Source organism: Sphingomonas mangrovi (genome assembly GCF_047975845.1).
In the GTDB taxonomy this organism is placed as follows: Bacteria; Pseudomonadota; Alphaproteobacteria; order Sphingomonadales; family Sphingomonadaceae; genus Sphingomonas.
In genome coordinates this window covers 1-57,671 of sequence record NZ_JBIUCZ010000018.1, presented here as the reverse complement: position 1 = coordinate 57,671, position 57,671 = coordinate 1, and the positions used below count along the sequence as shown (strand labels likewise).

Annotated in this window: 45 protein-coding genes (1 of these 45 running past the window's edge); 22 read left to right on the top strand and 23 right to left on the bottom strand. The window is 70.6% G+C overall.

The genetic code is table 11. From position 1 onward, the window contains the following. Positions 1-1,190 carry the 3' portion of an amidase gene (locus tag ACBY01_RS10395; protein WP_416460760.1) on the top strand. Its footprint begins 340 nt before the window's first position, so the window shows 1,190 of its 1,530 coding nt (coding positions 341-1,530); its start codon lies off the left edge, out of view; it ends in the stop codon at positions 1,188-1,190. Between the two features lie 17 nt (positions 1,191-1,207). Here the strand turns inward: ACBY01_RS10395 and ACBY01_RS10390 are convergent, their stop codons facing one another. The 5 genes from ACBY01_RS10390 to ACBY01_RS10370 all read right to left on the bottom strand — a co-directional run bounded on the left by ACBY01_RS10390 (position 1,208) and on the right by ACBY01_RS10370 (position 7,453). After that, on the bottom strand, positions 1,208-1,495 hold the full coding sequence (locus ACBY01_RS10390; RefSeq protein ID WP_416460758.1) for a UvrB/UvrC motif-containing protein: 288 nt from the start codon (positions 1,493-1,495) through the stop codon (positions 1,208-1,210). A 101-nt stretch (positions 1,496-1,596) separates the two neighbouring features. Continuing rightward, the gene (locus ACBY01_RS10385) at positions 1,597-4,680 is read right to left on the bottom strand and encodes a TonB-dependent receptor domain-containing protein (RefSeq protein ID WP_416460757.1); all 3,084 of its coding nucleotides are present in this window, start codon (positions 4,678-4,680) and stop codon (positions 1,597-1,599) included. A 200-nt stretch (positions 4,681-4,880) separates the two neighbouring features. After that, the gene (locus ACBY01_RS10380) at positions 4,881-5,231 is read right to left on the bottom strand and encodes a hypothetical protein (RefSeq protein ID WP_416460756.1); all 351 of its coding nucleotides are present in this window, start codon (positions 5,229-5,231) and stop codon (positions 4,881-4,883) included. Positions 5,232-5,258: 27 nt separating this feature from the next. After that, the gene (locus ACBY01_RS10375; RefSeq protein WP_416460755.1) at positions 5,259-5,849 is read right to left on the bottom strand and encodes a response regulator transcription factor; all 591 of its coding nucleotides are present in this window, start codon (positions 5,847-5,849) and stop codon (positions 5,259-5,261) included. Further along, a complete protein-coding gene (locus ACBY01_RS10370; RefSeq protein ID WP_416460754.1) occupies positions 5,846-7,453 on the bottom strand; it encodes a sensor histidine kinase in 1,608 nt (535 codons plus the stop codon). Before ACBY01_RS10370 ends, ACBY01_RS10375 begins: the two co-directional genes overlap by 4 nt. A 184-nt stretch (positions 7,454-7,637) precedes the next feature. Here ACBY01_RS10370 and ACBY01_RS10365 point away from each other — a divergent pair, with 184 nt between their 5' ends. Next, positions 7,638-8,870, top strand: a complete 1,233-nt coding sequence (locus ACBY01_RS10365; RefSeq protein WP_416460753.1) for a hypothetical protein — start codon at positions 7,638-7,640, stop codon at positions 8,868-8,870. Positions 8,871-9,210: 340 nt separating this feature from the next. Here ACBY01_RS10365 and ACBY01_RS10360 read toward each other — a convergent pair whose 3' ends face one another. The 6 genes from ACBY01_RS10360 to ACBY01_RS10335 all read right to left on the bottom strand — a co-directional run bounded on the left by ACBY01_RS10360 (position 9,211) and on the right by ACBY01_RS10335 (position 14,790). Beyond that, complete coding sequence (locus ACBY01_RS10360; RefSeq protein WP_416460752.1) at positions 9,211-10,524, bottom strand: transporter; 1,314 nt, start codon at positions 10,522-10,524, stop codon at positions 9,211-9,213. Position 10,525: 1 nt separating this feature from the next. Then, the gene (locus tag ACBY01_RS10355) at positions 10,526-11,212 is read right to left on the bottom strand and encodes a hypothetical protein (protein ID WP_416460751.1); all 687 of its coding nucleotides are present in this window, start codon (positions 11,210-11,212) and stop codon (positions 10,526-10,528) included. After that, positions 11,209-11,916 carry a C39 family peptidase gene (locus ACBY01_RS10350; protein ID WP_416460750.1) on the bottom strand — a complete coding sequence of 236 codons (708 nt, stop codon included), beginning with the start codon at positions 11,914-11,916 and terminating at the stop codon, positions 11,209-11,211. The genes ACBY01_RS10355 and ACBY01_RS10350 overlap by 4 nt, the downstream gene beginning before the upstream one ends. Beyond that, complete coding sequence (locus ACBY01_RS10345; RefSeq protein ID WP_416460749.1) at positions 11,913-12,272, bottom strand: hypothetical protein; 360 nt, start codon at positions 12,270-12,272, stop codon at positions 11,913-11,915. The genes ACBY01_RS10350 and ACBY01_RS10345 overlap by 4 nt, the downstream gene beginning before the upstream one ends. A 58-nt stretch (positions 12,273-12,330) precedes the next feature. After that, on the bottom strand, positions 12,331-13,512 hold the full coding sequence (locus ACBY01_RS10340; protein ID WP_416460747.1) for a hypothetical protein: 1,182 nt from the start codon (positions 13,510-13,512) through the stop codon (positions 12,331-12,333). A gap of 165 nt (positions 13,513-13,677) precedes the next feature. Beyond that, entirely contained in the window at positions 13,678-14,790 is a 1,113-nt protein-coding gene (locus tag ACBY01_RS10335; RefSeq protein WP_416460746.1) for a helix-turn-helix transcriptional regulator, read from the bottom strand. Between the two features lie 217 nt (positions 14,791-15,007). Between ACBY01_RS10335 and ACBY01_RS10330 the strand changes: the two genes are divergently transcribed. The 3 genes from ACBY01_RS10330 to ACBY01_RS10320 all read left to right on the top strand — a co-directional run bounded on the left by ACBY01_RS10330 (position 15,008) and on the right by ACBY01_RS10320 (position 18,199). Further along, entirely contained in the window at positions 15,008-16,831 is a 1,824-nt protein-coding gene (locus ACBY01_RS10330; protein WP_416460745.1) for a copper resistance system multicopper oxidase, read from the top strand. Beyond that, entirely contained in the window at positions 16,828-17,868 is a 1,041-nt protein-coding gene (locus ACBY01_RS10325) for a copper resistance protein B (RefSeq protein ID WP_416460744.1), read from the top strand. Before ACBY01_RS10330 ends, ACBY01_RS10325 begins: the two co-directional genes overlap by 4 nt. A gap of 67 nt (positions 17,869-17,935) precedes the next feature. Continuing rightward, positions 17,936-18,199, top strand: coding sequence for a hypothetical protein (locus tag ACBY01_RS10320; RefSeq protein ID WP_416460743.1), 264 nt, complete (start codon positions 17,936-17,938; stop codon positions 18,197-18,199). Here ACBY01_RS10320 and ACBY01_RS10315 read toward each other — a convergent pair. The 9 genes from ACBY01_RS10315 to ACBY01_RS10275 form a co-directional block, all read right to left on the bottom strand. After that, the gene (locus ACBY01_RS10315) at positions 18,196-18,927 is read right to left on the bottom strand and encodes an energy transducer TonB (protein ID WP_416460742.1); all 732 of its coding nucleotides are present in this window, start codon (positions 18,925-18,927) and stop codon (positions 18,196-18,198) included. The genes ACBY01_RS10320 and ACBY01_RS10315 overlap by 4 nt on opposite strands. Before the next feature lie 33 nt (positions 18,928-18,960). After that, complete coding sequence (locus ACBY01_RS10310; RefSeq protein WP_416460740.1) at positions 18,961-19,233, bottom strand: hypothetical protein; 273 nt, start codon at positions 19,231-19,233, stop codon at positions 18,961-18,963. 88 nt (positions 19,234-19,321) lie between these two features. Beyond that, positions 19,322-19,918: a class I SAM-dependent methyltransferase gene (locus tag ACBY01_RS10305; RefSeq protein ID WP_416460739.1), complete on the bottom strand. Its 597-nt coding sequence runs from the start codon at positions 19,916-19,918 to the stop codon at positions 19,322-19,324. Further along, on the bottom strand, positions 19,915-20,565 hold the full coding sequence (locus ACBY01_RS10300; RefSeq protein WP_416460738.1) for a PIG-L deacetylase family protein: 651 nt from the start codon (positions 20,563-20,565) through the stop codon (positions 19,915-19,917). The genes ACBY01_RS10305 and ACBY01_RS10300 overlap by 4 nt, the downstream gene beginning before the upstream one ends. Further along, positions 20,562-21,545, bottom strand: a complete 984-nt coding sequence (locus tag ACBY01_RS10295; protein WP_416460737.1) for an acyl-CoA dehydrogenase — start codon at positions 21,543-21,545, stop codon at positions 20,562-20,564. The genes ACBY01_RS10300 and ACBY01_RS10295 overlap by 4 nt, the downstream gene beginning before the upstream one ends. Then, a complete protein-coding gene (locus ACBY01_RS10290; RefSeq protein ID WP_416460736.1) occupies positions 21,542-22,552 on the bottom strand; it encodes a glycosyltransferase family 2 protein in 1,011 nt (336 codons plus the stop codon). Before ACBY01_RS10290 ends, ACBY01_RS10295 begins: the two co-directional genes overlap by 4 nt. 144 nt (positions 22,553-22,696) lie before the next feature. Then, a complete protein-coding gene (gene uxuA / locus ACBY01_RS10285) occupies positions 22,697-23,866 on the bottom strand; it encodes a mannonate dehydratase (protein ID WP_416460735.1) in 1,170 nt (389 codons plus the stop codon). A gap of 125 nt (positions 23,867-23,991) precedes the next feature. Beyond that, positions 23,992-27,027: a TonB-dependent receptor gene (locus ACBY01_RS10280; RefSeq protein ID WP_416460734.1), complete on the bottom strand. Its 3,036-nt coding sequence runs from the start codon at positions 27,025-27,027 to the stop codon at positions 23,992-23,994. A gap of 266 nt (positions 27,028-27,293) precedes the next feature. Then, positions 27,294-28,040 (bottom strand): FadR/GntR family transcriptional regulator, encoded by a 747-nt coding sequence (locus ACBY01_RS10275; protein WP_416460733.1) that lies wholly within the window; start codon positions 28,038-28,040, stop codon positions 27,294-27,296. Between the two features lie 220 nt (positions 28,041-28,260). Here ACBY01_RS10275 and ACBY01_RS10270 point away from each other — a divergent pair, with 220 nt between their 5' ends. From ACBY01_RS10270 to ACBY01_RS10205, 14 genes are all read left to right on the top strand, one after another. Continuing rightward, a complete protein-coding gene (locus ACBY01_RS10270; protein WP_416460732.1) occupies positions 28,261-29,640 on the top strand; it encodes a 3-keto-disaccharide hydrolase in 1,380 nt (459 codons plus the stop codon). Next, entirely contained in the window at positions 29,640-30,953 is a 1,314-nt protein-coding gene (locus tag ACBY01_RS10265; protein ID WP_416460730.1) for a Gfo/Idh/MocA family protein, read from the top strand. The genes ACBY01_RS10270 and ACBY01_RS10265 overlap by 1 nt, the downstream gene beginning before the upstream one ends. Continuing rightward, entirely contained in the window at positions 30,950-31,810 is an 861-nt protein-coding gene (locus ACBY01_RS10260) for an FAD:protein FMN transferase (protein WP_416460729.1), read from the top strand. Before ACBY01_RS10265 ends, ACBY01_RS10260 begins: the two co-directional genes overlap by 4 nt. Further along, positions 31,807-33,069, top strand: coding sequence for a Gfo/Idh/MocA family protein (locus ACBY01_RS10255; RefSeq protein WP_416460728.1), 1,263 nt, complete (start codon positions 31,807-31,809; stop codon positions 33,067-33,069). The genes ACBY01_RS10260 and ACBY01_RS10255 overlap by 4 nt, the downstream gene beginning before the upstream one ends. 14 nt (positions 33,070-33,083) lie before the next feature. Then, the gene (locus ACBY01_RS10250; protein ID WP_416460727.1) at positions 33,084-34,241 is read left to right on the top strand and encodes a Gfo/Idh/MocA family protein; all 1,158 of its coding nucleotides are present in this window, start codon (positions 33,084-33,086) and stop codon (positions 34,239-34,241) included. Between the two features lie 241 nt (positions 34,242-34,482). Then, entirely contained in the window at positions 34,483-35,325 is an 843-nt protein-coding gene (gene kduI, locus ACBY01_RS10245) for a 5-dehydro-4-deoxy-D-glucuronate isomerase (RefSeq protein WP_416460726.1), read from the top strand. Between the two features lie 136 nt (positions 35,326-35,461). Further along, positions 35,462-36,217 (top strand): 2-dehydro-3-deoxy-D-gluconate 5-dehydrogenase KduD, encoded by a 756-nt coding sequence (gene kduD, locus ACBY01_RS10240; RefSeq protein WP_416460725.1) that lies wholly within the window; start codon positions 35,462-35,464, stop codon positions 36,215-36,217. 102 nt (positions 36,218-36,319) lie between these two features. Further along, a complete protein-coding gene (locus ACBY01_RS10235) occupies positions 36,320-37,327 on the top strand; it encodes a sugar kinase (protein WP_416460724.1) in 1,008 nt (335 codons plus the stop codon). Beyond that, positions 37,290-38,867, top strand: coding sequence for a carboxylesterase/lipase family protein (locus tag ACBY01_RS10230; protein WP_416460723.1), 1,578 nt, complete (start codon positions 37,290-37,292; stop codon positions 38,865-38,867). The genes ACBY01_RS10235 and ACBY01_RS10230 overlap by 38 nt, the downstream gene beginning before the upstream one ends. A gap of 232 nt (positions 38,868-39,099) precedes the next feature. Next, a complete protein-coding gene (locus tag ACBY01_RS10225; protein WP_416460722.1) occupies positions 39,100-42,087 on the top strand; it encodes a TonB-dependent receptor in 2,988 nt (995 codons plus the stop codon). A gap of 64 nt (positions 42,088-42,151) precedes the next feature. Then, positions 42,152-43,138 carry an alpha/beta hydrolase gene (locus tag ACBY01_RS10220; protein ID WP_416460720.1) on the top strand — a complete coding sequence of 329 codons (987 nt, stop codon included), beginning with the start codon at positions 42,152-42,154 and terminating at the stop codon, positions 43,136-43,138. A gap of 47 nt (positions 43,139-43,185) precedes the next feature. Beyond that, positions 43,186-43,977, top strand: a complete 792-nt coding sequence (locus ACBY01_RS10215) for a 2-keto-4-pentenoate hydratase (protein ID WP_416460719.1) — start codon at positions 43,186-43,188, stop codon at positions 43,975-43,977. Positions 43,978-44,243: 266 nt separating this feature from the next. Beyond that, positions 44,244-48,095: a LamG-like jellyroll fold domain-containing protein gene (locus ACBY01_RS10210; protein WP_416460718.1), complete on the top strand. Its 3,852-nt coding sequence runs from the start codon at positions 44,244-44,246 to the stop codon at positions 48,093-48,095. Beyond that, on the top strand, positions 48,092-49,282 hold the full coding sequence (locus tag ACBY01_RS10205; protein WP_416460717.1) for a DUF885 family protein: 1,191 nt from the start codon (positions 48,092-48,094) through the stop codon (positions 49,280-49,282). Before ACBY01_RS10210 ends, ACBY01_RS10205 begins: the two co-directional genes overlap by 4 nt. Positions 49,283-49,533: 251 nt before the next feature. Here the strand turns inward: ACBY01_RS10205 and ACBY01_RS10200 are convergent, their stop codons facing one another. Genes ACBY01_RS10200 through ACBY01_RS10190 form a run of 3 tightly spaced genes read right to left on the bottom strand, consistent with a single transcriptional unit; the run spans position 49,534 to position 53,253 of the window. Continuing rightward, positions 49,534-51,135 (bottom strand): family 43 glycosylhydrolase, encoded by a 1,602-nt coding sequence (locus tag ACBY01_RS10200; RefSeq protein WP_416460716.1) that lies wholly within the window; start codon positions 51,133-51,135, stop codon positions 49,534-49,536. A 26-nt stretch (positions 51,136-51,161) separates the two neighbouring features. Further along, entirely contained in the window at positions 51,162-52,445 is a 1,284-nt protein-coding gene (locus tag ACBY01_RS10195; RefSeq protein ID WP_416460715.1) for an MFS transporter, read from the bottom strand. Next, a complete protein-coding gene (locus tag ACBY01_RS10190; RefSeq protein ID WP_416460714.1) occupies positions 52,426-53,253 on the bottom strand; it encodes a 2-keto-4-pentenoate hydratase in 828 nt (275 codons plus the stop codon). Before ACBY01_RS10190 ends, ACBY01_RS10195 begins: the two co-directional genes overlap by 20 nt. A gap of 298 nt (positions 53,254-53,551) precedes the next feature. On the opposite strand from ACBY01_RS10190, the gene ACBY01_RS10185 reads away from it, so the two are divergent. The 3 genes from ACBY01_RS10185 (at position 53,552) to ACBY01_RS10175 (ending at position 57,560) form a co-directional block, all read left to right on the top strand. Continuing rightward, positions 53,552-54,574: a LacI family DNA-binding transcriptional regulator gene (locus tag ACBY01_RS10185; RefSeq protein ID WP_416460713.1), complete on the top strand. Its 1,023-nt coding sequence runs from the start codon at positions 53,552-53,554 to the stop codon at positions 54,572-54,574. Between the two features lie 107 nt (positions 54,575-54,681). Continuing rightward, on the top strand, positions 54,682-56,097 hold the full coding sequence (gene uxaC / locus ACBY01_RS10180) for a glucuronate isomerase (RefSeq protein ID WP_416460712.1): 1,416 nt from the start codon (positions 54,682-54,684) through the stop codon (positions 56,095-56,097). Further along, positions 56,094-57,560, top strand: coding sequence for a mannitol dehydrogenase family protein (locus ACBY01_RS10175; RefSeq protein ID WP_416460711.1), 1,467 nt, complete (start codon positions 56,094-56,096; stop codon positions 57,558-57,560). Before uxaC ends, ACBY01_RS10175 begins: the two co-directional genes overlap by 4 nt. Positions 57,561-57,671: the final 111 nt, after the last annotated feature.

Genomic DNA, 57,671 nt, shown 5'->3' with positions numbered 1-57,671 from the left:
CCACGCGCGGCATCCGCAGCACCCAGGGGTCGCCGCTGCTGCGCGACAACATCCCCGCAGCGGACTCGCTCGTCGTGTCGCGCATGCGCGACGCCGGCGCGATCTTCATCGGCAAGAGCAACGTGCCGGAATTCGCGCTGGGATCGCACAGCTTCAATCCGATCTTCGGCGTCACCCGCAACGCCTGGAACCCCGCGGTTTCGGCGGGCGGCAGCACCGGGGGCGGGGCGGTCGCCCTCGCGCTGCACATGACGCCGCTTGCCGATGGCAGCGACTTCGGCGGATCGCTGCGCAACCCGGCGGGCTGGAACAACGTCTTCGGCTTCCGCCCCTCGTTCGGGCGCGTGCCGTCGGTCCCGTCGAGCGACGTGTTCGGTCAGACCTTCGCCACGTCCGGGCCGATGGCGCGCCACGTCCGCGACGTCGCGCTGCTGCTCTCCGTCCAGGCCGGGCCCGATCCGCGTGCGCCGCTGTCGCTTCCCGACGATCCCGCGCGCTTCGCGGGCGCGCTCGACCGGGAGTGGAAGGGCGGTCGGATCGGCTGGCTCGGGGACCTGAACGGCGGCCTGGCGATGGAGCCGGGCGTCCTCGCGACCTGTACCAAGGCGCTCTCCGCCTTCCGCGACGTCGGCATGGCGGTGGAGGAAGCGAAGCTGTCGCTTTCGGCGGCCGAGATGTGGCGCACGGCGGTGACGCTGCGCCACTGGTCGGTCGGGGCGGACCTGATGGGCTTCTATTCGGACCCCGCCAAGCGCGCACAGATGAAGCCGGAAGCGATCTGGGAGATCGAAGGCTATCTGCGCCTCACCGGCCGTCAGGTGGCCGAAGCATCAGAAGGGCGTTCGCGGATCTACCAGGCGTTCCGCGAGCTGTTCGAGCGCTACGACTTCGTCGTGCTGCCCAGCGCGCAGGTCTTCCCCTTCGCGGTGGAGGAGCGCTGGCCCAAGGAGGTCGCGGGCCGTCCGATGGACAGCTACCACCGCTGGATGGAGGTCACGCTGCCGGCGACGATGGCCGGTCTGCCTACCCTTGCGGTCCCGGCAGGTTTCGGCGGCGCCCGCAAGCTGCCGATCGGGTTGCAGATCATCGGGCCGAACCACGCCGACCTTGCCGTGCTGCAGATGGGCCACGCCTATGAACAGGCGTCGCCCTGGATCGGCAAGGCGGTCCCCGACGCGCTGCGGCACTGAGCTAGGCGAGAGGGCGCCTACGCTTTCCGCGACGGGCGCCGGCTTCGCCCTGCCGTCATCGGGTCCGGCTTGGCGGGCGGCTGCCATCCGGGCGGCGGCGTGCGTCGCTGGTGGTTGGTGCCCAGTCCCATCGCCCCGGGTTGCTGGCGTTGCAGCCCGGATACGTCGGCGTGTTCCGCCTCTCGGGCGGTCGCGCCGCCGCGGATCAGGTTGATCCGGTCGCGGCAGCGCTTCGCTTCCTCGAAGTCGAGCGCCTGTGCGGCGGCGTCCATCCTGGCGAGCAGGGATTCGATCGTCTCGGCCATGCGACGCAAAACGCGGCAGGGCCGGCCGGGTGGCACGCGCCGGTTCGTTTTGGAACCTCCCCGCGGCAGCGACTGCCGCGGGGAGGTTCGTCAGCGTGTCGTCACATGCGGATCGAGAGGCCCGCGACGATCTGCCGGCCGAGCAGGTCGTAGCCCATGATCGTGTTCCCGCGCAGCAGGCCGATCTGGGCGCGGCTGTCGGGGATGATCGGCGGATCGCGATCGAAGATGTTGTTCGCGGCAAGCCGCAACGTCATCCGCTTGTTGACGTCGAACGCGAAGGCCAGGTCGAACCAGTCGTAGGCGCCGATGCCCGCATATTGGTCGCGCCGGGCGCTCTCGTCCTGCGCCGGGATGCCGGTGTCCTCCGGCGCATAGAAGGTCAGCGGCATCGCGCTGCGATGGCGCCAGTTGAGCGACACGCTGGCGACCCGGTCGGGCGAGGTCCAGGTGGTGCGCAGCTGGTGCGCCCAGGTGGGCATGCTCTCGCCGCAGCCGCTGCCCCAATAGCCGGTGCAGTCGCGCGGGTCGACGGTGGGTGCGCCCTGGGTGCCGACCAGGGTCATCAGCGTGCCGTTGAAGCTCATGTCGAGAGAGCCGACGCTGCCCAGGCCCAGGTTGTACTGGCCCTGAAAGTCCCAGCCGTGCGACTGCGACTTGTACCCGTTGACCGACCCGCGCGAGACCCAGCCGGTCGCCGGGCTGGTCGCCGGCGAGCTCGACAGCGTGCCGTCCGGATTGCGTACGATGCCGCGGCAGAAATAATCATTGCCGGTGGTGAGGCACTCGTTGATCCAGTCGTTCGGGTTGAGGAACGTCAGCTGGTCTTCCAGGTCGATCAGGAAGCGATCGATCGACACCGTCAGCCCCGGCAGGAACCGCGGCCGCAGCACCACGCCGAACGTCTTGGTATAGGCGGTTTCCGGGGTGAGGCCGAAGCCGCCCTCGCGCACGGTGCAGCGATCGTCCGGGCAGATCAGCGTCGCGCTGCCATAGAGATTGTCGGCAAGGCCGGTGTTGCGGCACTGCGCGAGCGTCGCGGACGGTGCCAGGCGCGGCCCGTTGGGGTTCGACGGATCGATCCGCGGCGCGCACGGGTCGGCATAGAAGCCCTGGTTCCAGAAGACGTTGGCCGCGTTCGCCGCCGCACCCACGCCCGGTGCCGCCTGCGACTTGTTGTAGGATGCGCGGAAGGTGATGTCGTCGATCGGCGCCCAGATGCCCTCGACCTTCCAGGTGCCGAAGCTGCCGTCGAGGCGGTTGTACTTCGACTGGCGATAGCCGGCGTTGAGCTGGAGCAGCTGGGTCCAGGACTGGTCCTCGACCAGCGGCGCCTGCACCTCGATGTTGCCCTCGAGGATGTTCTGGGTGACGCGCTGGTTGTCGCCGTAGCCGTTGTTCTCCTGGAAGATCTCGTTGGCCCGAGAGCGCTCCATCTCCTCGCGATATTCGACGCCGATCGCGATCGCGATGCCCTGCTCGGCGAACGGCGAGGTGATGCCGTACTTGCCGAGATCGCCGCTGACGGTGCCCAGGAACTGGAGCAGGCGCGGGATGCGCGTGAAGATGCCGCCGGTAGCGCCGCCATAGAGATAGTTGTTGAGCGCCACGTCCTGGTTGAACGGCGCGAAGGCGTTGAAGGGCACGCACGCCGGATCGCTGCCGTTGACGACCGAGCGGCAGGTCGGCGTGCCGCCGACGTTCACCACGTCGAGCGAGCGGTTGATGGTTTCGAACTGGGCGAAGGGCGTGTCGATGCTGTCGAGCCGCGCCCGCGAGATCATGCCGGCGACGTCATAGGACCAGACGTTGTCGAACACCTGGCCGCGCAGGCCGGCGACGATGCGATAGCCCTCGTTGGTGAACTTCTGCTGCACGGACGGCAGCCCGTCGAAGCGATAGCGCACGTCGATTGGCGCATATTGGCCGGCGACGCCGGCATTGGCGCCGCACAATACCTGTGCCTGCGATGCCGACAGGAACGGGTTGTCGCAGTTCACCTGAAACGGATCGCTGCCATAGGCGCTGAAGGAGAAGGTCCGGTTGAGCTGGGTGTTGTACGACTTGTCGCGGTAGTAGAGGCCGGTGGCGTAGAGCTCGACATGGTCGGTGATCTGCGCGGTTAGGAAGCCGCCGGCATTGATGCGGTCGAACGGACGCTGGAACGCCCAGTCGTCGTACGGATTGGCCTGCGCCGCTGTCGGACCGCTGTTGATCGGGATGAAGGTGCCGTTGCCGTTCGGGTTGTTGACCAGCGCCTGGCCGGCAAAGGCGCCGGACTGCGGGATGATCGTGCCGGCGGGCGTATAGCTCGCGCGCGAGCATGCGAGTGGTGCGGTGTTGCTGGTCTGCACCACTTCGCACACCGCGCTCGAGCGGTCGCGCAGGCGGACCAGATCCGACTGGCGGTAGTTGACGAAGCCGCTGATGTTCACGCGGTCGTCGAACAGGTTGGTGCCCGCCGACAGGCTGATGTCGGCGCGGCCGCCATCGTTGGTGAGACCGGTCGCCGAGTTGACCCCGATCCGCGACGCTGCCTCGGTGACGGCGTTGGCGCCGTTGTCGTGGTTGAAGAAGCTGTAGTTGGCGTCGAGGCGGACGCCTTCGAAGTTCTTCTTGAGGATGAAGTTGACGACGCCCGCCACGGCGTCCGAGCCGTAGACCGACGAAGCGCCGCCGGTCAGCACGTCGATTCGCTCGACCAGCGCCGTCGGAATGATGCCCACGTCCACCGTGTTCGCGAGGCCGACGCGCAGCCCGTCGATCAGCGTCAGCGTGCGCTCATAGCCCAGGCTGCGCAGCTTGATGCGCTGGCGCCCTTCGGAGTCGCTGAAATTCTGTTCGGAGTTCACCTGCACCTGCGGCAGGCGGTTGATCACCTCTTCGATGGTGGTCGCGCCCTGCGCGGCGATCTCGGCGGCGGTGGTGGTGACGATCGGCGCGGCCGAACGGTTGTTCGGGCGCTGGATTCGCGTTCCCGTGACGATCACCTCGCCGCTGCTGCCGTCGCCGGAGCGATCCTCGTCGGCGGCCAGCTTGGCCGAGGCGACCGGATCGCCGATCGCGACCGGTGCGTCCTGCGCCGCTCCGTCGGCCTCTCCCCCCGACACGACCTGCGCTCCCGCAGGTGTCGCGACCAGCGCCGCGACGCAACAACTCGTGACCAGCAGTCCCCTGAACAGCATCTTCTTTCCCCTTCGCTCCCGGAAGCGTCCAGCGGGGATGGTCGTGGTGTCGGTCGCCGCCCGTGCAGCCTGTTCCCCCGGCGCACGGACGTTCTTCGCCCCTTTCCGCGCGCCATCCCCCGACGTCGGTGAAACGATGCTGTCACAACATGTGAGCGCCAACAATAGCTTGCGTGGCGCCTAGGCGAAATGTCGTGGCGTCAGCGTCCCAGCTGCCAGCCGTCCCATCCGGTCAGAAGGGCGCGTGCCTCGTCCGCGGCGCCGGTCGTGGCCAGATCGGCATCGAGACGCGCCGCCTGCCGGTCGATCATCGCCAGCCAGGTCGCGCGGACTTCCTCGACGTCGCGGGGGAGAAGATAGCGGTGCCACAGACGCGCGACGCGGCGCTCGGCGATCAGGCGTTCGAGCACGGCGCGGGCGTGGTGCAGGGGCAGGCCGGCGTCGTGGCGGCGCAGCGCGCCGATGATCTGCGAAGGGTAGAGTTCACGGCGGTCCGCCAGCAGTGCGAGGATCGCGCGCTCGAGCTTGGTCTCGTCGAGGGGCGTAGGCATGGGGGCTCCGGAGGAAGGGGGCGGCGCTCAGCGCGACAGCGCGATCAGCTGGGCGAGGCCGTTCGTTCCCGTCTTGGCGACGATCGCGGCGCGATGGTCCTCGACGGTCTTGGGGCTGACGGCGAGGATCGCGGCGACCGCCTTGTTGCTGTGGCCCTGCACCAGCAGGTCGAACACCTGCCGCTCGCGCGGGGACAGCATCGCCGTGCGCGCGTCGATCGCGCGCTGCTGCCGCGACCAGGCGATCCCCTCGGCCACCGCGGCGAGCAGGCGATCCTCGTCGATCGGCTTTTCCAGATAGTCGAGCCCGCCGTGGCGGCGCACCGAATCGACCGCGCTCGCCGTCGTCGGCCAGGCGGTCATGAACACGATGGCGACGCCCGGATCGATCAGGCGGACGCGGTCGGCAAAGCCGAAGCCGTCCAGGTCGCCCATCATCACGTCGGTGACGATGCAGTGCGCCGGCGCCTGCGCATAGGCGTCGAGCAGGTCCGCGGGGTCGAGGAAGGACTCTGCGGCATGGCCGTGGCGCGCCAGCAGGCGTGCGACCGCGGTCCCCAGATCGGCATCGTCGTCGACGACATAGACGCTGCCGCCCTCGGCCGGACGATCGCTCATGCGATGCTGCCGGCGAGCGGAAGGGTTAGCGTCGCGCGGATCTCCGCCGCGTCGTCGGCGTCGCGCGACAGCGTGCCGCCATGCGCCTCGACGATCGCGCGGGCGACCAGCGTGCCGACGCCCATGCCCGGCTGTGGCGGACGGTGGGCGGCGCAGCGGTTGGCGACCGTCACCGCGACGCGATCGCCGAGGCCCTCGACCGCGATCGCCACCCGCCCGTCGGACGCCTGCAGAGCGTTGCGGACGAGGTTGACGATCGCCTGCGCCAGTTCGATTTCCTGTCCCACCACGACGAGGTCCGGATCGACCTGGCCGATCTCCAGCCGGATCTGCGCCGCCTTGGCCTCCGGCCGCGACAGGCTCGCCACCGTCTCGATCAGTGCCGCGACGGGCAGCGCGCTCGGTTCGTCGACGGTGCGCCCGCCGAAGCGGCGCAGGCGGCGCACCAGTGCGGAAAGCGCCGCCGCCTTGCGGTCGATCAGCGCGGCGGTGTCGGCGACGTCGCCGTCCGCCGTGCGGGTGATCGCATGGAGATGCCGCGCTTCGATCGCCAACGTCGAGAGCGGCTGGCTGATCTCGTGGATCACCGCCACCGACATCGCCCGCAGCGTCTTCAGCCGCTCCGCCTGGAAGAGCAGGCGGTCGCGCCGGGCGAGATCGGCGCGCGCCTGCACCTGCGCGTCGGCGAAGCTGCCGGCGAGGTAGCCGACCACCAGGATCGAGGCGAGCCCCATGTGCAGTGCCAGCCGCTCGGACAGCGCCATGTCGCGCGCGGTGTAGGGCAGCACGATCGCGGCGAGGAGGACGATCGCCGACCAGCTCGCCGCCCGCCCGAAGCGCAGCCCGATCCAGGCGACTGCGAGCAAGGCCGGTGTGTGCTGGATCCCCAGGCCGATGCGCGCGAGCAGCACACCGGCGGCGATGGCCGCGCCCAGCACGAGGATGCCCTCGGCCAGCGCCGGCAGCGGGGCGGCGCGCGCGGTATCGGGCAGGCGGGGCGCCTCCGGGCGGTTCTCCACGATCCACAGCAGCGGCGGGGCGAGCAGAAGCGCCCCGAGCAGATCGCCCAGCGCGAATCCGGTCAGCGACGCGATCGTCTGGCGCATCCCGACGACGCCGGTGAGTTCCGGGCTGAGCAGCGACGAGGGCAGGGCAACCAATGCGCTCGCCACGGGGGCGGCGATCGACGCGAGCCCGAGCGGCATCGGCGCGACCGCCAGCGTCGAGCGCGCGCGGGCGGAAAGCCGGCGGACCAGCAGGACGACCAGGCCGTAGACGAACGCCGGACGGGCGACGCCGATCATCGCGTCTCCCCAGCCGGGCTGCGACAGCACGACCACTCCCGTCAGCGTCTGGACGAGCACCTCGGTCGTGGCGATCGCCAGCGTCAGCCGCGGGCCGCGGCTCCACAGCAGCGCGATCCGCAAGCCGGCGGCAGGATAGAGCAGCGAATAGAAGACCTGTCCGCCCCAACCGGCGGCGATCCGGTGCGCGACGAGGAAGCCGACGGCATAGCCCGCGAGCCACGGCAGGTCGGCAAGGCGCGGGATCGCTGCCGCGGCGATCGCGCGCGCGGCGGGCAGGGGAGAGCGGGACGCAGGCATTCGCGTCTGCCTAGCGCGATCGGCCGCCTCCCGCCTATCGGGGTTCTTCCCGGATCGCGCGCATCCCCCGGGGCGCTCTCGCCCCGATGCGCCCCGACCTGCCACGCGATCACCGGAATCTTCCCGGATAGCCGTCGGCCCGCTCGGTCGCGCATCCCGGTGCCATCCGGACCGAGGAGCCTTCATGCCGACCTATTCCGCCGCCCAACTCCTGAAGCTCCGCACGGTCGCACCGCCGCCGGGCAAGCCGGTCTGGGCCAACCAGCTCGCCGACGTGATCGTCGATCCCGTGCCCGCAACGCTGTGCGGGCCGGGGCTCTACGCCTTGTTCCTCGACGGCGCGCTCTTCTACATCGGGCTGCATGTCGGGGCGGAGGCCGAGCCGTCCTGCTCCGTGCTCCATCGCTGGATGCTCCATGTGGTCGGGCAGACGCTGCGCTCGCCGCGGATCAGCTTCAGCCGTGGCCCGTTGCGGACGCTGCTCGACGCGCTGCCGTCGGACGCGATGATCGATGCGCTGGCCGACTGCCTGCCGGACGGCCGCGCGACCGACCTCGGCGTCCTTGGACGGCATCCGCTGATCGCGGGATCGCACTGCACCAGCCAGAAGGCGGCGTTCGCGGCGGTGCACTGGGACGTGTTCGGCCCCGGCCACGAAGCCGCGATGCTCGATCGCATCACTTGCCTGTTCCACCCGGTCGCCGGCGATTGGGAGGGGGCGCTCGCCGGCGCGACCGGTCGCGAGCGCGGCGATTGGGTGCGCGAACGCTGGTTGCGCGGTGCGGAAACGGCGCTGGTCGCGCAGTTCCGGCCGGTCTGCAACGCGGCCACGCCGCTGGGCACGCGCAGCGGCCGCATCGGCGTGGCGGCGGTGCGCGCGGCGATGGTGGCGGCGCTGCCGCCGATCCTGCCGCGGTTCGATCGCGACCGCTACGACGCGCAGGTCGCCCGCCGTCGTGCCGCCCCCGCCGCGATCGCCGCCGCCTATGCGACCGGCCCCGGCACCCCGGACGACGAGGAACTCCTGCTCGCCGAGGAGGAAGGCGTCAGCCCCGGCGAACTGCGCGTACGCCGCCGGCTCACCGAGCGCGGCACTGCGCTGGTCGACGCGCTGCGCGATCATTGCCCGTCCTCGCTCGAACTGTACTTCACCGACACGCCCGATCTGCGGATCCGGCTGGCGGTGGAGCGCTCGCCGCTGCTCGTGATCCGGACCGCCGGCGACCGGCTGCGCTGCGACACGCGCGCCAGCGTCAAGACGTGCCGGATGCTGGGCCATGCTGCCGAAGCGGTGGCCGACGGCCCGATGAAGGCGCGCTTCTACCTCGATCCCGAAAGCGCCACGCCGGGCGACCTGCTGGCGCTGGTAGGCGCCGCGCTTCCCGCGCCGGTAGCCGGGCTCCGCGAGATCGCCTGACGCGGATCGGATCGCGGGCGCGAGCCGGTGCTGCGTGTCCTTGTGGGATACCGCCGGAACCGCCCGCTGAAGATCGACGCTTTGGACCACACCGTCGCCCGCGCTTCATGAACCCGCAGAAGCCGGTGCCGGCCTGTAAGATAACGATCAGTGGGGCTGCGGCTACACCGAATACAATCCGAATACCTGGTTTGCGGCCGGCGATCAGGAATGGACTACCGGCGCGGTGATGAACACCTATTCGCAATATTACGATGTCTGGGGCCGGACGCTGCGCGTCGGCATCCGCGCGAAGCTCTGGTGAGGGCCGCGGCTGACCGGCGAAGCACGGCGCCGCCGGTCAGCCGCCGGTCAGGAGCAGGATGGGGATGCGCAACACGGTGCGCAGGTCGGTGGCGTCCTCGGTCGCGCCGACCTCGACCGACCAGTTGAGGCTGGTGCGGTCGTCGACGCGATAGGTGACGCCGAACAGCAGGCGTCCGATCTGCAGGTCGCGCGAGGTGGTCGATCGCAGCCCGGGCCACGCCGCGGTGGGCTCGATCAGCCGGGTGCGCGTCTCGGTGCCCAGGATCCAGCTGTGCGCATAGCCCAGGTTGAGCGTCGCCCGCTCGTTGAAGGCGATGCCGATCCCGGCGCTGCCGGAGATCGCATCGCCCGGATCGACGTGGGCGATGACGATCGGCGGGATGCGCGTGTCGACGTCGCGCGCCAGGTTGAAGGTGTAGCCCAGCGTTCCGAACAGCACGACCGGGTCGCTCGGCAGCACCGCGGTGAAGCTGGGGGTGATGCCGTAGAAGCCCGCGCCCGTCGCCGCACGCGTCGCGCGGCCGAGGTCGTCGCGCGGCAGCTGGAACGGGTTGCTGCCGGTCGGCAGTACCGCCTGGAGGTTGGCGATGACGTAGGGCACGCCCTCGCGCCCGTCGATCAGCTGGTAGCGGGCGCTGAGCTCCAGGTCGCCGATGCCGTTACCCTTGACCGAATTGTCGATCGTCGCGTCGGCGTCGTTGGGCGTGCTGCCCGCGATCGGCGCGATGATCGAGGTGTCGGCGCGATAGATGTACGGCAGTCGCGCGCCGAGCTCGAGCCGGTCGGTGACGCCGTAGCGCAGCGAGGCGGAGGCGGTGAGCACGTCCTGGCGGCTCTCGTTGATGTCGAACACGCCCACCAGCACCGCCTCGACCAGTTCAATGCCGCGGAACACCGCCCGGTTGCGGTCGGCGCGGGCATAGTCGAGCTGCAGCTCCCCGGCGAGCTGGCCGCGGCGCGTCACCACGCTGCCTTGGCTGTCGAGCACGGCCAGTTCGATCGGCCGGTCGTCGCTCGCCGGCGCCTGGCCGACACGTTCGAGCGGCGCCTGCTGGATGGAGGCGGGGTCGCCCGGCGTCGCCGCCGCGCTGGCCTGCGCTGCGCCGATCGCGGGCACCGGCGGTGGTTGCGACGTCGCCTGCGCCGCGACCTGCCGCTCGGCGGTGTCGAGGCGGCGGCGTAGCTCGGCCAGCACGCGCGCTTGGCTATCGATCCGTGCCATCGCTTCGTCGAGCTGCTGCTGCAGCGGCGGGCGCCGGCTCGTCTGCTGGGCGGCAGCGGGCGTCACCGTCGCGATGGTCAGGGCCGAAGCGGCAATCAGCAGTGCTGCGCATCGCGTGCTGTTCACGCTAGCGGACCCGCAGCTGTGCAGCATCGAACGCCAGCTCGCCGGCGCGCAGCATCGACGAGCCGACCACGTCCGGCCCGGCGTTGTCGAGCGACAGGAACAGGCTGGTCTCGGTATCGATCGCCCGGTCGTTGCCGGTGTTGACCACCGCCGCGCCGAACGCGCTGCCGGCAAGATGCGTGATGCTCAGGTCCGCGCCGCGCCACTCGGCGGTCTGGAGCGGCCCCTGGCTCGACTGGTGGACGGAACCGGCGCCGCTCGCGACCGATGCCCCGTCGGGCAGCGTCACGAAGCGATCGTCGGCGTCGGCCGGCACGCCCGCGCCGCCGACGCTCAGTTGGGGAGCCGCCACGCCGGGCGTGATCTGGATCCCGCCGCGGCTGTCGTAGCGGACCTGCGTCCGGGCGCTCGCATCGGTGGCATCCCGGGAGCCGGCGCTGGGTGAGGCGATCGTCTCGCCTTCGCGCGGGGTGTAGACGACGAAGCTCGGCTGGCCGCTGTCGAGGCGGAACACGCTGCGCAGCACCACCGCGCCGTCGAGCGCAGTCTGGGTCTGGACGGTCATCGCCACGTCGACGCCGTTCGGAAGGCGAAAGCCGCCGCGCTGCTCCGCCAGCTTGATATCGGGAAGGGGCATCGCCCCGAACAGCGCCGCCGGCACCAGCGCCAGCGCAAGCAACCCGGTCATCCGGTGTCTCCATAGAAAGGCGCGGTGATCGACAGCGCCTGTTGGCTGACGGGCGCGCTGAACCCGTTGCCGGCGGGTGCGCGCGGGAAGGCGAGCCACTGGTCGCCGCGGTTGAACGAGCGCCGCGCCTCGACCTGTGCGTCCGCCAGCGCGAAGTAGATGCCGTTCCAGTGCTTCTCGAACGCGGCGCGGCGCATCACCAGGACTCCGCGCGACGGATCGCCCAGCAGCACGTCCTGCCCGCGCACCCCCTTCACCACGACGAAGTGGCGATAATCGCGCACCGCGATCAGCGCGATGCCGGGGATGCCGGTCTTCTCGATCTGATCGAGCGACACCTTGTAGCCGTCCGCCGGCAGTCCGCGGCTCGACAGCCAGCGCTTCATGTCGAGCAGCGAGAAGCCGAGCCGGCGGATCTGCGCGCGGTCGCCGCTCGCCCACATGCCGCGGAACACCGCCGCCTCGTCCACGCCGAAGTCGTAGTGATGGCGCAGCAGTGTCGCGAGCGCGGCCGACCCGCAGCTGAAGTCGTAGCGCTGGCGGATCACGCCGGTGAACTTGCGCGCCTGGACGCTGCGCACCGGCACCGTATAGTCGCCCACCGGCCCCGGCGAGGCCAGGAAGCGCGCCGGCTGCCCCGCGGCCGGGACGATCGCGCACGCCGGCAGCATCGCCGCGACCAGCAGGAGCCGCAGCCTGATCACGGCTGCGGGGCGAGCGCGATGTTGACGGTCATCGCCGCGTTGATCGCGACGTTGTTGCCGGTGTTGACGTTGACGATCGACAGCCCCGACAGGTTCTGGAACGCCTTGCCGGCGACGCTGGCGTCGCCGGTCCGCGCATTGTCGCCGACGCTGTTGTGCGCGACCCCGGCGTTCTGGGTGGCGGTGGCGTGCTGCTGGACGTCCTCGCGGCCGGTGATCGTCCCCAGCGCGTCCTCGCTGACGACGGGCGCCGCGAAGGCGGCGGGCGCCGGCGCTTCCTGCGCGGCAGCCGTCCCGCTCCCGAATAGCACCATCGCCAGCGCGGCGCCTGCGGACATGAAGCCTGCGATCGGCATGTCGTCCTCCCTCCTGAAGCGGCCGGCGACCACGGGGCCGCCGGCCGGATGCATCCGATCAGAAGGCGATGTCGCCGGTGGACACCGCGACGCTGACGCTCGCGTTCTGCGACGCGCCGATGCCGGTGTTCTGGTTCTGCGCGTTCATGCCGGCGAAGTTCTGATAGGCGCTGCCGCTCACCGTCAGGCTGTTGTCGGCGACCGGACCGTCCGCATCGCTGCCCGGGTAGTGAACGGTGACGCCGGTGACATAGCTCGAAAGCGTCGAGCTCGCGACCATCGCGTTGTCGCCGAACACCTGGCTGGACGACGCCGTCCCGGTCGAGGTGGAGGAGTCCGCGATCGAGTTGTCGGTGTTGTAGCTGTCCGTCGTCGCGACCGAATTGTCGGCGGAGTTGTCCGAGTGGTCGGAGTTGTCGTTGTTGCTGTCGGCCACGTCGACGGAGTTGTCGGTCGTCGAATTGTCGGAGTGGTCGGAATTGTCGTTGCCGCTGTCGGCTACGTCGACGGATTTGTCGGTGGTCGAGTTGTCGGAATGGTCGGAGTTGTCGTTGTTGCTGTCGGCTACGTCGACGGAGTTGTCGGTGGCCGAGTTGTCGGAATGGTCGGAATTGTCGTTGTTGCTGTCGGCCACATCGACCGAGTTGTCCGTGGTCGAGTTGTCGTTCCCGCTGTCGGCAACGGAGTTATCGGTCGCGGAATTGTCGTTGCCGCTATCGGCTACGTCGATCGAATTGTCGGTGGTCGAGCTGTCATTGCCGCTGTCGGCGACGTTGAGCGAGTTATCCGAATTGTCGTTGCCGCTATCCGCCACGTTGCGCGAGTTGTCGGTGGTGGAGCTGTCGTTGCCACTGTCGGCGATGTTGAGCGACTTGTCGGTCGTGGAGCTGTCGTTGCCGCTGTCCGCCACGTTGCGCGAGTTGTCGGTGGTCGAGCTGTCGTTGCCACTGTCGGCGATATTGACCGACTTGTCGGTCGTGGAATTGTCGTTGCCGCTGTCCGCCACGTTGCGCGAATTGTCGGTGGTGGAGCTGTCGTTGGCGCTGTCGGCGACGTTGAGCGACTTGTCGGTCGTCGAGTTGTCGTTGCCGCTGTCCGTGACGTTCAGCGTCTTCTCGGTGGTGGCGGTGGAACCGCCATTGGCGGCGGTCTGCCCGGCGTGGGTATCCTGCGCCTGGACGGCAGGAGCTACGATCAGCAGCGCCGCGATGGAGCAGGAACGAAGGAGTTGCACTTTCATGGCTCGGCTTCCTCAACTTGGCGGTTCGCGACGTCGTCCCTCGGCCCCCTGCCGATCCGGCGCGACGGTGCGGCGTCGAGCATTCGACACCCGCGCAGCCCTGGGCTTTCCACGCCGTCCGATCTGCCCCGAAGCGGGAGATTCGCTCCCCCGATTTGAGGGGAGTCATGCGAGCGGCGCATAGCGCCCGGCCGCCGTGCGCACCGCGCTTCGGAGCAGGACCGCGACGAGTTGGGCCTGGCGGTGGGTGCCGGTCTTGGCGAAGATCTGCTTGAGATAGGAGCGCGCGGTCTGTTCGCGCACGTTGAGCGCGATGGCGGCCTCGGTCAGGCAGGCGCCGCTCGCGAGCCGACAGGCGAGCCGCGTCTCGACCGGCGACAGCGCGTAGAGGCGGCAGGCCGGCTCGATCCGGCCGTCGAGGTCCTCGTCCGGGTCGAACAGGAACAGGCTCGCGGCGAGCCACTGCGGCGCGTGCCCCACGCCGTGCGGGACGATCGCGGCGATCAGCGGACGGCCGGCCTTGCGCCGGATCGTCACCACCAGGTCGGCCGGCTGGCTGCGGACGGCATGCGCCATCGCGGCGTGCGACAGCGCGGTCTGGAGCCGCGCGGTGTCGCCCATCCGCTCGGCGCACAGCATCCGGCCGTGGAGATGCACGCCGTCGCAACGCGCCAGGAGCGCACGTGCGGCCGCGTTGACGAAGCGGACGTGCGTCGCGCGATCAAGGAGGATGGCGCCATGCTGGACCGAATCGAGGGCCGCCGCGAAGGTCTGCGCCTTGGCGTGGTTGGCGCGGTCGCTGCGCCACAAGGCGATTGTCGCGCCGATCGCGGAGGCCAGCCCGATCGCGCGGCGGTGCGCCCGTCGCTGCAGCACGCGCGATCCCGGCGCGAACCAGAAGCCGAGCAATATCGCGTCGCCCTCCGCCGCGATTCGCAGCGTGAGCAGCCGCCCGCCGCCCGCCGTCTCGTCGAGCACCGTCCAGATCGGTAGCGCGGGTCCGGCTGCGGGCAGCCGCGCGACGGCCGCCTGCGGGTGGAAGCGGCCGTGCCGCGGATCGCACGCGCCGCCCGCGAACAACAGCCCCGGCAGCCCGTCGGCTTCTGCGGCGGCGAACACACCATCCGCACCGAGGTCGCGCCCGATCCCCTGCACGAAGGCGGCGAGCGCGGTGCTTCCGTTCGAGGCGTCGGCCTCGGCCTCCTTGCGCAGCGGGCGATCGCCGGCTGCGCGTGGGTGCGAGGCCATGTGGACGACCTCGGCCAGGGAACTGACCATCGTATCCTCTCCGTCGCCCCTGCTCGACCCGGCAGAGGGCGACGATAGGACTGCGGTAGCCTGAAGGCCGAGGCGATAAAGCTCCGTCTTGCACCATTCTCCAGTGCCGCCTCTTCCAGTGCCGGCGCTTGATGGCGCGCTCCATCACATCCCACTTGACCCTGACACGATGTGAACCGCTAGCGCTGCGGCACCGCTCGCAACCCGGATTCTCGTCATGCCGACCCGTTCCTTTTTCGACCGCAGAAGCCTGCTGCGGGGCGGCGCACTGGCGGGGGCGGGGCTGGCGCTGCCGAGGTGGCTGCCGGCCTGGGCGCGATCGGGCAGCGCCGGCCTTGCGCCGCTGCCAGCCTTGTCGGGCGAGGACATCGCGCTCACCATCGCCCGCCAGCGGATGACGATCGACGGCCGTCACAGCCATGCGGTCGGCGTCAACGGCACCGTGCCGGCGCCGCTGCTGCGGCTGCGCGAGGGCCAGCGGCTGCGCGTGACCGTGCAGAACGATCTCGACGAACAGAGCTCGATCCACTGGCACGGGCTGCTGCTGCCTGCCGAGATGGACGGCGTACCGGGCGTGTCCTTTCCCGGCATTCCGGCGCGCTCCAGCTTCGTCTACGACTTCCCGATCGTCCAGGCGGGGACCTATTGGTACCACAGCCACTCGGGCATGCAGGAGCAGGAGGGGCTCTACGGCCCGATCGTCATCGATCCCTCCGGGCCGGATCGCATCGCCTTCGACCGCGAGCATGTGCTGGTGCTGTCGGACCACACCGACGGCCATCCCCACCAGGTCTTCCGCCGCCTCAAGCAGCAGGGCGGCTATTTCAACTACCAGAAGCAGACGCTGGCGGGGCTGCTGCGCGGCGAGGACCAGTCGCTCGCCGAGCGGCTGCATTGGGGCGCGATGCGGATGGACCCGACCGACATCGCCGACGTCACCGGCGCGGCCTATCGCTACCTCGTCAACGGCCACGGCGTCGCCGACAACTGGACCGCGCTGTTCCGCCCGGGCGAGCGGGTACGGCTGCGCTTCGTCAACGCCGGGACGATGACCTTCTTCAACATCCGCATCCCCGGGCTGCCGCTGACGATCGTCCAGGCGGACGGGCAGGACGTCCGCCCCGTCACCGTCGACGAATTCCAGATGGGCACGGCCGAGACCTACGACGTGATCGTCACCCCGCCCGACGACCGCGCCTATACGATCGTCGCGGAAAGCATGGACCGATCGGGCATGGCGCGCGCGACGCTCGCGCCGCGGCCCGGAATGACGGCCGAAGTCCCGCCGCTGCGCCGTCGCCCGCTCGCGACGATGAAGGACATGGGGATGGACATGCCGGGCAGCGCCGCCGGCAGCGACGCTGCCGCGCCCGACCACGCCGCGACGGGCCATGCGGGCATGGACCACGCCGCGATGGGCCACGCTGCAATGGGCCACGCGCCTTCGTCCGATCCTGCCGCGGCGCCGGCGCCCGAAAGGCACAGCATGGCGATGCGCGACCCGGCGAACGCGCCCGGCGTGACGATGGGGCCGGGCGTCCAGACGATCGCACCGATGCCGGTCGACCGCACCGACAGCCCTGGCCAGGGCCTCGCTGACGTCGGCCACCGCGTCCTGACCTATCGCGATCTGGTCGCAGTCGATCGCAATCCGGACGTACGCGCGCCCGACCGTTCGCTGGAGATCCACCTCACCGGCAACATGGAACGCTACATGTGGTCGTTCGACGGGGTGAAGCTGAGCGACGCCCGCGAGCCGATCCCGTTCCTCGAAGGCGAGCGCGTGCGCGTGACGCTGGTCAACGACACGATGATGGGCCATCCCATCCATCTCCACGGCCATTTCTTCGAGCTGGTGACCGGCAAGGGCGCGCATGCCCCGCGCAAGCACACGCTGGTCGTCCAGCCCGGCGGCACCGCGACCTTCGACCTCACCGCCGACGCGCTCGGCGACTGGGCGTTCCACTGTCACCTGCTGCTCCACATGCATGCCGGGATGATGCGGGTGGTGGGCGTGCGTCCGCGCGGAGACGCGGCATGATCGCCCCCCTGATCGCGGGCGCCTTGGTGGTGCTCGCGGCACCCGCCGCGGCGCAGACCCCGCACGGCATGGCGATGCCGGACGGCCACGCGCACCATCCTGCGCCGGCCGAGCCCGCCCCGGCGCCACACCGGCATCCCCCAGCGCCCGTCGCCCCCGCCGTCGCGCCGACGCAGCACCGGCACGCGCATCATCCCGCGACGGACACCGGGCCGATGGATCATCCGGCGATGGACCATGCGACGATGGCGCACCCGCCGTCGGAGCCGGACGTGCCGGCCGGCACCGCACTCCCCGCCGGCAACGCGCTCGCGCCGGCGCCGCCCACCGATCATTACGCCGACCGCACCTACGGCGCCGCGGCGATGGCGGAGAGCCGCGCTGCGCTGCGGAGCGACCACGGCGGCGGCGTCTTCTCGCAGGTGACGGTGAACCTCGCCGAAGTCCGGGCGCATCGCGGCCGGGACGGCTATCGCTGGGACGGCGAGGCGTGGCTGGGCGGCGACATCCACCGGCTGACGCTCAAGAGCGAGGGGGAGGGCGCCTTCGGCCGGCGTCCCGAGGCCGCCGAGGTGCAGGCGCTCTACAGCCGCGCGATTGATCCTTATTGGAACCTCCAGGCCGGCGTCCGCTACGACCTGCGGCCCGATCCGTCGCGGGCCTATGCGGTGCTGGGGGTCGAGGGGCTCGCCCCCTATTGGTTCGATGTCGAGGCGGCGCTGTTCGTGTCCGACAAGGGCGACGTGCTCGCCCGCGTCGAGGGCTATCACGACCTGCGCGTCACCCAGCGCTGGATCCTCCAGCCGCGTGCCGAGCTCAACCTCGCCGCGCAGGACATGCCCGCGCAAGGCATCGGCTCGGGGTTGAGCAGCGCCGAGCTGGGGCTGCGGCTGCGCTACGAGATCCGGCGCACGGTCGCACCCTATGTCGGTCTGTCGTGGGAGCGGAAGCTCGGCGAGACCGCGCGCTTCGCCCGCGCCGAAGGGGAGCGGGCGTCGGCGATCAGCCTCGTGCTCGGTATTCGCAGCTGGTTCTGACGCAGCTGGCCCTGGTCCTGGCGCGCCCTGCTGGACAGCGCCGCCGCGGCCGGCGTAGCGCCCGGCCGTGGCGAAGAAACACTATCTGACCGCGACGCTCTCCGACGGCTACGTCAAGACGATCGGCCCCACCGCGATCGCCTTCACCCATTATTGGCGGATCGTCGCCGAACTGGCCAACGGCAAGACCGAGGTGTTTTGGGGACACGCCAAGTCGCTGCGCGAGGCGCGGAGCAAGCAGCAGGCGGCGGTGGAGGCCGCGGCGATGCGCGGCTGGCGCAGCTACGCGTTCGAGGTCGTCGAGCTGGTGCGCGCCGACCGCGCGCACTAGCCGCCGCGCGGTTCCAGCCACCAGTCCTGCCGCCAGCCGCGCAGCTCCGCCACCGCCCGACCCGCCGCGTCGCGCGCCGGGGCGTAGCGGTAGCGCGTCTCGATCAGCCGGCAGGTCGCGGTATCGAGCTCGGCCGACCCGCTCGATCGCGCGATGCGGCACCCGGTCGCGCTCCCGTCGGTGCCGACGGTGAAGCGGACGGTCACGCTCCCCTCTACGCGGGCGCGGCGGGCGGCGCGCGGATAGTCGGAGTCGCGGATGGCGCCGCGCAGCAGGATCGCCCGCCGGCCGCCGCCGCTCCCCGTTCCCGTGCCCCCGGTGCCGCTGCCGGTCCCCTCTCCCACGCCGCCCGCGCCGGTGCCGGGCCCCGGCAGGGGCGCAGCGCCGGCGGCCGCCTCGCTCCCCGTGCCGGCGATCGGCGCCGCCGCGATCGGGGCCGGTACCGGAACTACCGGTGGCGGCGCGACCAGCTCGGTGGGCCGGGCGCGGCGGTTCGCGGGTGCCGCCGCGCCGCGTTCCGGCTGCGGGCGGGGTGCCGGTTCGATTGCCGGGGGCGGGGGCGGTGCAGGCGGCGCGACGTCGAAGGTGCGCAGCGACGGCGTTTCCTGCGGGCCCGGTGCGAACGCCAGCGCGGTGACCAGCGCCAGTCCGACGATGCCGTGCAGCACCGCCACCGCCCCTGCGGCGACGAGGCGCTCGCGGCGCGCCGTCCTCGAACTATAGCCCATCGCCCGCTCGACCGTCCGCGCGGGCCGCCGCGATCAGGGCGTGCCGCCGAGCGGAAGCTTCAGCGTCACCTTCTTCCAGCCCCAGCGCACGACGGAGTCGTCCTCCTCGGCGACCGGCTCGTCGAGCTCGCCCAGCCGCCAGCGCGGGCTCTCGGCGCGCGGTGCCTGCTCGGTCAGCCGCAGGTCGAGCCGGTGCAGGTCGGGCGCGGAAGGACGGGCTGCGCGGACGTCGCGCGATCCCGGTCCCGCCATCGCACCGGTGCCGCTCAGGGCGACCAGAAACAGGGCTGCGGCGACGTTCTTCATGGCGACGGTACGATCCTCGGGAGGCTGTCCGTCGGTAAAGCGCGAGAAACCGGTGTGTTCCGTCGGCGGCGAGAGATGGGTCGAGTCTTCAGCAGGTCCGCGGAGCGCCCGCCGGTCGGCAGGCGAGCACGGTCCACCGATCCGTGCGGCGGACCGTCCGCTGCCGCCATGCCAGGCCGGTGTCGTCAAGAAAGCGCGCGTGGATGCCTTCGGCATGCTGCGCGAAGTCGTAGAAGGTGATGCGGTGGTGGGCGAGCACCAGCGTGCCCCCAGGGCGCAGCCTACGGGCGACGTCCCGCGCCAGCACCGCCATCGCGCGCGGTTCGAGGTAATAGAGCAACTCGGCGATCACGACGGCGTCGTAGCAGGCGCGCGGCGGCGGTGCCGGGGCGACCAGCCGGCTGGCGCGGGCGCGGGGGGCCTGGTTGCGGATCGCCTCGGCGACCAGGCGCGTGCCCTCGCGGGTCGCCTCGGTCGCATCGAGCCGCAGCGCGCGGCGCGCGAGCGAGCGGCTGTTCGAGCCGTTGCCGGCGCCCAGTTCGAGCACCCGCCCGACGACGCTATCGCCCAGCGCGTGGAGGATCGCGGCGCGCTTGACCGCCTCGTCGCGGTCGCTCCACGTCGACCACGGATCGGGGTCGCCGGCGAACTTCGCCTCGAAGCCGGCGAGGCCGATCGCCGTCATGCCAGCACCACGAAGCGCTCGTCCGGGCGCACGAACGCGCGCAGGTGGCGCGGCGTCATGGTGAAGCCGGTCGCGCTGTCGGCGATGGCGCCCGCCTGGGTGCGATAGCTACGGACGACGCGCCGCTTGACCGTCATCGCCGATCCGTCGAGCCGCACGTGCGGCCCCTTCGCCGCGATCCGCGGCTCTGCCGGCCACACGCGGTAGCCGAGCCGATGCGCGCCGCGGCGCGGCAGCTGCCGCAGCGCCGCCGCCACCGCGCGATGGTCGCCGTGCGCGTCGTCGGGCACCGGACCGACGATCAGCTCGGGGGCGGGCATGCGGTGCAGCGCCCGGCCGAGGCTGCGGCGGACGCGCTCGGGCTCCAGCGCGCCGTCGGGCAGGTCGAGGAAACGCACCCGCGACGGCGCCAGCCCCAGCGTCGCCATCGCCCGCAGCGTCTCGCGCCGGCGCGCGCGGATCAGCCGTGCCGGCGGCCAGCTCCGGCTGCCGGGGTGCGAGGCGCCGCCGTCGCTCACCACCGCCACCCAGATCTGCGCGCCGCCGCGGGCGAGCCGGCGCATCAGCGCCCAGGCGCCGATCGTCTCGTCGTCGGGATGCGGCGCCACCACCCAGGCCCGGCGCGCGGCGAACGGATCGCACCTCACAGCGTCGGCGTCAGCAGGCCGGCGGCGACGGCCGCGCCGGTCCGGGTCCGCTGCGCGTCCGGACCCGGCTGGCGGAGATAGACGGCGAGGTCGGCGAGCGTCGCGGCGAGCGGATGGTCGAGGAACATCGCCTGGACCCCCACCGCCGCCTGCGCCAGCATCAGCACCCGCTCGCCCGCCTGATAGACGGCGACGCGGGCGGCGGCGACGCCGGCCAGGGTGCGCTCGACGGCGTCGTCCTGCCAGCCGTGCGCGGCCGCCGCCACGGCATCGGCCGCGCCTTGTGCGGCGAGGAAGAGGTCGGCGAGCCGCACCGCCTGGTGCGGGTCGTCCGCGCGGCCGGCGGCGACGAGATGATCGCGCACCTGGTCGACGACCGCGGCGATCCCGCCGGCCTGCACCGCGGCGAAGCGCAGCGCGCCGCCGCTGAACCACGGCTCGCGGACATAGTCGCCCGGTGCACCGATCGCGGCGGCGGGCGGCAGCGGTGCCGCGTCCCAGCGCACGCGATGCGTCTCCGACCGCTGCATCCCCGTCACCCGCCACCAGCTGCGGTCGATCGCGGGCGGCGCGCCGGCGAGATCGACGAGCAGCAGCTGGCGTCCCCCCTTGGCATCGACGCTGACGAGCGCATGGGTGACGATGCCCGCGCCCGAGGCGAAGGCCTTGCCCCCCGACAGCCGCAGGTCGGCGAGCGTGGCGGGCGCCTCGGGATCGTCGGCGTTCCACACGCCGAACACCGCCCCCTCGCGTGCCGCGGCGTGTGCCGCCGTGCGCTGCGCGGAGGTCCCGTAGCGCGAGACGATCTGGAGCGCGTCGACATGGCCCTCGAACACCCGCCCGAGCGGCAGGTCGTGGCGCCCGACCGCGTAGAGCGTGCGCAGCAGCGCCAGCCGCGCGGCATCGTCACGCGGATCGTCGAACTGCGCCAGTTGCCCGGTGAGCGCGGCGATGTCCGCCCGCTCGATCGTCGCCGTCATGCTGCTCCCCGCCATCCCGATTGTTCCAGCGCCGCGATCGCGCGTTCGGCATGGCCGAGGCCGACCGCTCGCATGCCCCCCGGCGGCGCGCCTACGATCCGCGCGGCAAAGGCTTCGCCGTTGCGGCATTCGGCCGCGACCTGGTCAACTTCTGCGAGCGGCAGGCGCAGTTCGGCCGCCAGCGCGTCATAGCCGCCGGTCCCGTGCAGAAGCCGCGCGTGCGCGTGCATGCGATAGCGCCACGCCTCGTCGTCGGGATGCGCGACCGTCGGCATTCCGCCCGCCGCGTCGAAGGCCGCCAGCGTCGTCGCGAGCCCGCCGCCGGCACGTCCCGCCCGCCGCGCGGAGGTGTGGACGACGACCGCGGCGTCGCGCCGGACGCGAAGACCGGCGCGCGCCGCGGCATCGCCCAGCGCGGCATCCTCGCCGCTCGGCACCGCGGCGAACCCGCCGAGCCGGCGATAGCTTGCCGCGCGCATCGCCAGGCTGGCGCCGCTGGTCCAGTGGTGGCCGGGGTGCGCGTCCCAGGGGACCGGGTCGAGGCTGCGGCGCAGCGCGTGGAGCCGGTCGTAATAGGCCTCGAGCCGGTCCTGCATCGCCGACGGCGCCCCCGGTTGGCGCAGGATCCGCCCCGCGACGACGTCCGCCGCCTTCAGCGCTGACAGATTGGCGGCGATCCAGTCGGGCGCGGGCGCACCGTCGGCGTCGGTCGTCAGCAGGATCCCGTCGCGCGCGACCGTCTCGGCCAGCGCCATCGCCTGTCGGCGGGCGAGGCCGGCGTTGGGCTCGCCGCCACGGTCGCAGCGCGCGCTGCGGATCGGATAGGGCAGACCATCGGCAAGCGACGCCACCCGTTCTGCGCTGGCATCGCGGCAGTTGTCGAAGAACAGGCACAGCGTGAACGCCGGGGCGCCGGTCTGGCGGGCGAGGGCGTCAAGCAGCCCCGGCAGCAGCGCCGCTTCGTCGCGCACCGGCACCGCCACTGCCACGGGGTCCGCTAGGGGCATCGGGCGCGCAGTAGCATGCGCCGGTTCTTGCGGGTTTCCCGTGGCTTTGCAAGCGGATCGCGTGGATGCACGCAAATGGCGTCGCGCCGATCGGAGGCCTCTATCCGTCCGATCCTGCGAGCGGTTAGGGCGCGTGCGGCAGCCTCAGCCCGCCCCGCCGCCGGCATGGACAATGCCGCGTTCCAGCCCGCGCAGCTCGGCGAGCCCGCGCATCCGCCCGAGCAGCGAATAGCCCGGCAGCGTCTGCTTCGTCAGGTCGTCGAGCATCTGGTGGCCGTGATCGGGCCGCATCGGGATCGACCGCCCTTCGCGCCGTTGCAGCGCGTGGATCGCGGCGACCAGCGCGGCCATGCCGGCGTCGCCCTCCAGATGCGCCGCCTCGTGGAAGCCGCCTTCGCCCTCGCGCCGCACCGAGCGGAGGTGGAGGAAGCCGATGCGCTCGCCCAGCCGCTCGATCATGCCGGGCAGGTCGTTGTCGGCGCGCACGCCGAACGATCCCGCGCAGAAGCACAGCCCGTTCGACCGGTTGGGGACGGCGCGGAACAGCGCCGCGACGTCCGCCTCGGTGCTGACCACGCGCGGCAGCCCGAACAGCGGGAAGGGCGGGTCGTCGGGATGGACGACCAGCTGGATGCCGAGTTCGTCGGCCAGCGGGCACACCGCCTCCAGAAATGCGACGTGGTTGGCGCGCAGCGCCTCGGCGTCGATGCCGTCGTACTGCGCCAGCGCGTCGCGGAACCGCTCGGCGGTGAAGGTCTCCTCGCTGCCCGGCAGCCCGGCGATGATCGTGCGTTCGAGCCGGGTGCGCTCGGCATCGTCCATCCCGTGGAAGCGCCGCGCGGCACGCTCGACCAGGGCCGGGGGATAGTCGCTTTCCGCCCCTGGCCGCCGCAGCATGTGGAGGTCGTAGGCGGCGACCGCCTCGATCTCGAAGCGCAGCGCCAGCGCCCCGTCGGGCAGTTCCCAGGCGAGGTCGGTGCGCGTCCAGTCGAGCACCGGCATGAAGTTGTAGGTGACGGTGCGGATGCCGCACGCCGCCAGATTGGCGAGGCTCTGGCGGTAGTTGTCGACCAGCGCCTCCCAACCGGCGCCGCGCGTCTTGATCGCCTCGTCGACCGGCAGGCTCTCGACCACCGACCAGCCGAGCCCGGCCGCCTCGATCGCCTGCCGCCGCGCCGCGATCGCCGCCTGGGGCCAGACCTCGCCGTTGGCGATCTCGTGCAGCGCGGTCACCACCTCGCGTGCGCCCGCCTGGCGGATGTCGCGCAGGCCCACCGGATCCGATGGGCCGAACCAGCGCATCGTTTCGGTCATCAACACCACTGTCTGCCCTCTCCGGCCGTCTGGGCCTACTGCGCCGTTCGGCATCGTCGTCGCTCGATCATCTGATAATTGCGCAAGGCCGGGACAAGGGGCGGGGAAGTCCCCCATCCCGGCGCTCAGAACTGGAAATTGACCGCCAGGGCGAAGGTGCGCCCGAAATAGGCGGTATAGAGCGGGTCCTTGCGCGTCGTGTCGGTGTAGAGGCGATTGGTCTCGTTGGTGATGTTCGACACCTCGGCGATCAGCTTGATGTGGTCGCTCAGGTTGTACGAGGCGGAGGCGTCGACGAAGATCGAGCTCGCGTTGCCGTTCGCGTCGCTGTCGGTCGGCCCGGGGATGCCGGTGAGGAACGCCGAGCGATAGTTCACCGTCGACCGGATGCTGAACTTCGCATCCTCGTAATAGAGCGTGCCGCTGGCGGTTTCGGGTGACAGGCCGACGAGCGGCGCGGTGCGGGTGAGCGTCGGCGAAATGATATAGTCGATGTTCGAGCGGACGCGGGTGAAGTTGGCGAGCAGGCCGAAGTTGCTGAGCGCGCCGGGCAGGAAGCGGAAAGGCAGCTGGAGGTTCACCTCGAACCCGCGCAGCGGTCCGCCGTCGGTGTTGTTGCTGCGCGTCACGCTGAACAGCTCGTCGGGCGTCACCCCGGTGCCGGTGCCCGTGAGCAGCGACAGCGGCAGCCCCAGATCGCGGAAGGGGACCAGCTGGTTGGTGTTCTGGATATAAGTCTCGATATCCTTGTAGAAATAGGCGACCGACAGCAGCGATCCCGGCGCGAAATACCATTCGAGCGAGGCGTCGAAGGTGTTGGCGCGGATCGGGTCGAGATAGGGATTGTTGATCGACGCGGTGCGGATGACGATGTTGGCGCTGCCGCTGGGGATCAGCTGTCCGTAGGACGGGCGCGACATCACCCGCGCCGCCGAAAAGCGCGCGATGAGCTCGGGCGTGACGTCGAGCGCCAGGTTCATCGACGGCAGCCAATCCTCGTACGACCGCGCCACCGTCGAGATCAGGTAGGTCGACGGGTAGGGCGAGCCCGCGGGTGCGGCCACCGGGATGCCGCCGTAGGTGTCGAGATTGGTGTGGACGTAGCGGACGCCCGCGTCGCCGCGCAGGGCGAAGGGCAGGATATTCTCCGTGTCGAACTTCACCATCAGATAGCCGGAGGCGTATTTCTCGTTGACGCCGCCATAGGCGCCGCGGGCGCATTCGACGTTGCAATATTGGTAGCTGTCGAAGTTCACCGCGCTGCGGAACTTGTCCGGGTCGATCGCGAGGAAATCCTGCATCTGCCCGTTGAGGTTCTTGCCCACGCCCTTCGTCACGAAGGTGATGTCGGCGAGCGACACGCCCGCCGGCAGCATCTGCGGCAAGGATTGGGCGGGGACCAGCTGGCGTTCGCGGGCGGTGTATTTGTTGGTGCGATACTGGCCGCCCAGCTGCACCGTGAAGTCCGGCGCCGCCTCCCACTCGCCGTTCAGCTCGAAGGTCTTGCTGACGATGGTGTTGCGGCGGATGAAGTTGGAGATCTGGCCCTGCTGCGTGCCGTCGGGCAGCGGCGGGCCGTAGCGGAAGTTCGCCGGATCGGTGAGGTCGATGCCGTAGCCGATGGTCGGCAGGTCCGGGTCGTCGCGGAAGTCGATCGAGAAATCGTCGGTGTCGTTGGCGTCCATCGCCACCTGCAGGCGATCGACGTCGAGCCTGGAATCGTTGATGCCGGCGAGGCCGAAAAGCCGGAAGCTGTCCGAGAAGCGGTGGTCGAAGTTGAGGTTCACCTGGCGGAAGGTCGAGGTGAAATGCTCGTCCTGCATTTCCGATCGCAGGTCGACGCCGTCCCACAGGCCGTGGATCAGCGATCCGTTCTCGTCGACCTCGATGTCGCGGATCGACATCATCGGCTGGCCGTTGTTCGACGCGGTGCGGCCCATCGAGCGCGCGTCGAGCATCGTGTCGAGTCGGTCGACCTTGAAGCGCGAATAGAGCCCGTCGATCGAAATGTCGGTCGCGTCGCTCGGCTTCCATTGCAGCGTCAGCGATCCGGCGAGGCGCTGCTGCTCCTGGCTGTTCTTTACCGGGCGTGGCAGCCGCGGCAGGAACACGCCGCCGCCGGGGCGCCCGGACACGCCGGTGCGGCTCATGATATAGTCATAGGCTTCCTGCGTGCTGGTGCGCGGGTTGCCGGTGCTGCAGTTGTTGGCGTCGGCACCCACCGGGTTGCCGCTGTTGGCATAGCCGGGTGCCGGGCTCGACACCGGCACGCCGCCGAAGGTGTAGCCGACGGGCGTGCAATAGGGGAACAGGATGCTGGTCGGCCCGCTCGCGCCGGGCAGCGTCACCGACTGCGCCTGGCCCGCGACGTAGGAGGGCAGGACGTCGACCGCCGAATAGGCGTATTCGTCGATGTGGCGGTTCGAATAGGCGATGCTGCCGAGCACGCCGAAACGGTCGCCGAACTTCTTGGAGACGAGCGCCGACAGCCGCGGATCGACCTCCTTGGCGATGTCGCCATAGATGCCGCGCGCGGTGCCGGAGAAGACGAAGTCGTCCTTCTGGTCGAACGGCTTGGGCGCGCGCAGGTCGACCGTGGCGCCCAGCGATCCTTCCTCGACGTCGGCGGACAGCGTCTTGCGCACCGACAGGCTGGAGAAGATCTCGGTCGGGAAGGTGACGAAGTCGAACGAGCGGCCCGAGGCGACACCGCCGCGGATGTCGCTGCCGCTGACCTGCGACACGCCTTCCATGCCGTTGATCCGCACGCGGGTGAACTGCGATCCGAGCCCGCGCACCGAGATGTTGCGTCCCTCGCCCCCGTCGCCGCGCGACAGCGCCACGCCGGGGATGCGCTGCATCGACTCGGCCAGGTTGGAGTCGGGGAACTTGCCGATATCCTCGGCGACGATGCTGTCGACCGCGGCGGTTTCCTGCCGCTTGAGCGCGAGCGCGTTGTCGAGCGCGGCGCGGAAGCCGGTGACGATGATGTTACCCTCGGAAGTCGCCTCCTCGGACGGTGCGTCCTGCGGCGCCGTCCCGGCGGCAGACGGCTCAGCGGCGGGCGGGGCGCTCGTCTGCGCGGCGGCGGGTGGCGTGATCGCCAGCCCCAGGACGCTTGCGGAAAACAGCAGCCGACGCTTGGTTCGGTCGCAACCCATATCCCCTCTCCCGATGGACCCGGGGGCGCAGGCGCTGCCGCCCGGGATCAGCCTGCCGACACTCTTCGTTGTCTGACAGGTCAGGTATCATCGCGCAGGATGCATGACAATAGCGTCTTACATATCGGCCAGTCTGCTGGGCCGGTGGGTCAGGCCGGGTGCGCAGGACGTGCGACATCGCACGCCCGTGTCGCCACGAGCGCCCGAGAGTTATTTACGAAAAGGGGAGTGGTCAGCCCGAGGGAAGAGCCCGACTACCCGTCGGTTCAGACCGAGCGGCGGGCGAGGGCGCGGCGGCGCTGGTCGGTTTCGGCGCGGGCGCGCTCGACGGCTTCGGTCTCGGTGACGTCGAGCAGGTGGTCGATCACGCGGGCGAGGTGGTCGCGCATCGCGTTGCGCGCATCCACCGGCGACCGCGCTTCCAGCGCGTTCAGGATACGGCCGTGTTCGGCGAGGCGGTTCTCCGTACCCAGGCTGCCGGCCTTGAGCAGCACCTCGCGCGCGAGTGGCGAGCGGAAGCGCATGTCCCAGAAGTCGGTGACGGCCGAAATGATCACCGCATTGCCCGTCGCTTCGGCGATCGCGATGTGGAAGCGGCGGTCGGCGTCCTCGGCGATGCTGGTGTCGTCCGCGTCCATCCGCGCGAGCAGCCCACGCAGTTCGGCAAGCTGCGCCTCGGTGATCTCGGTCGCGGCGACCGCGGCGACTTCGCCTTCCAGCAGTCGGCGCGCCTCGGTGATCTCGAACGCGCCGATGTCGAGCGCCTCGTCGACCTCCACCGTGGAGGAGGCGAGCACGAACACGCCCGATCCCTTGCGCGCCTCGACCAGCCCCTGCATCTCCAGCGCGATCATCGCCTCGCGCACGGTCGGGCGGCTGACCTGGAACCGCTCGGTCAGGTCGCGCTCGGCGGGGAGCCGCGTGCCCACCGGATACACGCCGTTGGCGATGTCGGTGATGATGGCCTGCGCGATCCTGCTGTAGAGTTTGCCACCGCCGTCCGCCGCTCGCATGCGCTTCCTCGTCTCGATCCTGCAGGGCCGCCCCGCCTTGCCTCTCCTTCGCCTTGTCCGCGCCGCCGTCAACCCTGCCCGGGAAATGCGAAGCGCAATGTCTGACAGGCACTTGCATGTGGCCCGACCAGATTTTATGGCTGGGGACAAGGATCGACCGGCACGGACCGGCGACAGGCTGGCGCGGCCGCTGCCGCGCTCCGGGATGAGGAGAAGCGCCATGGTCTGGCGGATCGCATTTCTGGTGTTCGCGTCGCTGCCGCTGGCGGGCGCCGCCCCGCCGCTTGCCGCACCCGCGCAGCAGGCGGAGCCCTGGCAGGACCTCACCCCGCGCGACGTGCTGGCCGGCTGGCATCGCAACGGCGGGCAGGCGCGCTTCGAGGTGCAGGAAGGCGAACTGGTCGGCCGCGCCGCGCCGGGGTCGGAGAACAGCTGGCTGGTGTCCGACGCCCGCTACGGCGATTTCATCCTCGAATTCGATGCCAAGACCGATCCGTCGCTCAACTCCGGCGTGATGATCCGCGGCCAGAGCCGCCCCGACTATCGCAACGGCGTCGTCCACGGCTACCAGGCCGAGATCGACCCGTCGCCGCGCGGCTGGAGCGGCGGCATCTACGACGAGCAGCGGCGCCAGTGGCTCTACACGCTCGGCCGCAACGACGCGGCGCGGCGCGCCTTCCGGTCGGGCGACTGGAACCACTATCGGGTCGAGGCGATCGGCCCGCGGCTGCGCACCTGGGTCAACGGCGTGCCCGCCGCCGACGTCGTCGACGACACCGACGCGCGTGGTTTCCTCGCCTTCCAGGTCCACGCCATTCCCGACGCGAGCCGCCAGCCCGAGGTGCGCTTCCGCAACGTCCGCATCCTCACCGAGAACCCGGCGCGCTACGCGCTGCCCGCGACGGCGATCGAGCAGCAGGGCTGGCTGAGCAACCGGCTGAGCGACGCCGAGCGCAGCGCCGGCTGGCGGCTGCTGTGGGACGGTCGCACCACCGCCGGCTGGCGCGGCGTCCAGGCAGCGGGCGTTCCGAAGGGGTGGACGATCGCCGACGGCGTGCTCTCGGTCACCGGTGGCGGCGGTGATCTGGTGACGACGCGCGACTATCGCGATTTCGAGCTGTCGGTCGATTTCCGCCTGACGCCGGGCGCCAACAGCGGCATCAAATACGCGCTCGATCCCGCCAAGCTGAAGGCCGGCACCGCGCTGGGCCTGGAATATCAGCTGCTCGACGACGCGCGCCATCCCGATGCCAAGATGGGCCGCCACGGCAACCGCACCTTGGGGTCGCTCTACGACCTGATCCCCGCGCGCAACCTGTCCGACCCGGCGAGCCCGGGCAAGCGGGTCAATCCTCCCGGCGAGTGGAACCGCGCGCGGCTGATCGTCCGCGGCGCCCATGTCGAGCATTGGCTCAACGGCTTCAAGCTGGTCGAATACGAGCGCGGCAAGCCGGGATTCCGCGCGCTCGTGGCGCAAAGCAAATATGCCGGCAATCCCGGCTTCGGCGAGGCGATGCAAAGCCCGATCCTGCTTCAGGATCACGGCGACCGTGTCGACTTCCGCTCGATCAAGCTGCGCGAACTGAAGGGGGAAAAGTAATGCTGGACCGTCGCACGATGTTGGGGGGCGCGGGCGCGACGCTCGGGCTGGCGATGAGCGCGCGCAGCTATGCGCGGATCAAGGGCGCCAACGACCGGCTGCGCGTGGCGGTGGTCGGGGTGAACGGCCGCGGCCAGGCGCACATGAGCGCCTTTTCCAAGCTGCCCAACGTTGCCGTCACCGATTTCGTCGACGTCGATTCGCAGGTGCTCGCCAAGCGCGCAGCCGAGTTCGCCGCCCGCCGCAATCCGGCGCCCCGGACCGAGCGCGACTATCGCCGGCTGCTCGATCGCAAGGACGTCGACATCGTCACCGTGGCGACCCCCGATCACTGGCATGCCAAGCTCGGCTGCGATGCGATGGATGCCGGCCGCCACGTCTATCTCGAAAAGCCGATCGGCATCGCCCCGGCCGAGGGCGAGGCGCTGGTCGCGGTGCAGGCGCGCACCGGCCGCCAGCTTCAGGTCGGCAACCAGCAGCGGTCGAGCCGCGAGACCCAACAGCTCGCCGAACTGATCCGCGCGGGCGAGCTGGGCGACATCTACGAGGCACAGACCTGGTACGCCAACAACCGCGGGTCGATCGGTCGCGGCCGCGAAGTCCCGCCGCCGCCGAACCTCGACTGGGATCTGTGGCAGGGGCCGCGCCCGCGCGGGCCCTATCGCTCCAACCTCGTGCCCTACAACTGGCACTGGTTCTGGAAGTACGGCACTGGCGAGATCTGCAACAACGCCATGCACGAGCTCGACGTCGCGCGCTGGCTGATGGGGCTGCGCTACCCGAACAAGGTGTCCGCCCGCGGCGCGCGGCGCTTCTATCAGGGCGACGATTGGGAGATGTACGACTCGCTCGCGCTCGACCTCGTCTACGACGGCGATCGGACGATCCGCTGGGACGGCAACAGCTGCAACGGCATGCCGCGCTACGGCCGCGGGCGCGGGGTGCTGCTGCTCGGCACCAAGGGATCGGCGGTGGTCGATCGCAACGGCTTCGAGCTGTACGACCTCGCCGGCAAGTCGATCCGCACCGTTGCGGCGCCGGCCAGCTCGGAGACGACCGGCACGGTGGGCGAGGGGGCGCTCGACGTCTACCACGCCGGCAACTTCGTCGACGTGATCCGCGGCCGGGCGAAGGCGCTCGCTTCGCCGATCGCCGAGGGGCATGTCAGCACCACGCTCTGCCACCTCGGCAACATGGCCTACCGCACCGGCGAGCTGCTGACGATCGACCCCGCCACCGGCAAGCCGACGAGCGCCGAAGCGCGCAAGCTGTGGTCGGTCGCCTACGAGCCCGGATGGGAGATCAAGGCTTGACCCTCGCGCCGGTACGGGCGAAGGTCGAGCGGTTTGCGGCGATGGGGACCCGGGTCGAGCTGCACCGCTTCGGCCCGGGTGCGGACGATGCGCTGGCGCAGGCACGCCGCGCGGTGGCGGCGGTCGACGACGCGCTGACCATCCACCGCCGCTCGCCCGTCACCATGCTCAACGCGCAGCTGCTCGCCGGGCGCCGCGCCGCGATCGACGATCCGCTGCTGTTCGATGCGCTGGTCGAGGTTGCGGCGGCGCACCGGCGGACGCTGGGGCTGTTCGATCCCGCCGCAGACCGCGGCACCGGCGCGACCTGGGGCGCGATCGCCTTCGATCCCGACGGCGCATGGCTGGAGGCCTCGCGCCCGCTCGCGCTGGATTTCGGCGGGTTCGGCAAGGGCTTCGCGCTCGATCGCGCCGGCGCGGCGCTGCGGGCGGCGGGCGTCACCTCGGCATGCCTGTCGGCGGGCGAGAGCTCGCTCGCGGTGGTCGGCGAGCATCCGCTCGGCGGCGGCTGGCCGTTCGCGGTGCCGCATCCGCTGGCGCCGGAGCGCAGCCTCGTCGAGCTCGAGCTGCTCGACCAGTCGCTGTCGATCTCGGCGACCGTCGGCGCGGGCGTCGATGCGCCGGAGCGCGCCGCGATGATCCGCCCGAGCGACGGCGCGATCGTCACCGGCGCCTGCTGCACCGTAGCGGTCGAGCGCACCGGCGCGCGGGCCGAGGCGATGAGCACCGCGCTGCTCGTCGCCGATGTCGAGCGCGCCGACCGGCTGCGCGCTGGTGCGCCTGACCGCCGCCTCCGCTTTTGCTTCGCGCGCCCGTCGGCGGCGTCTCCCTCTTCGAACAGGATGCAGGTGCAATGACCCAGGATTTCGACCTGACGCGGCGATCGTTCCTCGATCGCGTGCTGGCCGCTACCGCAGCGACGGGTGTGGCGGCGGCGGCGCCGTGGGCGGCGTTCGCGGCGGGGGCGGACCCGAAGCCGGGCGATCGCCTCCGGCTGGGGGTGATCGGCACCGGCGACCGCGGCCGCGCCCTGATCCAGAACATCGCCAAGACCCGCAACTGCACCGTCGCGGCGGTGTGCGACAACTATGCGCCCAACCTGGCGAAGGGCCGCGCGCTGGTCGCGGCGACCGTGCCGGCGTTCACCGATCATCGTGCGATGCTCGACGCGGGCGGGCTCGATGCGGTGGTGGTGGCGACGCCGCTCAACTTCCACGCGCGCCACAGCTTCGACGGTTTCGACGCCGGGCTGCACGTCTGGTGCGAAAAGGCGATGGCGCGCACCATCGCCGACTGCGGCGCGATGGTGAAGCGCGCGCAGAGCAGCCGCAAGCTGCTGCAGATCGGTCACCAGCGCATGTTCCACCCGACCTATCTCAACGCGCTGAAGCGGGTGAAGGCGGGCGACATCGGCACCATCACCCAGATCCGCGCGAGCTGGCACCGCAACAACAGCTGGCGCCGCAAGGTCCCGCCCGGCAGGGACCTGGAGCGCAAAATCAACTGGCGGCTCTACCGCGAAAGCTCGGCCGGGCTGATGACCGAGCTGGCGACCCACCAGCTCCAGGTCGGCAACTGGTTCCTCGACGGCGTGCCGGAGCGGGTGATCGGGTCGGGCAGCATTTGCTTCTGGAAGGACGGACGCGAGGTCTACGACCATGTCGCGCTGGTCTACGAATATTCGGGCGGCCGCAAATTCGTGTATACCTCGCTGCTCAACAACGCGCGCTACGGGTGCGAGGAGCAGATCCAGGGGAGCACGGGAACGATCGAGCCGGAGCTGGGGCGCATCTATGCCGAGGTGCCGCCCAAGGCGCTCGCGCTCGAGCGGATGAAGCAGGACGTCCAGCGCGGGCACAAGCGCACCGTCCCGATCGGCGGCGCGACGTGGTTCCCCGAGCTTCCGGTCACCACCCCCGGCGAGTCGCTCGGCTGGGGCGAGTATGACGAGACGATGCTCCAGTTCGAGGCGTTCGGCGAATCGGTGCGCAGCGGCACGCCGATCCCGGGGCTGCTGCGCCAGGCCTATTGGGCCAGCGTCGCCTCGCTCTTGGGCGAGCAGGCGATGGACCGCGGCGAGGCGATGCGCTGGCCCAAGGACCTGGTCGAAATCTGAAGAGGGGAAGATCCGTGACCGACACCAACCGACGCGCGATCCTGGGGATGGGGCTGGCCGCGGGCATGGCCGGCTTCGCCGCCGACGCGCTCGCCCAGTCCACGACGCGCGGCGACGCGCCCACCGAAGGCGCACCGGCGCGGCCGGCGCCCGACGCCAAATACCGGCTGCCCTTCGCCGTGATCGGCATGGATCACAACCACATCTACGGCATGACCGACGCGATGATCCGCGGCGGCGGCGTGCTGACGAGCTTCTATGCGCGCGATCCGCAGCAGATCGCGATGTTCCGCAAGCGCTATCCCGGCGTGCCCTTGGCGCGCTCGGAGGAGGAGATCCTCGAGAACCGCGCGATCAAGCTGGTGTGCAGCGCCGCCGTTCCCAGCCTGCGCGCGCCGCTCGGCATCCGGGTGATGCGGGCGGGCAAGGACTATCTGAGCGACAAGGCCGCGGTCGTCAGCCTCGCCCAGCTCGCCGAGGTGCGTCAGGCCATCAAGGAGACCGGGCGCAAGTTCGGGATCATGTATTCCGAGCGGCTGGAGGTGCCCGCGGCGGTGATGGCCGGGCAACTGGTCCACGACGGCGCGATCGGCCGCGTAATCCAGACGGTCAACCTCGCCCCGCACCGGCTGTCCGCCCCATCACGCCCGGCATGGTTCTGGGACGTGGCGCGCAACGGCGGCATTCTCACCGACGTCGGCAGCCATCAGGCCGACCAGTTCCTCTACCTGACCGGCAGCAAGCGTGCGCAGGTCGTCGCCTCCCAGACCGGCAATTTCGGCCACCCCGATCGCCCGCAGTTCCAGGACTTCGGCGACATGCTGCTCAACGGCGACGGCGGCACCGGCTACGTGCGCGTCGACTGGTTCACCCCGGACGGGCTGCCGACCTGGGGCGACGGCCGGCTCTTCATTCTCGGTACCGAGGGGTTCATCGAGCTGCGCAAATACGTCGACCTCGCGGGCCGTCCGGGCGGCAACCACCTCTTCATCTCCGACCGCAAGGGCACGCGCTATCTCGACTGTTCGAAGGTGCCGCTGCCGTTCGGGCCGCAGTTCATCACCGACCTGGTCGAGCGCACCTCGGTCGCGCAGGACCAGGAAGGCGCGCTGCTCGCCGCCGAGCTGGTGCTGACCGCGAGCGCGCGCGCGACGCCGGCTCGCGCCACCTGAAGACGTTCTTCCCGGCGAAGCACGGTTGCGCCGCCTGCTGACACCGCTTACCGTGCGGTACGCCCGCAAGAGGCGAGGAGGGATGCAGTGACTAGGCCAGCCATCATCGGAGGCGAGGGAGCGGCGCGTAGCGTCGCCCCGTTGATTCGCCTTCGGCGCCAGGGTTTGCGCCGTGCATCCGCGCTCTTGTCGCCCCGCCATCCCGCCGCCCGCGCGGCCTGAGATCCCGAGAGGAGCCACCATGTTCGACCGCACCTATTACGCCACCCATCCCGACATGATGGAGTGCGTCTCCAACGAGGAACTGCGCGACCGCTATCTGATCCAGGGGCTGTTCCGCACCGGCGAGTGCGTGCTCAACTACACCCATGCCGACCGCTTCGTGATCGGCGGCGTCGCGCCGGGTGCGCAGCCGGTCAAGCTCCCCGACCAGATCGAGCCCGCGTCGGCCGCCGGCCATCCCTTCCTCGAGCGTCGCGAACTGGCGGTGGTCAACATCGGCAAGACCGAGGGCAAAGTCACCGTCGACGGCGAGGCCTTCACGCTCGGCAACAAGGACTGCCTCTATGTGACGATGGGCGCCAAGGAGGTCGTGTTCGAAGGCGAGGGCGCGCGCTACTATCTCGCCTCCTGCCCCGCCCATAAGGGGTTCCAGACCCGCAAGCTCGGCATCGCCGACGCCAAGGCGCTCGAGCGCGGCAGCCTGGAGGAATCGAACGAGCGCACCATCTATCAGCTCGTCATTCCTGGCGTGTGCGACAGCGCGCAGCTGGTGATGGGGCTGACCGTGCTCAAGCCGGGCAGCGTGTGGAACACCATGCCCCCGCACATCCACGAGCGTCGCAGCGAGATCTACTGCTATTTCGAGCTCGACAATCCCGACACCGATCGCGTCATGCACTTCATGGGCGAGGGTGAGGCGATGCGCCACATCGTCACCGCCAACGAGGAAGTCGTGATCTCCCCGCCCTGGTCGATCCACATGGGCGCCGGCACCAAGGCCTATGCCTTCATCTGGGCGATGGCCGGCGAGAACCAGGACTATACCGACATGAACGTGCTGGACATCTGCCAGCTGGCGTAACGCTGGGGGGAGAGGGGCTGTCCCTCTCCCAGTTCGTCCTGAGTGCCGCTGAGCGTGTCGAAGCGGCATATCGAAGGACGGTGGCTCGATACGGGCCTTCTGCGCTCAGCCTCCCCTCACCACGAACGGATTCGCGATGACCAACCCCTTCGATCTTTCCGGCAAGGTGGCGGTCGTCACCGGCGCCAACACCGGCATCGGCCAGGCGATCGCGCTGGCCTTGGCGGAGGCCGGCGCGGACATCGCCGCCGTGGGCCGCACCCCGGCCGAGGACACCGTCGCCAAGGCGCGCGCGCTCGGCCGCCGCGCGGAGATCGTCTCTGCCGATCTCTCGACCATCGAGCCGGTCGGCCGGGTGGTGGACGAGACGGTCGAAAAGCTCGGTGGCCTCGACATCCTGGTCAACAACGCCGGCATCATTCGCCGCGCCGACGCCGTCGACTTCACCGAGGAGGATTGGGACGCGGTGGTCGACACCAACCTCAAGTCGGTGTTCTTCCTCTGCCAGGCGGCCGGCCGTCACATGATTGCGAATGGCGGCGGCAAGATCGTCAACATCGCGTCGATGCTCACCTTCCAGGGCGGCATCCGCGTGCCGAGCTACACCGCGTCCAAGTCCGGCATCGGCGGGCTTACCAAGCTGCTGGCGAACGAATGGGCGACCCAGGGCGTCAACGTCAACGCGATCGCGCCGGGCTATATCGCCACCAACAACACCGCGGCGTTGCAGACCGACGAGACCCGCAACAAGGCGATCGTCGACCGCATCCCCGCCGGCCGCTGGGGCAGCCCGAGCGACCTGGGCGGCGCGGCGGTGTTCCTCGCCTCGGCGGCCGCCGACTATGTCCAGGGGCATATCCTGGCGGTCGACGGCGGCTGGCTGGCGCGCTGACCCCACCACGTCCGTCATGCCGGACTTGATCCGGCATCCAGAGCCAAGCACGACGCGGCCTGGGGCACGCCCGCATCCGGGGCAACGAACGGAGACAGAGGAATGGGTCGTTTCGTAGCGTTCGGCGAGATCATGCTGCGGATGTCGCCGCCGGGACGCGAACTGCTGCTGCAGACGCCGCGGCTCGACGTGTGGGTGGCAGGCGCCGAGGCGAACGTCGCGACCCAGCTCGCCCGGCTCGGTCACGACGCGGCGATCGTGAGCGCCGTGCCGGCCAACGGCCTTGGCGAGGCGGCGGTGACCGCGTTGCGCGGCCACGGCGTCGACACGCGCGGCATCCGCCGGATGCCCGGCCGCATGGGCTTCTACTTCGCCACTACCGGCGCGGGCTTCCGCCCGACCGACGTGCTCTACGACCGTGCGCATTCCGCCTTCGCCGAGGCGCCGGTCGAGACCTGGGACTGGGACGCGCTCCTCGCCGGCGCCGACCGTTTCCACCTGTCGGGCATCACCCCCGCGCTCGGCCCCAACGGCACCGCCGCGGCGATCGCTGCGGTCGAGGCGGCGACGCGGGCGGGCGTGCCGATCTCGTTCGACGGCAACTATCGCGCGAAACTCTGGGAGGCGTGGGACAGTTCGCCGCGCGAGACGCTGACGACGCTGATCGGCCATGCCGACGTGCTGTTCGGCAACCACCGCGACGTATCGCTGCTGCTGGGCGAAACCTTCGGCGGCGACGGGCCGGAGCGGCGGCGCGAGGCGGCGGAGGCGGCGTTCGTGCACTTCCCCAAGCTGCGCGTCATCGCCTCCACCGCGCGCCACGCCGACGATGCCGACCGCAACCGCGTGTCGGCGCGGATCGACACCCGCGAGCGCGGGTTCCAGACCGAGGAAGCGACGATCACCGGCATCGTCGACCGGATCGGCGCGGGCGACGCCTTCGCCAGCGGCATCCTCCACGGCCTGCGCCGCGACCTCGATCTGGAGACGGTGGCCCGCACCGGCCTCGCGCTCACCGCGCTCAAGCATTCGCTGCCGGGCGACGCCAGCCTGTTCGGCCAAGGAGATATCGATGGCTTTTTCGAAGGAGGATTCGACGTCCGGCGTTAGCCGGCGGGCGGTGGTCGCGGGCGGGTTCGCGCTCGCCGCCGCGCGGCCCGCCTTCGCCGCAGGGTCGGGCACGGTCCGGGCGCCGGCGGGCGATTTCGCCGGCGTCGCCGAGCGCGGCGTCACCAGCTTCAAGGGCATCCGCTACGGCCGCGCCGAGCGCTTCCGCGCCCCGGTGGCGGTCGCCACCCCCGGCCGGACGGTGCCGGCGCAGCGCTTCGGCCCGATCTGCCCGCAGAAGCATCAGGGCGACGAGCCGCAGTCGGAGGACTGCCTGTTCCTCAACGTCTGGACCGCCGATGCGCGCCCCGCGGCGAAGAAGCCGGTGATGCTCTACATCCACGGTGGCGCCTATTCGGGGGGCAGCGTCACCGATCCGATGAACGACGGCCACGCGCTCGCCGCGCGCGGCGACGTGGTGGTGGTGACGGTCAACCACCGCCTCAACGCGTTTGGCTATCTCTATCTCGCGCGGCTCGATCCGCGCTTCCCCGACAGCGGCAACCTCGGCCAGCTCGACCTGATCCTCGCGCTGCAATGGGTGCGCGACAACATCGCCGCGTTCGGCGGCGATCCGGCTCAGGTGATGGTGTTCGGCCAGTCGGGCGGCGGCGCCAAGATCGCGACGATGATGGGGATGCCGGCCGCCAAGGGGCTGTTCCACCGCGCCGCGACCATGAGCGGCCAGCAGGTCACCGCCTCCGGCCCGCTCAACGCCACCGCGCGCACCCGCGCCTATCTCGCGCGGCTGGGCGTGTCGGAGACGAACCTCGAACCGCTGCTGGCGATGCCGACCGAGCGGCTGGTGGCGGCGCTCGACGCGGTCGATCCGATCTTGGGCGGCGGGGTCTATTTCGGTCCCGTGCTCGACATGAAGTGGCTGACCCGCCACCCCTTCTGGCCCGACGCCAACCCGCAGGGCCTCGCCATCCCGATGCTGCTCGGCAACACCCATGACGAGACGCGCGCCTTTCTGAGCCCCGACAGCGTCAAGGTGCAGGGGCTCAGCTGGGACAATCTCGCCGATCGCATCGCGCCCGAACTGCGCATCGACATTTTGCCCGAATGGGTGGTGGCGCAGTACCGCGCGCATTTCCCGGACTGGACGCCGACGCAGGTGTTCTACGGCGCGACCACCGCCGGCCGCAGCTGGCGCGGCCAGGTGATCGAGGCGGAGGAGCGCGCCAGGGCAGGGGCGCCGGGCTGGGTCTACCAGCTCGACTTCGGCTCGCGCACCGATCCCCGGCGTGGCGCCTTCCACACGATGGACATCCCGCTGGTGTTCGGCACGCTCGATGCGGAGGGGTCGCAGACCGGCACCGGGGCGGACGCGCGCGCCGCCTCGGCCGCGATGCAGGAGAGCTTCGTCGCCTTCGCCAAGACCGGCGATCCCAACCACCGCGGGCTGCCGCACTGGCCGCGCTATGCGCTTGCGAACCGCAGCACCATGATCTTCGACGTCCGCTCGCACGTCGAAGACGACCCCCGCCGCTGGCAGCGCGAATTGTTCGCCCGCGTCCCCTATATCCAGCCCGGCAGCTGAATCTTTTCTTCGCCGCGTCGGGCGTTGACACCGGTTGCAATCCGCCGCATGCTCCTGACACCGGTTACTTAAAGCATAAACGGACCGGTGAACGACGCTCGACACGAAGCGTCGGATAGGGAGGATGTCGGACTCGCGGGCTTGTCGCCCGCTCTTCCCGATCCGTGCGCCGTGGACCGCGTCTTCGTTCGTCGCCGACCGCCTGCGTCGGCTGTGAGGGGAGAGTTTTCGCATGACCATGTCCCGTCGTCCGTGCCGCGGATCGTTGCGCCTCGCCGGCGCGTCGCTCGGCGCGATGGCCGCCGCGCTGCTGCTGCCGGCCGCCGCCTTCGCTCAGGCTGCCGAGGTGCCCGAGAGCGAGGCTCCCGGTACCCCCGCGCAGCAGGATCCCTCGCCCGCGCAGACCGCAGTGGTGCCGGCGGGCGACGCCGCCGCCGACCCGGCCGCGCAGGTCGCCCCGGCCGAGGCCGCAAGCGGCGGCGACATCGTCGTGACCGGCTTCCGCCAGTCGCTCGGCGCCGCGATCGCGCTCAAGCGCAACACCGTCGCCGCGGTCGACGCGATCGTCGCGGAAGACATCGCCAAGTTCCCCGACCAGAACCTCGCCGAGTCGCTGCAGCGCATTCCCGGCATCTCCATCCAGCGCGACGCCGGCGAAGGCCGCGCGATCACCGTCCGCGGCCTGGGCGCGCAGTTCACCCGCGTCCGCGTCAACGGGCTGGAGACGGTCGCGACCTCGACCGACGGCGCCAGCTCCAACCGAGACCGCGCGTTCGACTTCAACGTCTTCGCGTCCGAGCTGTTCAACTCGATCGTCGTGCACAAGACCGCCGAGGCCTCGCTCGACGAAGGCTCGCTAGGCGCGGTGGTCGATCTCAACACCGGCAATCCGCTGGCGGGCAAATACGGCCTGACCTTCGTCGCCTCGGGCCAGGCGTCGTACAACGACCTGTCGGAGAACTGGGGTCCGCGTCTCGCCGGGCTGCTGTCGTACAAGAACCCGGCCGGTACCTTCGGCGTGGCGGTCTCCGCCGCCTATCAGAAGACCAACAACTTCGAGATCGGCAACAACACGGTGCGCTGGGCGCAGGGCGTGTTCGACTCGGTCGACGGCAACGCATGCTTCTCGCAGCCCAATCGCGGCGGCACCTATACGGCGCCTGCCGGCGGCGTGTGCGACCAGGTCGCGCTCGCCTTCCACCCGCGCATCCCGCGCTACGGCTCGGTCCGGCACGACCGCGAGCGCCTGGGCCTGACCGGCAGCGTCCAGTGGGCGCCGACCGAAGCGACCAAGGTCTCGATCGATGCGCTCTACTCGCGCTTCAAGGAGACCCGCGAGGAGAAATGGGGCGAGGTGCTGCTGCGCTCCAACGAGCGGCAGATGGACGTCCGCGACTATACGATCGACGGCAACAACAACCTGATCTCCGCGACGATCGACGACGCCTGGGTCCGCACCGAGCATTATCTGCGCCAGTCGCAGACCGAGTTCTACCAGATCGGCGGCAGCTGGGATCAGGACGTCACCGATAATTTCCGCTTTACGCTGATGGGCGGCTATTCGAAGTCGGACGCGACGATCCCGGTCGAAACCACCTTCGTGTTCGACGATCGCGACGCGCAGGGCTTCCGCTACGACTATAGCGACATGAAGCGGCCGCTGATCAGCTTCGGCACCAGCGTCACCGATCCGGCCAACTTCCAGCTCGCCGAGATCCGCGACCGCCCGTCGGAGACGGTCAACGACTTCCGCACCGTGCAGCTGCGCACCGAATGGGACGTGGCCGAAGGGTTCAAGCTCAAGACCGGCGGCGTCTATCGCCGCTTCAAGTTCGACACCCAGGGCTTCTCGCGCGACACGGTGGTCTGCCCGAACGGCGGCGGCCGCGACAACGTGCTCGGCACGCTCACCTGCACGCCCAACACCAACATCGGCCCGACCGCGGTCTACGGCTTCCCCGCCGGCAACCTGGGCGAGCTGTTCAACCTGGGCAAGGCGAACCAGCCGAGCGGCACCACCACCCAGTTCCTGATCCCCAACATCGATGCGGCGGCCGATTTCACCGGCCTCTACGATCGCACCGCCAACGTGCTGGTCGGCGACACCCGCAGCGTGTCGGAGGAAGTGACCGGCGGCTATACCGAGTTCGGCCTGGAGGGCGATGTGTTCGGCCTGCGCTACGCCGCCAACGCCGGCATGCGCTACGTCCACACCCACCAGGAATCGACCGGTCTCACCTCCGCCACGGTCAGCGGCGTCACCACCAACACGCCGGTGACGGTCGAGCGCAGCTACGACGACTGGCTGCCGGCGGTGAACGTCGCGCTGTTCCCGATGGAGGACGTCGTGATCCGCGGCGCGATCGCCAAGGTCATCACCCGGCCTTCGCTGGGCAGCCTGACCCCGGGCGGGTCGGTCGACGGGTTCAACTACCGCGTCAACTTCGGCAACCCGCAGCTCGATCCGTTCCGCGCGACCGCGTTCGACGTGTCGGCCGAATGGTATTTCGCGCCCCAGTCGCTGTTCTCGGTCGCGCTGTTCAAGAAGAACATCGCCAGCTTCCCGGTCTCGGCCACGCGCAGCGGTACCTTCGCCTCGACGGGCCTGCCGCTGGGCGTGATCCCGGCGAGCTCGCCTGCGGCGCAGAACCCGGAAGGGCAGCTGTGGCAGATCACCTCGCCGGTCAACGGCACGGGTGCCTCGCTGAAGGGCATGGAGATCGCGCTCCAGTCGACGTTCAGCTTCCTGCCGGGCTTCCTCAAGAACTTCGGCTTCCTCGCCAACGCGACCTTCGTCGATTCCAGCGCGACCTATTCGCAGGGCGGGCCGGCGACCGGAGTCACCCGGCCGGGCGGTGCACTCGGCGCCTTGCCGAACACCGTGCGCGACGCGACGCTCTACGGCCTGTCGAAGCGCGCCTACAACGGCACGCTCTACTATGAGGATGCGAAATTCTCGGCGCGCGCGTCGGTGAGCTACCGGAGCCCGTACATCGACGGCGCCTCGGCGACCGGCAATCTGTTCGAAGGCTATGACGAGACGGTCAACGTCGACGCCTCGCTTCGCTACAAGATCACGCCGAACTTCGAGCTGTCGCTGGAAGGCACCAACCTCACCGACGAGTATCGCGACCGCTGGGTCGATATCGACGCACGCCGCAACTACGAATCGAACCACTTCGGCCGGACGTTCCTGATCGGCGGCCGCTTCAAGATGTGACCGGCCGAGACGGGACTGGCCCGGGGGCGCCGGCGCGGCGCCCCCGTTTCTTCGGAGAAGGCGGATGATCGACCGGCGACACACGCTTGCCGCGCTGGGATCGACGGTGGCCGCGCTCGGCCTCGGCTCGGCGCAGGCGCAGCAGCATACTGCACCGCCCGAGACGCTTGCCGACCCGGAAGAGACGATCGAGTTGTGGCCGGGGCAGGCGCCCGGCGCGCCCGCGCGCCCGCCGGTCGAGCGGATCGTCGAGCGCAGCACCGATCCCGCACTCCGCGACCGTGCGATCACCGGCGTCGTCCGGCCGCGGCTCACCGTCTTCCGCCCGCAGACCCCCAACGGCTCGGCGCTGCTGGTCGCCCCCGGCGGCGGCTACGCGCGGGTGGTGCTCGACAAGGAGGGGTATGAGATCGGCCGCTGGCTCGCAGCGCGGGGCTGGACGGTGTTCGTGCTCTTCTACCGCCTGCCCGGCGATGGCTGGCAGTCGGGCCCCGACACGCCGCTGCAGGACAGCCAGCGGGCGATGCGGCTGATCCGGTCGCGCGCCGCCGACTATGCAATCAAGCCCGATCGCGTCGCGGCGATGGGGTTTTCGGCGGGCGGCCACGTCTGCGGCGATCTCGCGACGCGACACGACGCGCGCGTCTATGCGCCGGTCGATTCCGCCGACCGGCTGAGCGCCCGCCCCGATCTCGCCGCGCCGATCTATGCGGTGCAGTCGATGCGGCTGCCGCTGGCGCACCCCGGCTCGCGCACGCTGCTGCTCGGCGATGCGCCGACGCCGGCGCTGGAGGCGGCGCATTCGCCGCAGGATCACGTCGGGGCGGCGACGCCGCCCTGCTTCCTGATGCACGCCGAGGACGACGACGTCGTGCCGGTCGACAACACGCTCGCGTTCCGCGCTGCGCTGCGCCGCGCCGGCGTGCCGGTCGAGACGCATCTGTTCGCGCAGGGCGGCCACGGCTTCGGGCTGCGCGGCGTCGCCGGCAAACCTGCCGCCGTCTGGCCCGAGCTGTTCGTGCGCTGGGCCGACACGCACGGTCTGGGCTGATCCCGGACCGCACACCTGAATTTCCCTGTTTCTTCGAGAGGTTGACCGTGGCGAACGACATTCCGCACCCCATCGACGACATCGCTGCGACCTTCGTGCGCGCGCGGCGGGAGGGCGGGGTGGTCGCCGACTATCCCGGCACCATGCCCGCCGGCCTGGGCGAGGCCTATGCCGTGCAGGACCGTGCGCTCGCGCTCGACGGGCGCCGGGTCGCGGGGTGGAAGGTCGGCAAGATCGACCCGCCGCTCGAGGGCAGCAACCGCCTCGCCGGCCCGATCTTCGCCGATCAGATCGTCGCAGGGAGCGACGCGACGCTCGCGATGCCGGTGTTCGGCGACGGCTTCGCCGCGGCCGAGGCCGAGTTCCTGCTGCGCGTCGGCACCGCACCTGATCCCGCCAAGCGCCGCTACACGATGGACGAGGCGCTCGACCTGCTCGACGCGGTGCATGTCGGCATCGAGATCGCCAGCTCGCCCTTTCCGGGGATCAACGATCATGGCCCGACCGTCACCATCTCCGACTATGGCAACAACAACGGGTTGGTGATCGGCCCGGCCATCGAGAACTGGCGCGATGCCGGCATCGAGCGGTGGCCGGTGGAGCTCCTGGTCGACGGCACGGTGATCGGCTCGGCGACTGCCGAGACGATGCTCGACGGACCGTTCGGCGCCGCCCGCTTTCTGTTCGAACTGCTTGCCGACCGCGGCATCGCGCTTCGCCCCGGCGACTGGATCTCGTCGGGCGCGGTGACCGGCGTTCACCGGGTGGTAGTCGGCGCGCAGGTCGAGGTGCGCTTCGACGACCGGCTGACGACCGCCTGCACGATCGTCGCGAGGTGAGACACCGCGCCCGTCGTCTCCCGCTCGCCAACCGCCCCGTCATGCTGACGAAAGTCAGCATCCAGACGCGCACCGCATGCGGCTCGAACGGTGCGGCAATGGATCCTGACTTTCGTCAGGATGACGAAGGGAGGGAGGGGCGCGCATTTCGCATCCCACTTCCGCTTCACCGGCCCGTTCGCCATTCCTGATTGCAGCCCCCAAATGCCCGTCGCCGGGCGCACAGACGGGAGCCATCCCGCACCCCGGCGACCTGAGGAGAGACCATGACCCTTCGCCCCGTGTCCGTCCTGGCGCTCGCCGTCGCCCTCGTGACGGTGCCTGCCGCCGCGCAGACCGCCGCCGCGCCCGCCCCGGCGCAGGCCGAGCGTACGCCCGGCAGCGACGGCCTGATCTTCCACGCGACGCTCGATAGCGGCTTCACCGCCGAGCAGGCGGGGGGCGATGCGGTGCCCAATTTCCGCAGCGGCATCACCACCGTTGCGGACGGGGCGATCGGCGGCGCTGCACGCTGGTCGGACGCGGGCTATCTGGCGTGGAAGGCACCGGGCAACATGCGCGCCGAACGCGGCACGCTCGCCTTCTGGTGGCGTGCGCGCGATCCGCTCAACGACGTGCCGTTCGTGATCTTCCGCGCCGGCTTTGCCGACCACACCAGCTGGGACATGGCGTTCCTGCGCATCGACTGGAACGGCCACGGCTTCGACGCCTTCGTCACCGACGCCAACCTGTCGCGCATCCGCGTGTCCTACACGATCCCGCAGGTCCCCGACGCGAGCGCCTGGCACCACCTCGCCTTCGCCTGGGACGAGACGGTCGGCGTGCGGCTCTATGTCGACGGGCGTGAGGTCGCGGCCAAGCGCCAGACGGCGGACCTCGATTCCGGGCTGGACCAGTTCGGGCTCGCCGGCCGGGTGATCTCGCCGCATCAGGTGCAGAGCCGCTACAATTTCATGCGCGGCTCCGACGTCGACGATCTGCGCGTCTACGATCGCATGCTGCCCGCCGCCGGCATGACCGCGCTCGCCGCCAAACAGGAGCCAGCCGCGCCGGTGCCCGAGGATGCCGCCGCGCGCCGCACCGCTTGGCTCCATCGCTACGGCTGGGACCGCCAGACCCCGCCCGTGCTCGACGACGCGCAGACGCGCATCCGCAAGGTCGAGTTCGCCGACGCCAGGGATCTCAAGCAGTGGATGTGGAAGGGCGTCGACGGCATACCCGAGACGACGTGGCCCGGCGTCTACAACCGCTCCAGGCTCCCCGGCCGCGACGATTACTTCGAGCTGCCCGACTGGAACGTCTATGTCGAGGGCGGCAAGACCTACGACCTGACCGTGCCCGAAGGCGAGCGCTTCAACCGCGTCACCATCCGCGGCGCGGCCTATGGCACGCTGTCCTATGCGCCCGAGGGCGACCGCTACACCACGCTGGACCGGCGTCCGCAGGGCGTGGTGCACAGCATCGCCAGCTTCCCGCAAAAGACCGGCGGGCGCCTCCGCTTCACCAACGTCATGCAGGAACAGCCGATCCAGGAGATCTGGGCCTATGACGTCACCGCCGGCGCACCGCCGGAGGGGTTGTTCAGCCTCGACTATGTCGTCGATGCCAAGGCGTCGCCCGAGCTTCCCGCGCTCGCCGACCTCAACGCCTATATCGCCGGCCGCTACGCGCCGGACGAGCAGGCGACCGCCGTCGCCATGCCGGCGAGCGGCGTCAAGACCGCGGTCGGCGCGGGCAGCTCGGCCGAAAGCGGCGCCGCGGTGCGCCGTGCCGGCGCGCGGCCGATCGTCCACCTGCTGGTTCCCTCCAACTTCGGCGACGCCTTTCCGGACAAGCCGCTGGCGCGCGCCTGGGACTATGGCTGGCAGAACCTCCACGCCGGGCTCGACGGCATCGCCATCGAGCTGCCAGCGCTATCGGGCAAGGGGCCGATCCCGCTCGACATCGTCGTGCACGATCCGATCTGGCCCGAACGCCAGATGATCGACGTGCAGGTCTCGATCCGCCCCGGCGAGGCGCGCACGCTGTGGCTCGACCTGCGCGACCGCATCCTCACCAACGACAGCCTCTATCTGACGATCGCCTCCGCCGCGCCGGAGTTCGATGCCGACGCGCTCGACGGCACCAAGTTGCGCCTCGTGTTCAAGGACCGCGCCGAGGCGGCGAAGGAGCATGTCGCTGACCGCTTCAACCAGGTGAAGGACAATTGGGGCTTCCTGGTCGAGGAGCATACCGCGTCCAAGAACGCGGCGCTCTATCGCCGGCTGTTTGCCGACATCTCCGACCTGCTGCGCGTCGATCCCGATCATGTCGAGGCGCGGCGCTATTGGGCGGACATCAACTACCGGCCGGAGAACATGCCGGCGTTCGCGCAGCCGCAGCCGCCCGCCGGCGTGCCGCTGTGGGCGTTCCGCCAGCTGGAGGACCTCAAGCTCGTCCGTCAGTTCGTCAACTGGTGGATCGACGAGCGGCAGGTGCCCTATGGCGACTTCGGCGGCGGCATCTCCGACGACACCGACCTGACGCAGCAATGGCCGGGGCTGGCGCTGATGGGGGTCGATCCGGACAAGATCAACGCCTCGCTGCGTGCGCTCGACGACGCGGTGTACAAGAACGGCATGATCGTCGACGGGCTGGGCTATCTCACCACCGACGAGCTCCACGCCTATGAGGAGGGGCTCAACGCCGATGCCGAGCGGCTCTACCTCAACTGGGGCGAGCCGCGCACCGTCGAGCGGATCATGGCGACTACCAAGGCGCTGGGCGGCATCGTCACCCGCAACCCCGCGGGGCACCTGCACTTCTCGTCCAACTGGTACGGCGGCCGCAAGGTCTACCGCGAAGGCGCGTTCGAGTGGCAGAAGCCCTACAGCTTCACCGTGCTGCACGGGCCGATCCTGCTCGGCCTCTACAACGCCAATCCGGCGGCGCGCGGCCTCGTCACCGGCGTGATCGACGGCTGGATGGCACACGGCACGCAGAACGCCGACGGCAGCTGGAGCTATCCCAACGAGATCAACTGGCGCAGCGACGCGACCCGGGTGGGCGACGGCGGTGGCGCGACCACGCCGCTGCAATCGGCCTGGGCGGCGTGGCGCTTCACCGGCGAGGCCAGATACCTCCGTCCGATCGAGACGCGCATCGCCACGGCGGGCCTAAGCGCGCTCGCCGAGTTCAACGAGAACGCCTTCGCCGCGCTGCCGATGGGCGACCAGCTGCTCGCCACCGCGCCGGCACGGGCCGAGGCGACCGGCGATCCCTTCGCCCTCTACGGCGCCTGGACCGCGACCGGCGACCGCGGCTGGCTCGAACGCCTCCACGCCGATGCGATCGCCGACAAGGCGCAGCATCAGTATATGTATACCGAGGGGCATTGGTGGTCGGACCGCGTCGACCAGCCCAACGAGATTCTCCAGCGCGAGCGGCTGGGCGGCATCGCGCTCCGCCGCAATCAGACCTGGCCCGGCAACACCGTCAGCTGGCGCTTCGCCGATCCCGACGCGGCGACGCAGGTCGCGATCCTCGTCCGCGATCCCCGGCCGGACGCGTTCCGGGTCGTCGCCTACAACACCAGCGACCGGCCGCAGCGCGCGACGATGACCGGCTGGAGCGTCGATCCCGGCCGCTGGACGATGAAGGCGGCGACCAGCAGCGACGGCGGCACCACGCTCGCGCCCGGCGAAACCCGGCAGCTGACGCTCGAGCGTAGCGCCTCGACCGAGGTCGTGTTCGCGCCCGGCACCACCACCGTGCTCGACTTCGCGCTCGACCAGCCGGGGTCTCCGGTCGCGCAGCGCCCCGATCTCGGCATCGGCACCGACGACGTGGCGGTGCAGGGGCGGCGGGTCACCGTGACGGTGCACAGCCTCGGCGCGCTGCCGGCCGAGGGTGGCGTCGCGACGCTTGTCGACGGCGACGGGCGCGAACGCGCCCGCGCGGCGGTGCCCGCCCTTGCGGCACCGACCGACCTGACGCCCAAGACCGCGACGGTACGGCTGACCGTCCCCGCGGGTGTCGATCCGTCGACGCTGTCGGTGCGCGTCGCGCTGCCGGGCGACGCGGCGGAGGTGACTCGCCGGAACAATCAGGTGCCGCTCGCCGGGCTCGCCGGGCGATGAAGCGGCGCAGCGTGCTGGCGGGGCTCGCCGCGCTCGCCACGCCGGCGCTGGTGCGTGCCCGCGCGCCCGACCTCCGCACTGCGCTCGACGCGGCGGAGCAGGACGCGCCGGCGCGTGCGCTCGAACGGCTCGCCGGCTTCGATGCCGAGGCGCTGCCGCCCGGCCTGAGCCTCGACCTGCGCGCCGCGTGCGCGGGGCTGGCGATCGACGCGGAGCTCGCCCGGCTGGCGCCGGACGACCGCACCGGCCGCTATGCGCTGCTGCTCCGGCAGAAGGGCGGCACCACTCCGGCCGACACCCGGCGGCGGCTGACGCGCGCGCACCGGCAGCTGAGCGCGCGCGCCGACCGGCTGTTCCGCGGGCTGGGTCGCTCGACCGGCTCGATCGGCGCGCGCTACCAGGCGCTGTTCGCCGACACCCGCTGGCATTTCTCCGACGATGACGCCGGCCGCGACTTGGCGGTCGCCGAGATGAACCGCACCCTCGCCGCCGCCCGCGCGCGCGTCCCCGCGCTGCTGGGGCCGGTGCCGGGCTTCTGCCTCGACGTCGCGGCGCGGCGGATGACGCCCGCAGACGAGGCGGCGGGGCGCGGCGGTTATCGCGAGCTGCCGACGCCCGACCGGCCCGGCGGCTATGTCGTCGACCTGCGGCACCTCGCCCGCCGCCCGTCGTGGAGCCTGACGAGCGTCGTCCACCACGAGCTGCTCCCCGGCCACATGACGCAGATGCCGATGGAGGCGCTCGCCGCGCCGCACCCCCTGCGGCTGCGCTATGCACCCTCCTTCGTCGAGGCCTGGGCGATCTACGCCGAGCAGCTCGCCGCCGCCGACGGCGTGTACCGCGACGACCCGCTGGGCGGGCTCGGCCACCTCCACTGGCTGCTGTTCCGGGTGACGCGCGGTCTCGCGGATCTGGCGATCCATTGCGATGGCTGGAGCGTGGAACAGGCGCGCGCGCAACTGGTCGCGTGGCAGGGCGAGCCCGGCTATTTCGCCCCCTTCGACACCGACCTAGCCCGCATCGCCCGCGAACCCGCGGTGCGCGCCGCCGAGGCGATGGCTTGGCTCACCCTCGCCGACACCGCGGCGCGGGTCCCGGCGGGGCAGCGCGTGGCCTTCCACCAGGCGATGCTGCGCTTCGGCCGGATGCGCAGCGAAGATGTGGCGGAGTGGCGCCGCCTGCGCTGACCCGCGCTTCGGTGTCCTCCGTCCGCCACCTGAACGTCACCCCAGCGCAGGCTGGGGTGTCCGTCGAGGGCGCGGGACAGGAGCCGCGGGAGATCCCAGCCTGCGCTGGGATGACGGGGGTGGGATGCGGTGTCCCTGCTAGCCACCCACGTCACCCCAGCGCAGGCTGGGGTCTCCGCCGATGGCGCGGGACAGGAGCCGCGAGAGATCCCAGCTTCCGCTGGGATGACGGACGTGGGGTGCGGCGCCCCCTACAACGCCCGATACCGGAAATCCCGGAACCGCGCCTCGCCGGCCCCGGCCGAATACAGCCCAGGCCGCAGCATCAGGAACCCGCCGCGCACGTTGTGGTGGTAGCCCGACACCTCCATCCCCCGATCGAAGCGCTTCCAGCTCCGCCCGCCGTCGCCGCTCAGGTGGATCGCGACGATGTGGCGCTTGTTGGCGACCCGCATCCTGAGGCGCCGGCCATAGGGGTTGGCCGGGCGCCCGCGCTCGATGCCGTACTGGTGGGTGACGAAGCGCTGCTCGTCGAACCCAAGCCCGCAGTAGAGCTTGTCGTCGTAGAACAGCACCAGCCCGGCGGTGCCGCCCGGCGCGATCTCGATGTCGCATTCGAACTGGTACGCCGGGTCGCCCGCGATCAGCATCAGCGGCGAGGAGTCGCTCGGCGCCTTGCCGGTCGCCTTCAGCACCAGCGCCCCGCCTTCGACGCGCGCGCGGTCGCGCTCGTCCGGGCCGGGCTGGAAGAAATTCCACTTGGCGCCCAGCTGCAACGTGCGGAAGTCGTCGGACAGCGGCTGGCCGTGCGGCAGCGCGCGGCCGCCCTTGGGTTTGGCGATCGGCTGCGACAGATCGCCGCCCTTCATCCGGAACCAGCCGTCGGCGGTCCATTCGATCGGATCGAGCAGCGCCTGGCGGCCCAGCGTCCAATAGCCGTTCTCATAGCCGTGATAGACCGACCACCAGCTGCCGTCGGGCGCCTCGACCAGGCTCGCGTGGCCGCGCGACCACCAGCGTTCGGCGGTGTCGGTGGTGCGCACCAGCGGGTTGGCGGGGTCGTTTTCCCACGGCCCGTGCAGCGAGCGCGACCGCGCGACGATTACCATATGCCCGGTCGGCGGGCCGGCAGTGCCGCCGACCGCGGTGATCTGGTAGAACCAGCCGCCGTGGCGGACGATCTTCGGCCCCTCGGGCGAGAAGCTCTCGACGTCCCATTCGTCGGGATAGCGCCAGGGGTCGTAGACGTGCTCGACTGCGCCGACCGTCGACAGTCCGTCGTCGGCCAGGCGGATGCGGTCGCCGCCCGACAGGAACAGCCAGCGCGATCCGTCCTCCGCCACCGCGTGGCAGGGATCGATATGGTCGTGGAGCTTCAGGTCGATCGGGTCGCTCCACGGTCCGTCGATCTGGTCCGCCCAGCTGACGTAGATGGTGTTCGGATCGGCCTTGACCGGGATGTAGAGGAAATAGCGTCCGGCGTGCTTCTCCAGGCTCACCGCCCAGACGGAGCCGATGTTCTTCGTCAGCGCCGCCTTGCGCGGCTGCCAGTTCACCAGGTCGCGGCTGTGCCAGATCGTCAGCCCCGGATAGCTGTCGAAGCTGGAGAAGGTCATGTAGTAATCCGCGCCGTCCTTCAGGATGGCGGGATCGGGGTGGTCGCCGGCGAGCAGCGGGTTGAGGAACCGCCCGTTGCCCAGGTCGGCGATCCGCTGGTTGTCGAACCCGCGCTTCCAGTCGGTCGCGGCGGGCGGCGCGCAGGGCTGGGGCGCGGCCTGCGCCGGCGCCCCCAGCATCGCTGCCGCGCCGCCGGCGAACGCCGTTCCCAGCGCATCGCGTCTGCTCAACGTCATGGCTTCGCTCTCCTTGGTCGTGCGCGTCAGATCTCGACGCGCGCCAGCCTGGGCGAGAGCAGGTGGACGCTCAGCAACGCCAGGAAATAGGCCGTGCCCGCCACCGCGAACAGCGGCACGTAGCTGCCGATGCTGTCGAGCACATAGCCGGCGTATTTCGCCATCAGCATGCCGCCGATCGCCCCGACCGTCCCGCCGATGCCGACCACCGATCCCACCGCCGCGCGCGGAAAGATGTCCGACGGCAGCGTATAGAGGTTGGCGGAGAACGCCTGGTGCGCCGCGGTCGCGACCCCGATCACCAGCACCGCCAGCCAGAGGTTGTCGATCGACTGGGCGAAGAAGATCGGCAGCACCGCGCAGGCGCAGACGAACATGGTGAGCTTGCGCGCATAGTTGACGCTCTTGCCCGATGCGATCAGCCGGCTCGACATCCAGCCGCCGACGACGCTGCCGATGTCCGACAGCAGATACACCGCGACCAGCGGCGGGCCGAAGCTCAGCAGGTCCAGGTCGTAGCGGTCGCCCAGATAGCCCGGCAGCCAGAACAGGAAGAACCACCAGATCGGGTCGATGAAGAACTTGCCGAGCGCATAGGCCCAGGTCTCGCGCACGCCGACCAGCCGCCGCCACGCGATCGGCTGCGCCGGATCGGCCGGGTCCTGCTCGATCCAGGCGCGCTCCTCCTTGCTCAGCTTCGGGTGCTCGCTGGGGCGGCGGTAGAAGGCGAGCCAGGCGACCAGCCACAGCAGGCTGACCAGGCCGGTGACGATGAAGGCGGCGCGCCAGCCATAGGCGAGGGTGATGACCGGGACGACCAGCGGGGTGATGATCGCGCCGACGTTGGCGCCGGCGTTGAACACGCCGATCGCCAGCGCCCGCTCGCGCGCCGGGAACCACTCGGTCACCGCCTTGATGCTCGCGGGGAAGTTGCCGGATTCGCCCAGGCCCAGGCCGAAGCGCGCCATCGCGAACTGGGTGACGCTGTACGCGCCGCCGTGGGCGATGTGCGCGATCTGCCAGATCACGAACGCGATCGCATAGCCGAAGCGCGCGCCGACCACGTCCATCACCCGGCCGAACCCGAGATAGCCGATCGCATAGGCGAGCTGGAAGAAGAAGATCACGTCGGCATAGTCGGTCTCGGTCCAGCCGAGATCCGCCGACAGCGTCGGCTTGAGCACGCCGATCATCTGCCGGTCGACGTAGTTGATCACCGTCGCCAGGAAGAGGAGCGCGACGATCCCCCAACGATAGCGACCCGCGCGCGTCACCGCGCCCGCGATCGGGTCAGCCCGTCCATTCTCCATGCTTCGTCTCCGACATGCTCTCCTGTCGGGCGGCGGCCTCTATCGTGCCGCTCACCCGCAATTCTCCGAACCGCGCCTCGACTTGGGCGCCGACCGCCACCGGATGCACGCCGGTTACGGCACCCGACGAAATCCATTGGCCTGGCAGAAGTGTCAAGCCACGTCGCGCCAAGCTTTCGACCAGAAACGCCACCGCGCCGAACGGCCCGTCGAGCATCGTGCGCGCCTGCGCCCCGCCGACGCAAGCGCCATCGACATGGGTCGACACCTGCCAGTCCTCGAACGCGCGGCTGCGCCAGTCCGGGACGGGCGCGCCGACCCGCAGCGCATTGTGGTTGCCGAAGTCGCTGATCGTGACCAGCGGCCCGTCGGCGTTGATCCCGGCATAGGGCGAACTCGCGATCTCGAACCCGACGTGCACCGCGTCGACCAAGTCGACCGCCTGTTCGGCCGTGAGCGTCGTGCCGGGCGCGGGGGTGCTGCCGATCCGCAGCAGATATTCCGCCTCGACCGCCGCGAAGCCGCCGGCGATCACCGGCAGCGCCGCTGCGGCATCGGCGGCGGTCCGGATCTGATCGGAGAAGATCGGCCCGGCCAGCCGCGGGACTCCCAACTGCTCCAGATAGGGGGCGGGCACGCGGCCCACCTTCCACCCTGCGACGGCACCGCCGCGCAACGCGATCGCGCGATCCTGCACCGCATAGGCGTCGGCCAGCGTGGTCGGGCGAGCGCCCGGATAGTCGGCAACCGGGGTGGCCGCGCGCCGTGCCTCTACAAAGGCCCGCGCGATCGTCTCTGCCCCGTCCATTGCCGATCCACCCTGCTGCATCCTGGGCGAAGGGCTATTGGAAACCGGTGTCAGGGGCAAGCCTCCATTTCGGCGATCGCCGCTGTCCTACACGGCCGCGGCTGGTTAGACTTCTTCGTCATGCTGACGAAAGTCAGCATCCAGACGCGTACCGCTGGAGGCTCCAGCGTTGCGGCAATGGATCCTGACCTCCGTCAGGATGACGATGGGCCAGCGAGCGTTCCTGGCCTAACCTTCGCCTAACCTTCCGCCCGCAATTGTCGCTGGCGACAATCGCTCCGGCCGCTATGCAGGGGGCATGATCAAGGCGTCGCAGCCCACCATCAACGACGTCGCACGCCTGGCCGGCGTATCCAAGAAGACGGTCAGCCGGGTCATCAACAACAGCGCGCTGCTCAACGAGGACACGCGCAAGCGCGTCGAGCAGGTGATCGCCGAGCTGGGCTACACGCCCAATCCGCAGGCGCGGGCGCTGGCGCTGCGGCGCAACTTCGTCATCGGCCTGATCCACGACAATCCCAATGCGCAGATGGTGCTGGGCGTCCAGCACGGCCTGCTCGAGGTGCTGCGCGAGACCGAGTTCGAGCTGCTGGTCCATCCGGTCGACCGCGGCGATCCGGAGATGCTGGGCGAGGTGCGGCGCTTCCTCGAACGCCAGCGGCCGTTCGGGGTGATGCTGCTCCCGCCGATCTCGGAGAACGACCAGCTCGCGAAGCTCTGCGCCGAGATCGGCTGCCGCTATGTGCGGATGGGGTCGGCGCCGTTCGATGCGCCGGCGCACATGGTCGCCTCCAACGATCGCGAGACGGTGGGCCACGCCATCCGCCACCTGATCGAGGCCGGGCACCGCCACATCTGCGTCATCGCCGGCCCGCGCGGCTTCCGCTCGGCGCACGAGCGCCAGTCGGGCTATGAGGAGGCGATGGCCGCCGCCGGGCTGCCGTTCGACCGCACCTGGATCGCGCCGGGCGACTATACCTTCGAATCGGGAATGCGCGCGACCGAGCGGCTGCTCGACCTGTCGCCGCGGCCGACCGCGATCTTCTCGTGCAACGACGAGATGGCGGCGGGCGCGATCCATGTCGCGCGCCAGCGCGGGCTCGACGTGCCTGCCGATTTTTCGGTGATCGGCTTCGACGACACCACCATCGCCTCGCACCTGTGGCCGCCGCTCACCACCGTGCGCTGGCCGATCGAGACGATGGCGCGCGCCGCCGCGCTCAAGCTGACCGGCGACGTCGCCGCCGACGACGGGGAAGAGCATGCCCTGTTCCTGTCGACGCTGATCCGCCGCGCCTCGGTCGCCGCGCCGCCGGGCTGAAATCTATCTGATAAATTGGGTGGACAGGCCGCGTCGGGATACGCCATCCTGCCCCGGACCTTGCGCGGCCGCTTGTCGGACGTGCGCGCTCCTGTCCGAGGGTTTCGATGACCAAGCTTGCGCTGCATCCCGACCGGCTGTTCCCCGCCGAGCCGACCACCCGCGCCATCGCGCGCCGGCTGTACGAGCGCATCGCCGACCTGCCGATCGTCTCCCCGCACGGCCACACCGATCCCGCCTGGTTCGACCGCAACCAGCCGTTCGAGGACCCGGCGCGGCTGCTGATCGTGCCCGACCATTACGTCTTCCGCATGCTCTACAGCCAGGGCGTGCCACTGGAGCAGCTGGGCGTGCCTCGCGCCGACGGCGGCGCGACCGAGGCCGATCCGCGCGCGATCTGGCAGCGCTTCGCCGGCCACTACCACCTGTTCCGCGGCACGCCGTCGCGCATGTGGCTCGACTGGGTGTTCGCCGAGATCTTCGGGATGGACGAGGTGCTGTCGGCCGCCAATGCCGACGCCTACTACGACACCATCAATGCCGCGCTGAAGCAGGACGCGTTCCGCCCGCGTGCGCTGTTCGAACGCTTCGGGATCGAGACGATCGCCACCACCGAGGGGCCGCTCGACCCGCTCGACCACCACCGCGCGATCCGCGCAAGCGGCTGGCAGGGGCGGGTGATCACCACCTATCGCCCAGACCCCGCCCTCGACCCCGAGTTCGAGGGGTTCCAGGCCAACGTCGAGCGGCTCGGCGAACTCGCGCGCGAAGACGTGTCGAGCTGGCGGGGCTATCTGCGCGCGCACGAGAATCGCCGCGCCTATTTCCGCGAGGTCGGCGGTGCCACCGCGACCGATCACGGCCATCCCAGCGCCGCCACCGCCGACCTCTCCACGGCCGACGCCGAACGCCTCTATGCCCGCGTCCGCTCGGGCGACTGCACCGCGGCGGAGGCCGAGCTGTTCCGCGCGCAGATGCTCACCGAGATGGCGCGGATGAGCATCGACGACGGCATGACGCTGCAGATCCACCCCGGCGTCCACCGCAACCACAACGCGACGGTGATGCGCCAGTTCGGCCGCGACAAGGGCGCCGACATCCCGCTGGCGACCGACTTCGTCGGCGCGCTCCATCCGCTGCTCAGCCGCTACGGCTCCGATCCGCGGCTGACCGTGATCCTCTTCACCCTCGACGAGGACAGCTATGCGCGCGAGCTGGCGCCGCTCGCGGGCCATTATCCGGCGTTGCGGCTCGGCCCGCCCTGGTGGTTCCACGACAGCCCGGAAGGGATGCGTCGCTTCCGCGAGCGGGTGACCGAGACCGCCGGCTTCTACAACACCGTCGGCTTCAACGACGACACCCGCGCCTTCCTGTCGATCCCCGCCCGCCACGACGTCGCGCGGCGGATGGACTGCGGCTTCCTCGCCCGCCTCGTCGCCGAGCACCGGCTGCCCGAGGAGGAGGCGCACGAGGTCGCGCAGGCGCTGACCTACGATCTGGTCAAGCAGGCGTACAAGCTGTGAGCGAGCGGCTTTCCGACGCTACCCTCGCCACGCTCCCGCCGGAGGTGACCCGTCCGGCGTACGATCGCGCTTCGGTGACGCCCGGCGTAGTCCACCTCGGCATCGGCGCCTTCCACCGCGCCCACCAGGCGGCGGTGTTCGACGCGGCGCTTGCCGCGGGCGACCTGCGCTGGGGCATCCTCGGCGTATCGCTGCGATCGGCGGGCGTGCGCGACCAGCTGGTGCCGCAGGACGGGCTCTACACGCTGGTCGAGCGCGACGGCGATCGCCGCCGGCTACAGGTGATCGGCGCGGTGCAGACGGTGCTGGTCGCGCCCGAGGATCCGGAGGCGGTGGTCGCCGCGCTCGCCAGCGCCGACACCCACCTCGTCACGCTGACCGTCACCGAAAAAGGCTATAAGCTCGACCCCGCAACGGGCGCGCTGATCGAGGAGGATGCGGACGTCGCCGCCGATCTCGCCAGCCTCGACGCGCCGCGCACCGCGCCCGGCTTCCTCGTCGCCGCGCTCGCCCGGCGGCGTGCGGCGGGGCTGGCGCCGTTCACCGCGATCAGCTGCGACAACCTGCCGCACAACGGCGCACGGTTGCAGCAGGCCGTGCTGCGCATGGCCGCCGCGCACGATGCCGACCTCGCCGCCTGGATCGAGGCGGAGGGCGCCTTCCCGCAGACGATGATCGACCGCATCGTGCCCGCCACCACCGATGCCGATGTCGCCGACCTCGCCGACACACTCGGCGTCGAGGATCGCGCGATGGTGAAGACCGAGCCGTTCACCCAATGGGTGATCGAGGACCGCTTCGCCGGCCCGCGCCCCGACTTCGCACGCCTCGGCGTCCAGCTCACCGACGCGGTGGCGCCTTGGGAGGAGGCCAAGCTTCGCCTGCTCAACGGCGCGCACTCCGGCATCGCCTATCTCGGCGGGCTCGCCGGGATCGACTTCGTCCACGAGGTGGTGGCACTGCCCGAAGGCCGCCGCTTCGTCGAGCGGCTGTGGGACGAGGCGGCGTCGACGCTGTCGCCGCCCGCGGCCCTCGACGTCGCCGCCTATCGTGGCGAGCTGATGGCGCGCTTCGCCAATCCCGCGCTCCAGCACCGCACCCGCCAGATCGCGATGGACGGATCGCAGAAGCTGCCGCAGCGGCTGCTCGCGACCATCGCCGCGCGGCAGGCGGCCGGCGCGCCCTATCCCGCGCTCGCGCTGGCGGTGGCGGCGTGGATGCGCTGGCAGGGCGGGGTCGACGATGCCGAGCAGGACTTCACGGTCGACGACCCGCTCGCCGCGCGCACCCGTGCCGCGCTGGAGGGCGCGGAAAATGCCGATGCGCGGGTCGCCGCGTTGCTGGCGATCGATGCGATCTTCCCGCCGGCGCTCGCCGGAACCGCGGAGGTGCGGCAGACGCTCGCCGCCTGGCTCCACCGCCTGGAGGCGGAGGGCGCCCGAGCCACGCTCGCCCGGCTGTAGAGCAGATCTGAATCATCTGTGGACGCCCCTTCGGTTGCAAGCGGTATCTGGAAGTTCTGACACGTAGTCGGATGCTGCCATCTGTCCGGCCTGTAATGCAGCGGCAAGCTG

Bases quoted from the DNA above. Each gene is read 5' to 3' on its own strand.
- ACBY01_RS10205 (WP_416460717.1), top strand. From the start codon at position 48,092: ATGAAGCGGCGCAGCGTGCTGGCGGGGCTCGCCGCGCTCGCCACGCCG.
- ACBY01_RS10370 (WP_416460754.1), bottom strand. From the start codon at position 7,453: ATGCCTGCGTCCCGCTCTCCCCTGCCCGCCGCGCGCGCGATCGCCGCG.
- ACBY01_RS10375 (WP_416460755.1), bottom strand. From the start codon at position 5,849: ATGAGCGATCGTCCGGCCGAGGGCGGCAGCGTCTATGTCGTCGACGAC.
- ACBY01_RS10265 (WP_416460730.1), top strand. From the start codon at position 29,640: ATGCTGGACCGTCGCACGATGTTGGGGGGCGCGGGCGCGACGCTCGGG.
- ACBY01_RS10275 (WP_416460733.1), bottom strand. From the start codon at position 28,040: ATGCGAGCGGCGGACGGCGGTGGCAAACTCTACAGCAGGATCGCGCAG.
- kduD (WP_416460725.1), top strand. From the start codon at position 35,462: ATGACCAACCCCTTCGATCTTTCCGGCAAGGTGGCGGTCGTCACCGGC.
- uxuA (WP_416460735.1), bottom strand. From the start codon at position 23,866: ATGACCGAAACGATGCGCTGGTTCGGCCCATCGGATCCGGTGGGCCTG.
- ACBY01_RS10210 (WP_416460718.1), top strand. From the start codon at position 44,244: ATGACCCTTCGCCCCGTGTCCGTCCTGGCGCTCGCCGTCGCCCTCGTG.
- ACBY01_RS10380 (WP_416460756.1), bottom strand. From the start codon at position 5,231: ATGCCTACGCCCCTCGACGAGACCAAGCTCGAGCGCGCGATCCTCGCA.
- ACBY01_RS10225 (WP_416460722.1), top strand. From the start codon at position 39,100: ATGACCATGTCCCGTCGTCCGTGCCGCGGATCGTTGCGCCTCGCCGGC.
- ACBY01_RS10255 (WP_416460728.1), top strand. From the start codon at position 31,807: ATGACCCAGGATTTCGACCTGACGCGGCGATCGTTCCTCGATCGCGTG.
- ACBY01_RS10345 (WP_416460749.1), bottom strand. From the start codon at position 12,272: ATGCCGATCGCAGGCTTCATGTCCGCAGGCGCCGCGCTGGCGATGGTG.
- uxaC (WP_416460712.1), top strand. From the start codon at position 54,682: ATGACCAAGCTTGCGCTGCATCCCGACCGGCTGTTCCCCGCCGAGCCG.
- ACBY01_RS10325 (WP_416460744.1), top strand. From the start codon at position 16,828: ATGATCGCCCCCCTGATCGCGGGCGCCTTGGTGGTGCTCGCGGCACCC.
- ACBY01_RS10335 (WP_416460746.1), bottom strand. From the start codon at position 14,790: ATGGTCAGTTCCCTGGCCGAGGTCGTCCACATGGCCTCGCACCCACGC.
- ACBY01_RS10310 (WP_416460740.1), bottom strand. From the start codon at position 19,233: ATGAAGAACGTCGCCGCAGCCCTGTTTCTGGTCGCCCTGAGCGGCACC.
- ACBY01_RS10280 (WP_416460734.1), bottom strand. From the start codon at position 27,027: ATGGGTTGCGACCGAACCAAGCGTCGGCTGCTGTTTTCCGCAAGCGTC.
- ACBY01_RS10200 (WP_416460716.1), bottom strand. From the start codon at position 51,135: ATGACGTTGAGCAGACGCGATGCGCTGGGAACGGCGTTCGCCGGCGGC.
- ACBY01_RS10315 (WP_416460742.1), bottom strand. From the start codon at position 18,927: ATGGGCTATAGTTCGAGGACGGCGCGCCGCGAGCGCCTCGTCGCCGCA.
- ACBY01_RS10270 (WP_416460732.1), top strand. From the start codon at position 28,261: ATGGTCTGGCGGATCGCATTTCTGGTGTTCGCGTCGCTGCCGCTGGCG.
- ACBY01_RS10230 (WP_416460723.1), top strand. From the start codon at position 37,290: ATGGCTTTTTCGAAGGAGGATTCGACGTCCGGCGTTAGCCGGCGGGCG.
- ACBY01_RS10340 (WP_416460747.1), bottom strand. From the start codon at position 13,512: ATGAAAGTGCAACTCCTTCGTTCCTGCTCCATCGCGGCGCTGCTGATC.
- ACBY01_RS10185 (WP_416460713.1), top strand. From the start codon at position 53,552: ATGATCAAGGCGTCGCAGCCCACCATCAACGACGTCGCACGCCTGGCC.
- kduI (WP_416460726.1), top strand. From the start codon at position 34,483: ATGTTCGACCGCACCTATTACGCCACCCATCCCGACATGATGGAGTGC.
- ACBY01_RS10355 (WP_416460751.1), bottom strand. From the start codon at position 11,212: ATGACCGGGTTGCTTGCGCTGGCGCTGGTGCCGGCGGCGCTGTTCGGG.
- ACBY01_RS10390 (WP_416460758.1), bottom strand. From the start codon at position 1,495: ATGGCCGAGACGATCGAATCCCTGCTCGCCAGGATGGACGCCGCCGCA.
- ACBY01_RS10295 (WP_416460737.1), bottom strand. From the start codon at position 21,545: ATGACGGCGACGATCGAGCGGGCGGACATCGCCGCGCTCACCGGGCAA.
- ACBY01_RS10195 (WP_416460715.1), bottom strand. From the start codon at position 52,445: ATGGAGAATGGACGGGCTGACCCGATCGCGGGCGCGGTGACGCGCGCG.
- ACBY01_RS10220 (WP_416460720.1), top strand. From the start codon at position 42,152: ATGATCGACCGGCGACACACGCTTGCCGCGCTGGGATCGACGGTGGCC.
- ACBY01_RS10385 (WP_416460757.1), bottom strand. From the start codon at position 4,680: ATGCTGTTCAGGGGACTGCTGGTCACGAGTTGTTGCGTCGCGGCGCTG.
- ACBY01_RS10235 (WP_416460724.1), top strand. From the start codon at position 36,320: ATGGGTCGTTTCGTAGCGTTCGGCGAGATCATGCTGCGGATGTCGCCG.
- ACBY01_RS10330 (WP_416460745.1), top strand. From the start codon at position 15,008: ATGCCGACCCGTTCCTTTTTCGACCGCAGAAGCCTGCTGCGGGGCGGC.
- ACBY01_RS10290 (WP_416460736.1), bottom strand. From the start codon at position 22,552: ATGCCCCTAGCGGACCCCGTGGCAGTGGCGGTGCCGGTGCGCGACGAA.
- ACBY01_RS10190 (WP_416460714.1), bottom strand. From the start codon at position 53,253: ATGGACGGGGCAGAGACGATCGCGCGGGCCTTTGTAGAGGCACGGCGC.
- ACBY01_RS10305 (WP_416460739.1), bottom strand. From the start codon at position 19,918: ATGACGGCGATCGGCCTCGCCGGCTTCGAGGCGAAGTTCGCCGGCGAC.
- ACBY01_RS10365 (WP_416460753.1), top strand. From the start codon at position 7,638: ATGCCGACCTATTCCGCCGCCCAACTCCTGAAGCTCCGCACGGTCGCA.